We start from the raw sequence: 57,671 nt of genomic DNA on the forward strand, positions 1-57,671 counted from the left end.
CGGAGGCGAGGGCGGACAGACCCGGTGCGCCCGCGAGAGCGAATCCGAGGAACACCACATTGCCGGTCATGTTGGCGACGAAGACGTGCCCGAGCCCCAGATAGCTGACCGCGTCGACCAGGCCGGTGACCACGGTAAGCGTCAGCAGCAGAGGCGGCAGCGGACCGTGGCGGTCACCACGGGGCGGCGCGAGTGTGTGGGCCGCGTCGCTCAGCAGCTTGCGCATGGGTCCTCGTTTCCGGTGCCGGGGGCCGGCGGTGCAGCACAGGCGGGTCGGCAGCCCGCTGGCGGGCCCCGGGCACGATCGCGGCGACGGCGCCCCACACCGGTCGGTCGGTGGGCCCGACGCGTGGTCGGGGGACCACCGGCCGGGGGCCGGTGAGAGTCAGCGCCGCCGAGACGACTACGACTACCAGCGGGTACTCGTAGCCATCATTCCGCACCCACAGCCCCTTGGGCCACCTGACGGTGCCCACGACCGTCATCACGCCCATGGCGCCCGTCGCGGCCAGGGGCGTGAGCAGCCCGGCGGCCAGGAACAGGCCGGCCCCGATCGCCTCTCACCAGCTGTTCCGGGCCATTTCATGGTGGAGGGGGCGAGGCGGACTTCATGTCCAGAGCTGTTCGCCGAGCGTCCCGGCGGATGCTGTGCCGGGCAGGACGTAGGCCACGGCCGAGGCCCGGTGCTGGAGGAACGGGGTGAGGGCGTCGCGGCCGGCCAGGCGGTTCTGGACGCGGGTGAACTGGGCGGCGTCGCGCATGAAGGCACAGAAGAGGAGCCCGCGGTCGGCCGGGCCGTCGTCGTAGCTGTAGCTGCGGCGGAGCATCCGGGCACCGCCGTCGAAGCGGGGGCTGGCGAGACGCACGTGGGCGGTGGCGGGGATGACGTAGGAACCGTCGGGGTTCTTGGCGTAGATGTCCGGCTCGTCGTGCTCGGCGGTGCCACTGAGGGCGACGCCGTCGCGGGCACGGCGGCCGATCGCCCGGTCGCGCCGGCTCTCGGAGAGGGCCGCGAAGCCGGTGACATCCATGCGGATCCTGCGGTAGACCAGAACGGTGCCGTCCTCGTGGGCTCCGGGAGGGCCCCAGACCCACTGCTCGGCCGCCGCGTGATCGGGGTTGGCGGTGCCGTCCTTGGCGCCGAACAGGTTGCGCGGGGTGGTGCCCGGGGTCGTGTGGGGCAGGAAGCCGGACTGGGTCCAGCGAGGCACCGCGCCGGCCGTGTGGGCGGCCCCGCCGACGAGTTCGGCAACGACGGTGAGCGTCCAGCGGTCGGCTGCGCACAGTTGGACCAGAAGATCGCCGTCGCTGCGGCGCGGATCGAGGCGGTCGCCGGGGAACGGCGGCAGCTCCTCCAGCGAGGCCGGGACGTCGAGGCCGAGCCGAGCGGCGAGAGCGGGGCCGATCCCGACCAGAGAGGTGAGCCGGGTCACACCGCCCCCCTGGAGCCGCGGGTCCGGCGGGGCGTCGGAGGCGGCGGTGGCGAGCGTGCTGGTCAGCACGCCGAGGACGCTGCGAAGGGCCTTCCGGCCGTCGGCGGCCGAGCTCTGGGGGAGGTCGAAGGAGAGCAGGTGCGTCGCCGGTTGCTGGGGAGCCGTGACACCTGCCTGTCGGGCGCCGTGGAAGGGGATCGCGGCCTCGGACGCAGGGGCGCCGGCGGTGGAACGGCCGGCTGTCCGGTCGTCTCGCGCCAGTTCGTCGGCTGCCACGCCGACCCCGGCAGCGAGCACCGCCCCGGCTGCGAGCAGTGCCCGACGCCGCCCGAAACCGGTCTCCGTGGGTCGGGACGGATCCTGCGCATTTCCCTGTTCGGTGGGCATAGGCCTATTGGAGACGATAAAACATCTGCCATGCAAACCCTGTCTACGGAACGCCTGTTGAACCGCTCGGCAGTCCCGAAGGAGGTGTGCCGGGCGGCGCTGCGTCTGTCGGTGCTGGTCGTCGCGGTCGCGTTGGCGGCCACCGGATGCTCCGGTACGGGGTCGACGTCCGGGGATGCGCGGCACCCGGCGGGGAGCGTGTTGCGCGTCCCGCAGGACTTCCCCTCGGTGCAGCAGGCGGTGGACACCGCTCGTGAGGGCGAGACGGTACTGATCGGCCCGGGCGTGTACCGGGAGAGCGTACGCGTCACCAAACCCCGCTTGGTGCTGCGCGGAACGGACCGCAACAAGGTGGTCCTCGACGGCGGTCTGCGTCGTGCCAACGGCATCACCGTGACCGGCGCCGGCTCGGTGGTCGAGAACCTCACCGTGCACGGCTACCTCGCCAACGGCGTACTGTTCACCGGAGTCACCGACGAGCGGCTGCAGCAGCGCGGCGCCGGCGGCTCGGCCTACGACCCGCTGGACACCACCCGCTTCCCTCCCGTCCGGGGCTTCCGCGCGACCCGGGTCACGGCGTACAACAACGGCCTGTACGGCATCTACGCCTTTGACGCGCGCGACGGCGTGATCGAGGACTCCTACGCCTCCGGGCACGCCGACTCCGGCATCTACGTCGGTCAGTGCAAGCCCTGCGGCACCGTCGTCCGCGGCAACACGGTGGAGCGCAACGCGGTCGGCATCGAACTGACCAATGCCTCGGACAGCCTGTCGGTGCTGGGCAATCGCGTCGCCCGCAACCGGGTCGGCGTCACGGTCAACTCCAACGATCTGGAGGCCCTCGCCCCGCAGCACGGCGCGTTGATCGCGGGCAACGTGGTCGCCGACAACAACGCCTCCGACACGCCCGAGCAGGCGGACGGGGGGTTCGGCATCGGTATCGGCATCGGCGGCGGCACCGCGAACCGCGTCCAGCGCAATCTGGTACGGGGCAACCGAGCGGCCGGAGTGGTCGTCACCGACCCGCCGGGCCATCCGGCGAGCGGCAATCGCGTCGAAGGCAACCACGCCTCCGGCAACGGCGTCGACCTCGTGCTGGCCTCGGCCGACCCCGGCAACTGCTTCGCGGACAACCGGCCCGGCACCCAGAGCCCGAACGGCCTGGAGGGTCGCGCGGGTTGCGGCACCCGCGGCCGGGGCGCACTGCCCACCGGCCGGACCGCGTCGGTGCAGGCCCCGCCCGGCGTCCCGTTCAACCGGGTTCCGGCCCCACCCGCCCAGCCGTCCATGCCGGACCCGATGACCCCTGGCCGCCCGGCGACCGGCCTGCCCGGGGCCGTCGACGCGGCCGCCTATCCGCTGCCGAAGGACGTGGACGCCGTGCCGCACGCACACTGAGCACGGCGCTGCGGCGGACTCGCGGCCCCCGTTCACCGTGCCGCCACGAAGCGGGACGCGGAGGGCCGTCGGCAACCGCGGAAACCGGGGGCGCATCGGTACCGGGCCGTCAGCCGGTGCCCCACGGCGCCTCGGGAAGCTTCGCGCGGCCCTCGCGCCCGGAGAACTCCACGGTGGTCGGAGTGCCCAGGCCCGGCATCCGCATCGTCACCCGCCGAAGGCCGCCGTCGGTGTCGACCCAGTACGTCAGCGGCGACCGTCCTCCGTCGGGACCCGCACCGGGCGTGGCGCCCTGGGCGCGCGGCCCGGCGAACCGGTCGTAGCTGCGCCCGTCGATGCGGTCGCGACCCAGCCGGCGAGCTCCGGACTGCGCGAGCAACAGCGGATTGTCGGGGCGGTCGGCGCCGAGCCCGATCAGTAACTGGAGCCCGGAGTCCAGGGGATCGGTCGTGTAGGAGCGCGCGGACCAGCCCGAGCGCGGGACGCGCTCGGCCTGCTGCCAGGGCGGTCTGCTGTCGCCCTTGGGCACGGGGGCCAGGCCGAGACCTCCGGTGTCCCAGACGATCAGCCCGTGGTCGAGCTGCCCCGTGGAGGCCCCGGCGGCGCCGGAGGAACCGGTGACTCGATAGCTCCCCACGGCACGGTGGGTCCGGTAGTCCACCACCCCCTCGACCCGCACCACCACTCCGCCGCCCTCGGCGGCGGTCAGGGTCACCGCCACGGGACTGGCCTGGTACAGATTCAGCCGCGACAGCGCCAGTCTGGACGCCTCCTCCGTCGTCACCGGCCGCTCGGTGGTGGTGTCGTCGGAGTAGGCCCGGTAGGCAGCCAGGCCGCCCACTGCTGCGCCGCACGCCGTGATCGCGATCAGTGTTCTCAACCAGAGGGCCCGACGCGGCGTACGGCCGTCGGTCTTCCTCTTCCGAGCCATGCGCTCGCCTTCTCTCATCGGTCGGTCACACAGGAGGGCGGGTTCGCGAACCGTTGGTCCGCGAACCCGCCCGAGCCGGCCCTGACGGTCACCGGTGCCGGTCGCACCGCTCCGCGGCTGGGGCCTCTCATTCGGATCATGCCGGGCTCGCGGGGCCCGCCACGCACACTCGCCGCGTTGTCGTCACTCGCCAGGGCTCCGCCCCGACTCCCTCCTCCAACTCGCGATCGCACGCACCAGGTCCCGCTCCCTGATCCGGCCCGATCCAACGAAAGACCCTAGCGGTGCTGTGCCCTTCGCCTGCGCATCAGTACGACCAGTGCCGCACCGAGGACGGTGAGCGCGGCACAGCCGGCCAGGGACAGCAAAACCGCCTGGCTCGTGCCGGTGGACGCCAGGCCCGAGTTGGGTGTGTGGCCGGGTGAACCCGGTGCACCCGGTGCGCCCGGAGCCCCCGGCGAACCCGGTTTGCCCGGTCCCGGCGTCGTTGGTTTCGGTGTCGGCTCGGTGGTGGAAAGCCGTCGGTTGACCGCTGTCACCGAGACCCCGTCGTCGAGGTTGTCGGCGGTCAGCACGAGCGGACCGAACACGGCCACGTCCGGTGCGGCGTAACCCGCGGGTGGGCTGACCTCCTGCCAGTAGTACGTGCCCGGTGCGCCGGTGCCGCGGCAGACGCCGTCGGTCCCGGTCACGCACGGCTTGCCGACCTTCGTGTCCGGCTCCGCCCCGGTGGTCTGCAGTTCGTCGGAGCCGTTCGTCTCCTTCCACAACTGGAATTTCGCCCGGGCCAGCGCTCTGCCGTCCTGGTCGTGCTTGACCAGGCGCAGCACGCCCTCCTGTTGTCGGAAGCCGAAGTCGTAGGTGTGGTCGTTCTCTCCGGGCCCGCCGGTGGTCAACGCCCGCTCCGGGAAGCGCGCGTCGCGCGGGACGATGCCCTTGGAATCGATGAAGTGGTTGTCGCCGACATCCGCCTCCGTGGGCACCCACTGGTAGAGCGGACCGTCCTTGGCATAGTCGGCCGGTTTGTCGAGGCGGATGGTGTATTTGGTCCTCGGCTGGAGGCCACCGGTGACGTTCGAGTCGTCGAAGTAGTACTCACCACGTGCCGTCGTCACGGTCGTCCCCACGAGCTTGCCCGACTCGTCGTACAGGTTGACGCTCGCGCCCACGACCGGGCGCTGGCCCGGGTTCTGGATGCCCTTGCGCTCGGGGTCGTACCAGACCCGGTTGCCGATCTGGAGCGGGGCCCGGTCGCAGAGCACCTCCAGGTCGCCCATCGAGGCTCCCTTGCCGAACGGAGCGACGGCGCCCGGCGGGTTGAGGCGCAGGCCGAACTTCGGGTCCTGCGTGCCATCGCGCTGGAGGAACGACGTGCCGTACCCGAGGGCGGTGTGGTTGGGGTCGAAAGCGGAGGTCGCGATGGTGTTCTCGGTCTTGGCGAGCGCCATGCCGGCGAACGCCGTGTTGCGGTGACCACCCCAGCTGGTGTCGAAGAACCGGGTGCCCCGAGGGGACAGCCCGCAGCCGTTGTTGGTGTCCATCACATACGTGCCGTCCGCCGGGCAGGCCTTGTTCAGGTCACCGCCCGACATGACGACGGCGGCGGAGTTCGGCGTGGGACCGGCCGGCGCGCGGTCGCCGAAGCGGTCGCGGAAGGCCAGCAGCATCGAGCCGTCTGTCTCGAAGGCGATCTCGCCCAACTCCGGTTCCGGTTTGGCGATGGTGGAGTTGCCACACGGCCGGCCGTCCTGCGAGTCCGGGTAGGTGCTCGTCCACGGGAACCAGCCCGCGCCGTCGCACGGGCCGGAGCCGACCGTCGAGCCGCGCGGGTAGTCCAGCGGCTGGTTCAGCACGGCCTTCTGGAAGGAGCCGGTGCCCAGGTCGAACGGCAGAACCACCGCGCGCAGGTCCGAGACCTTCCCGGTGGACTCGCCCGAGCAGACCCCGCCGAGATAGCCGGTGCCGTCCTGCATGCCCAGGCCGAAGGGGCGCCAGTCCACCGCCGCCGGACAGCCCGGGTCCGGGATCGCGTAGACGGCCTTCGGCGCCGCCGCGGTCGCCACCGTGGCGTCATAGCGGTAGAGCTTGCGGTTGTTGAGGTTGACGACGAACAGATCCCTGCCGTCATCGGTGATCTTGATGCCGCCCAGGCTCTCCTTGCCGGGCGTGGCGAGGAAGGCGTCGTCGGTACCCTGGCCGTGGGCCGTCGTCCCCGCGTCCGGGACGACGGTGAACAGAGCGGTTTTCTTCTGCGCGGGGTCGGTCACGTAGATTCCCCCGGCGCCGCCCGGACCGTAGTCCGTGGTGCGCTTGGCCAGCGCCGAGGAGAACACCCGCTTGTCGGCCTTGTTCCACGCGATGCCGAACAGTGTGCCGGTCTCGGCGTTGGTGGCGATGTCCGTGACATTGACGTCGACGCCGTCCTGGCCGCGTGCGTCGTACGGGAAGGAGACCAGCGTGCGCTGAGTCCCGCCCTCGCGTGTGGTGGGCTGACAGGTCGTCATGAGCGGCGCGTTCTTCTGGCAGTAGTCGCCCGGACTCCACAACCCGGTGGTGTACGCCACGTTCTTCTGGCCGGAGAGGTCGACGAACTCCTCATTGCTGCTCAACTGGTTGGGCGCACCGTCCAGTCCCTGGCGCGAGGCGAAGGCCGGGAACAGCACACCCGGCTTCGGATTCACCACCTGCACCCGGTACTTGCCGCTGGTGGACCCGCCCGCCGCCGGTGTCAGCGTCACGGTGCCGTCGGCCGCCGTGACCCCTTCGATACCCACTCCGGCGTCGTCGGTGAGGGTCACCTTGACGCCCGCGAGGCCCGGTTCCAGCGCGGGTGTCCACACTCCGCTGTTGTCGACGGCCCGGATCACCCGGACCGTCACTGACCCGTCCTCCGCTTGTGAGTGCGCCGCAGGCGCCACGGCTAACGAGCTACCACCGATTCCCAGGGCGAGCGCGGCCAGGCAGCCGACGGTGCGGCGACCGAGCATGCCCGGCCGTCGCCGACGCGGCTCGGGCGCGGCTCCCTTCACTTCTTCATTCGTAGATGTCATCTCCTGCTCTCAGCGTTCAGAAGGGCCTGATGCCCTGCTCGTGAGGGAGTACATAGAGATGCGGAGAACCGCCTTGTCAGCGATCTTAGAAGGGCTTTGGGCAAGATCGTGGCGGAATGGCGAACTTGTTCTCCGGCGCGACCAACTCGCCCGCATCGCGGCGGAGATCCCGGCTGAGCGCGGGTGCTTCGACCGGAACCGGCCGAGCGGCCATCCCGGGTCTGCCCCCGGAGCAGCCGACGTAATCGAATCCGATCGTGTGCCCGATCCGGCCCGGGGTGCCCGCCTGCCCGCTGCGGTCAAGGCCCTGCCGGGCCCCGGTCCTCACCTGTACGCCTTCCGGCATCACGTGGGGAGGAGCGTGCGAGTCACTGGAGTGCGGCTTTCAGAGGCTGTGTGGAGACCACGATGACGGTTGTGGTGTCGGCGGTGAGGGCCTGAGTGAACTCGCGTTCCAGGTCCTCGGTGGTGTCGACGTCGACGGCGCGGCAGCCGAAACCGCGGGCCAGGGAGGCGATGTCGATGCCGGGCAGGTCGAGCCCCGGCACGCCCGGGGTTTCCTCCAGCTCCGCGAAGGATTTGAGGATGGAGTACTCGTTGTTGCGCATGACGACGTAGACGATCGGCAGCTTGTGCTGCGCAGCCGTCCAGATGGCCTGGACGGAGTACTGGAACGACCCGTCGCCGATGAGGCCGATGACGGGTCGGGCGACGCCCATGACCCGGTCGGCCAAGGCGACCCCTGCCGCCGCCGGGGTGCCCCAGCCGATGCCTCCGCTGGCCGTGGCGAAGAAGGATCCGGGTTTGACGGTCGGAAGCCACTCGATCTGCTGGGCCATGGTGGAGGTCGACTCGTTGACGATGACTGCGTCGAGAGGCCTGACCTTGCTGAGTGAGGCGTAGACCTCCGGAGGGGTGAGCGGACGGCTCGGTGTCGGCGGGAGCTTGCGGGGCCTATCCATCGGCGTGGGGGCGCTGCGTGCGGACCCTTCGGCGACCAGTTCGAGGAGCTGGTCGATGGCGATCCTGGTGTCCCCCAGCAGACTGTCGCCCACCCGTGCGGCCGCGGCGACTCGGGGGTTGCCGGTGATCTGCAGCAGACTCGTCCCGGCCGGGAGGTAGTCGCCGGGAACGTAGGGGTAGTAACGGAACACCTCGCCGCCGATCACGACGACCAGGTCGTGCCCGGCCAGCCGGTCGCTGATGGCCCTGATGGAGATTCCGAGCGGGCCGCGGAAGAGTGGATGGCTCTCGGGGAAGGAAGCGCGGTCCAGCAAGGGGGCCCCGTACACGGCTGCGCGCAGCTTCTCCGCCAAGGAGACCGCCGAGTCCCATCCGCCGCTGCGGTCCACCTCCGGTCCGAAGACCAGGGCGGGCCGGCTGCTGGCCGAGATGCGGTCGGCGAAGAGCCGCAGACGCTGTTCGTCGGGGGCCACCCGATCGCTCACGGTACGCAGACGGGCGGGGCCGGGCAGTGACTGTTTCCAGTCATCGAGCGGAATCGACAGGTGGACCGGCCCCGCCGGCGGCTGGAGGGCCATCGCGTAGGCCCGCATGAAGGCTTCCGGAACGTCTTCGGCGCGCGCGGGCTCGTAGGACCACTTCACCCATGGCTTGGGCATGGTGGTCGCTTCCCGGTTGCCCAGGTAGGGATCGCCGATGACCATCTCGCGGTGCTGCTGCCCGGACGTCACGATCAGGGGAGTGTTGCCGTGGTACGCGGTCACCAGATTGCCCAGGGCGTTTCCCAGCCCCGCCGAGGAATGGACGTTGACCAGCGCCGGGCGCCGCGTGACCTGGGCGAAGGCATCGGCCATGGCGACGACCGAAGCCTCTTGGAGCGCGAGCACATAGGTGAAGTCGTCGGGAAAGTCCTGGAGGAACGGCTGCTCCGTCGAACCGGGGTTGCCGAAGACGGTGGTCAGTCGAAGGGCGCGCAGCAGATCGTAGGTCACGCTGTGGACTGTTGATTGCGGAGCCACTGACACCACCAGTTCCCTGATCCCGGTGCTGACGTTCACCGTGCCTGACGGCCGGAGTGCCGTGCTGGGGTGATGCCCGCGCTGCAGCACCACGGGGTTGTTCGTTCCATTATGTGCCGGATGAAGTGCGGACGCCGGGGTCCGTTTCGTCCGAGGTGTGGTCGTGCGACCGATGGCGGCTGCGTCGTTCGGCACGCAGGCTGGGGGCATGGACACCATCGTGATCGGAAATGCGGAGATCACCCGCGTGGTGGAGCTGCCTGCCAAGGGCCGCGCCCGCGCCTACGTCTTCCCCGACGTGCCCGTCGAGCACTGGCAGGCAAACGAGAACTGGCTCGCCCCCACATTTGTGGACCCGGTCGCCGACGAGGTCCATATGATGATCCAGACATGGCTGGTCCGCAGCGAGGGCCGGACCGTCCTGATCGACACCGGTATCGGCAACGGCCGGGACCGTCCCGCCATGCCGTCCTTCCACCAGCTGAAGACCCACTACCTCGATGAGCTGGCCGCGGCAGGCGCCCGCCCGCAGGACGTCGACACGGTGATCTGTACTCATGTCCACGGCGACCACGTCGGCTGGAACACCTGTCTGACGGACGACGGGGAGTGGCGACCGACATTCCCCCGTGCCCAGTACGTCATCCCGCGCGCCGACTTCGACTACTGGAATCCGGCCAACGGACACCGGACCCGCTCCGGCCGGAACATGGCCAACGTCTTCAAGGACAGCGTCGCCCCCGTGCACCGGGCCGGGCAGACCCTGTTGTGGGAGGGGGACCACCACGACATCGACGCCCAGCTCCGCATCGAGGCGGCTCCCGGCCATACGCCCGGCTCCTCGGTCGTATGGCTGCGGGCGGGCACGGAGCGGGCGGTTTTCGCCGGGGACCTGCTGCACAGCCCGCTGCAGATCGCGGAGCCGGACGATTGCCCCGGCTTCGACGAGGACGAGCCTCGCGCACGGGAAAGCCGGCGCCGTGTGCTGGGGGAGGCCGCGGACCGGGGCGCTCTCGTGTTCCCCGCGCACTTCCCCGGGCCGGGTGCGGCGCACGTGCGCCGAGTCGGCGACCGGTTCGCGGTGAAGGCGTGGGCGGCATGGAGGTAGGGGCGTGCGGCGGCCCTCCGCGGTGGCGGATCACTCCTCTCAGCCGACTGCTGAGCGCTTGGCCGGCCGGTTCAGCACGCCGGTTCCGCCACATGGGCCGACTGTTCTCGCAGCGCCTACGGTTCGGCGGGCTCCAGTGGCGCCCTGGACCCAGGCAGCACAAGCTGCTCCCATGGACCGCACCCAGGAATCCAGTGTGCTTCCCATTCTGGTGACAGGCGCGGCGGGCAGTGTCGGCGCCGTCGGGCGCTCCGTGGTCGAAGGCCTTCGTCGCCGGGGTCTGCCCGTCCGGGCCATGGTGCGCCGCGACGACGAGCGGGCCCGGGCGCTGCGCGCGACGGGCGCCGAGATCGTCGTCGGAGACCTGACGCGCGCGGGTGACGTCGTCGACGCCGTGGCCGGTTGTGGACGCATGTACTTCGGCATGGGCGTGTCGGCGCAGTATCTGGAGGCTGCTGTGACGGTGGCGGCCGTCGCGCGTGCGTACGGTTCCCTGGACGCGTTCGTGAACATGTCGCAGCTGACTGTCTCCGAGATGAACCTCACCAGTACCTCCGAGTCCGTGCAGCACCGGCAGCAGTGGCTGGTGGAGCAGCTGCTCGACTGGTCGGGCCTGCCCGTCGTCGAGGTCAGGCCCACCGTGTTCATGGAAAACCCGCTGTTCCGTGTGGGCTTTTCCTCGATCGCGAAGTACGGGAGCATCAGGCTGCCCTTCGGCCGGGCGAAAACCTCCCCCGTGGCGGCCGGGGACGTCGCCGCGGTCGTGGAGGAGATCCTGGCCGATCCCGCCCCGCACATCGGCCGGACTCATGAGCTGACCGGCCCGCGCTCGGAGGACGTCGCGGCCATGGCAGCAGAGGTCTCCGAGGCCCTGGGCCGGCAGGTCGGTTACACCGACGTCCCCTTGCAGGAATGGATCGACGACGATCTCAGGCCGTTGGGACTGCCCGACCACGTCCTCCAACACATCTCCACCATGGCCCGTCTTCACGCGGAGAACCGGTACGACCGGAAGGCGGACGGGGTCGAGCAGGTCATCGGGCGGCCCCCCTCGGGAGTGGCCGACTACGTCCGTGCGAACCCCGGCCTGTTCAACGCCTGAAGCCACCGCCCGTCGTTCGTCGTCGAGCGTGCTGCAGGCCACCGCCGGGTTCTTCTTCGTACCGGACCGGGCTGTGGTGCGGAGCACGACTCACTCCGGCAGCACCGATTCCGCCGACTCCGGGCCCAGAAGCTCGTGCAGCAGGTGCGTGGCGGGCAGGGCGGAGTTGAGGTACACGTACTCGCGCCGGTGTTCGACCACCGCCACCATGGTGCGCAGGGTGTCCACGGCGTCCTCGCGCTGTCCGGCGTGGTGCTGGGCCTGGGCCAGCAGCCCCAGGTGCAGCGGGAGACGTATGTTCGTTCTGGACCGCCGCAGTTCGGCCAGCGAGTTCTTCATGGCTGAGATCCCCTCGCGGCGGCCGGTGCAGGTGAGGGCCCAGCCCAGCGGCAGATGGAGCATCGCCTCCCAGTAGTGCAGCCCGTGCTCGGCGGCCAGCCCGACGCCCTCGGCGCCGGAGGCTCGCGCTGTCTCCACGTCCCCCTCCCAGGCGGCCACGATCGCGTTGACATAGAGGGCCTGGACCCGGTCCCACGGCCTGCCCTCGTAACGTGTCAGCCGCAACAGGCGCCGGCGCTGTTCCGCGGCCGCCGCGCGGTCGTTCAGCAGCCAGCGGGTGAGGACGCAGTAGCAGCGGAAGTAGACGCGTGGGTCGGACCGGTACATTCCGCCCGGTAATCGGCCCTCGCGGGCGAGGCGCTCCGCCAGTTCCGCGCCGTGCTCCAGCTCTTTGAGTGCATCGGGCAGGTGCCCGTTGACGAACAGCGCGATTCCCTCGCCGTACGCCGCGCCGAGCCGGGCCGTCGGACCTTCGGTGCGCTCCGCGATGTTCCTCAGCAGGACGGACAACTGCCGAGACTCGTCGTAGCATCCGCGGACGAGAAGCGACACGGCCAGCACCGACAGGACCGCCGGGTCGTCCGGCGCATGAGGCGCCGTGTGCGGGGCGTGTCCCCGGGTGAGCTCGGCCTCCGCCTCCGCGTCACCGAATCCGCGAACCTGGCCCAGCACATGGCCCAGCTCCAGGTGGAGCCACTGCTTCAGGTCGCGGACGGTCGTGCCGTCGGGCAGTGAGCCGGCCATGCCCACCGCACGGCGCAGCCACATTTCGCGCTCCTCGGAGGCCAGCCGCAGTTCCGCGTTCTCCGCCGCGCGCAGAAGCCAGGCCAGCACCCGCTCCGCGGGCATGACGTCCTTGGCGAGCCAGGCGTGGCGCGCGACGCGATCGGTCTCCTCCGGTTCGTCGCCGAGCTGGATGCGCGAGGACAGAGCATCGGCGTACCGGGCGTGCAGCCGTTGGCACTCTTCTTCCGTCAGCTCGCCGGCGAGTACCTCCTGAGCCTGGGGAGGGGCGAGGCGGAGCCGTCCGGTGTGCTGCGGGTCAGGAGCGAGCAGGCCGTACCGGATGGCCGATTCCACGATGGCTATGGCCGAACTGCTGCCGACGGCACGGCAGACCGTGTCCAGGTCGATATCGGGTGCGACGACCGCGCACAGCCGGAGAAGCCGCAGAACCGGCTCCGGCAGCATGGCGAACTCCTGACGCAGTACCTTGCGCGCGCACGTCACGATCAGGCCGAGGATGTCTTCCGTGGCGCCGGGGTCGCGCAGATCCCTGACATCGCAGAGCAGGGAGAGCATCTGTAGGACGAAGTACGGACTGCCCGTGCTCTGGCGGTGCAGAGCGTCGATGATCCGCTCGTCGACGCCCGGCCCCGCCTGCGCGTCGACGAGCGTGGCCACATCCGGGCGGGCCAGGCCGCTGAGCCGCAGGATCTCCGCGTCCGGGCCCTTGAGTACCTCGGTCATCACCGGGAACCGCGAGGCATCGGGCCAGGCCTCCAGGTCCCAGCCGGTCAGCACGATGCTGAGGGGATGCCCCTGGCGGCGGGTGGTCAGCAGTCGGAGCAGGTCCAGAGAGACGGCATCCGCCCAGTGCACGTCCTCCAGCACCAGTACCAGAGGTTTCTGCGCGGCCAGCGCGAACAGCACTTCGCAGAGCGCGTCGTGAATGCGGAAGGGGCTCTGTGAGCTGTCGGGGGCGCGGCCGTTCCCGGCGCCGGATCCGGCCTGCGGTCCGGGCAGCAGAGAGGCGAGCAGCGAGCCGAACGGCGCGGCAGCGGCCTCGAAGGCGTCGGGTCGCGCCGCCGACAGCCGGCGCAGCACCTGGGTCCACAGCCAGTACCGCGGGACTCCCTCACCGGAGAAGCAACTGCTGCGGATCGTCTCCATGCCCTCGTCCATGCTCCGGAGGCGCTGAACGAGCTCCATCATCAGGTGGGACTTGCCCAGCCCGGACGAGCCGAACACACAGGCGAGGTGGCCACGGCCCTTCGCCGCACCGGCGGTCGCGGCGACCAGGCGCCGCAACTCCCGCTCCCGGCCTATCAACGGCGGGGGCAGCACGGGTTCGAAGAGGGTGAGCCCGGAGGCCAAGGACGTGACCGATGCCGTACGGTCCGGCTCCTTGGGCTTCCCCATACTGCGCATGGCGGTCTTCCCGGTCGCGGGAGAATCCCCTGCCACCCGCTCCGCTCCGCCGGACGGTACGCTACGGATGGGCCGGGGGAATTCGGTGTCCCTGGCCGGCAACTCGGTACTCAGCACGGTATGCGCGCGCTGCCCACCGAGTTCCTGCCGGAGCAGAGCGGTGTGCAGCTGCTGGAGTTCGGCCGTCGTGTCCACGCCGTACTCCTCGACCAGGTAGCTGCGGGTCCATTCGTACACCTCCAAGGCCTCCGCCTGCCGGCCCGATCGGAACAGCGCGGTCATCAGATGGCCCACCAGGCGCTCCCGAGTGGGGTGCTGACGCACCTCGCGTTCCAGTTCCGTGACCACCTCCGCGGTCCTGCCCAGGACGAGACCGGCCTCCGCGGAGGCCTCCAGGGCGGTGAGCCGGACCTGCTCCAGCCGGGTGCTCTCGTCGGAGAGCGGCTGGTGAGTGACAAACTCCGCGTACGGGGAGCCGCGCCACAGTTCGAGCGCGCGGGTGAGCCGGTCGCGGGCGGCCACGGGGTCATGCCGCGCCAGGAAACGGCGCCCTGTGGAGAAGAGTTGCTCGAACTGGTGGACGTCCACCTGCTCCGGAGGCAGCTCGAGGACGTACCCGGGGGCCCGGTAGCGGAGCACCGCCGACCGGTCGGGGCCGGCCACGGGGGCCAGCGCCCGGCGCAGATGGGAGATATGGCTCTGCAGGGTGGCGACGGCCCGCCGGGGCGGGTCTTCCCGCCACAGTTCCTCGACGAGCACGGTGGTGGGGACGACCCGGCCCAGCCTGATCAGCAGGAGGGCAAGCAGCGCCCTGCGACGTGGCGGGCCGAGCGGGATGTCGTGCCCCCCGTACTGTGCCGACATCGGCCCCAGGACCTGCAGCACCGGTCCGGAGCGAGTGGCCGACGGTGGAGGCAGCAGTGTGCTCTGAGCCTGACGTACAGACATCTTCGGCCCCATTCGTTCTCACGCTTGAGACTTCTCCGGTGAATTGATCCTAGAACAGCGGGTGTTCAGTCCGATGATTCGGCTGATGAATGGCCAATAAACGATCACGTAATTGGCAATGTGCTTCTCCGCCATGCCGATGCAACCGGCAAGCGAACGGCAGTCGGCAGGCAAGTGTCCGGACAAGGGATCGCGTCGGGTCATCAGCATTCCGGCCAGTGGACCGCAAGGGGGGTGGCACAGCATGTGCGGGACCGACATCGCCGCGTGGTGGGGGCCAGCCGCCGGCGCAGACCCTGGAGGCATCACGTGTTCGCGATTTTCTTCCCTGGGCAAGGAGCGCAGTTCCGGGGTATGGGCGCAGATGTTTTCGGCCGCTATCCAGGCATGACGCGATTCGCCTGCGACCTCTTGGGGTATGACCTCGTCTCGCGCTGCCGTGACAATCAGGACGACGTGCTCTCGCGGACGGAGTGCACACAGCCGGCCCTGTTCACCGTCAACGCGTTGCATGCGTTCGAGCGTGAGCGCCGCGAGGGCCCGCCTGCCGACTACTGCCTCGGACACAGTCTGGGGGAGTACAACGCGCTGCTGGCAGCCGGGGTCTTCGACTTCGAGACGGGACTGCGGCTCGTCAAGAAGCGCGGCGAACTCATGGCGGCGACATCGGTCGGCGGGATGAGCGCGGTCATGAACACCCCTGCTCCGCGCCTGCTCGACGTGTTGCGGGAGGACGGCGTCGAGGGGGTGGACGTGGCGGCCTACAACACCGATGCCCAGGTCGTCATCGCCGGCAGCGACAGCGCGCTGCGTGCCGCCCACGCCTCCTTGAGGGCACGGGGTATTCGCTTCGCCTCGCTGCGGGTCGGCGCCGCTTTCCATTCCCGCCACATGGAGCCTGTTCGCTCCGAATTCGAGAGTTTCCTCGAAGGGTTCACGTTCGCGGAGCCCAGAACGACCGTGATCTCCAATGTGACGGGTCGCCCCTATGAGCGGGGGGCGATACCGGAGATGCTGAGCAGGCAGCTCGTGGAGCCGGTGCGATGGGCCGACAGCATCCGGTACCTCCTTTCCCTCGGCAACGATCTCGAGTACGAGGAGATAGGTGGTAACTCCCTTCTCCGCATGGTGAAAAGCATCGAGAAGACCAGTAATCAGGACGCTCCCATCAAGAGTGGGGTGTAAGACATGGGCAGGAAGCAGCACATACAGAAGCTCATCGAGGACCAGTTCCTCGTGGAGTTCGACGGGGAACTGACCGCCGAGACGGATCTGTTCAAGACGGGGGTGATGGATTCCTTCGGATACATCCAGCTCCTGACCGCTCTTGAAAGGGACTTCTCGCTCCAGCTGAAGGACGAGGAATTCCTCAGGAACATCTTCTCTTCGCTGGAGGCCATCGACGCCTTCGTGGCGAACAAGCTCGCCGAGCGCGACGGCCGCTGAGACCGCGACGATCACTGGAGAAGGAGACCCCGCATGTGCGGAATCGCAGGTTTCGTCGCGCCCTCGCTCCGCGCCGGAGAGACGCCGGAGGTGATGACCTCGATGCTGTCGCTCATCCGCCACCGAGGGCCGGACGAGGCGGGTTACTACCTGGACGACGGCATCGCCATGGGCACAGCACGGCTGTCGGTGGTCGACCTCGACACGGGCGCCCAGCCGATGGCCGACCCGACGGAACGCTACTGGATCTGCTTCAACGGCGAGTTGTACAACCACATCGAACTCCGTGAGGAACTGAGAGGGCTCGGCCGCCGGTTCCGCACTCGCTCCGACACCGAGGTATTCCTGCAGGCGTGGGCGCAATGGGGGCCCGCGTGCCTGCCCAGATTCAACGGCGCGTTCGCGGCCGCGATCCGGGACGTGAGGTCGGGAGACCTGTTCCTGGCGCGTGACAGATTCGGCAAGAGGCCGCTCTTCTACGTCGACCGCGAGGGCTGCGCAGCCCAGGCGGGCGGGAGCGCGGAATTCCTCTTCGCCTCCGAGATGAAGGCTTTCCGCGCGTTCCAGGGGTTCCGTTTCGGGCTCGACCCGCACGAACTCGCCTCCACCTTCGCGATATGGACGCCGTTGCCCGACCGCACCCCCTTCAAGCACATCCGCCAGCTCCCGATGGGGTGTTACCTCACCGTTCGCGGCGGGCGGGCGGTTCTGGGTGACTACGCGGAGCTCGAACTCGAAGTACCGCCGTTCGCCGGCTCTGAACGGGAAGCGGCCGCATTGGTCCGCGACGCCCTGCGTGAGAGCGTCGAGATGCGGCTGAGGAGTGATGTCGAGGTCGGTGTCTATCTGAGCGGCGGCCTCGACTCCTCCATCGTGACCAAGCTGACGACCGACCTCTCCTCGCACGAGGTCCGCACATTCTCCGTGGAGTTCGACGACGCGGTCTTCGACGAGTCGAGCAGCCAGCAGGTCGTTGCCTCGCACCTCGGGACCCGCCACTCGTCCATTGCCGTATCGAGTGCCGATATCGCCGCGAACTTTCCTTCTGCCGTGTATCACGCGGAAGTACCCGCGTTCCGTGCCGCGTTCGTCCCCATGTTCCTTCTGTCCCGCCATGCGCGGGACGCCGGGATCAAAGTGATCCTCAGTGGTGAGGGTGCCGATGAGGCGTTCCTCGGCTATTCGCTCTTCCGTGAGACCCTGCTGCGCGCTTCATGGAGCGAACTGTCGGATGACGAACGGATGGCCAGGCTCGGCAGCCTCCACCCGGAGCTGAGCCACTTCGGCCCCGCGAACCGGGCGCGGATGAAGGGACTGTTCGAGCAGTTCGCCGTCGAACGGCTGCCCGGCCTCTTCTCCCACGAACTCCGTTACCAGAACGGCCGCTTCGCCGCACGTCTGCTGAGACAACATGACGAACCGTTCGCGGACCTCATGGCGCTGACGGACGCGACACCCGGCTACGCCGCGCTGAGCCCGGTTCGAAAGGCGCAGTGGCTCGAATTCAAGACGCTGCTGCCCGGCTATCTCCTCTCCACCCAGGGAGAGCGCATGAGTCTCGCCCACGGTGTCGAGAACCGGTGCCCGTTCCTCGATCCGGCGGTCGTCCGCGCGGCGGCGTCGATCAATCTGCGTTTCGATGACGGTCTCGATGAAAAGGCCATCCTCAAGAAGGCATTCTGGGGTGAGCTGCCGGAATCGAGCCTCACTCGCCGGAAGCAGCCGTACCGCGCTCCCGGTGCGGCAGTCTTCAAGCAGCAGCAGCCCGACTACCTGGAACTTCTCCTCTCGGCGAAGGAGTTGGAGAAGATCTCCGGTATCGATCCGGTGTTCGCCCGAAAGCTCGTCAAGAAGGTCATGTCCACGCCGACGGGTGACATCAGTACGAAAGAGGACCAGGCCTTCGTCTATCTGCTGTCGACCGCGGTCCTCAATCAGCAGTTCGTGCTCGGACAGGGAGTGCCCGAGGACCCGGCAGCGCAGGCCGACTTCAAGGTGGGCACCATCATCGATCAACGGAGATCACGGGGATCGAAGCCGGCCGGCCACGACCTCCCCGCTGCAGGAGGAATCCGATGAGTACGTTCGAACCGGCGCCCGCGACGGATGATGTCGCGATCATCGGGCTCGCTCTGCGATTCCCCGGAGCGGAGACACTGGAGGAGCTCGGCGGGCATCTCGTCGCGGGCCGGTCGCTCATCTCGGAAGTCCCGCCGGAACGCTGGTCGAAGGACCAGTATTTCGGTGATCCGAGGCTCGGGGCCCAGAAGACGAACAGCGTCTGGGGAGGCTTTGTCGAGCATGCGGACTGCTTCGATGCCGAGTTCTTCAATATTTCGCCGCGCGAGGCCGAGAGCATGGACCCCCAGCAGCGCATGGCTCTCGAACTCGCCTGGCGGGCGATCGAGAACGCAGGCTATGCGGCTAGTGCCCTCGCCGGTACGGAGACGGGCGTCTTCATGGGCGTCTGCCATGCGGACTACGCGGAGATGATGGAACGTGAAGGGGTGAGGACGGACGCCTATTTCCCCACCGGCACGGCCTATTCGATCATTGCGAACCGCATCTCCTACTACTTCGACTTCCAGGGCCCGAGCATCACCAATGACACGGCATGTTCGAGTTCGCTCGTGTCGGTGTACGAAGCGGTACGCGCGTTGTGCAACGGCGAGTGCGGCGTCGCCCTGGCCGGCGGGGTCAACCTGATCTGGTCGCCGAAGCACTTCGTCGCGTTCAGCCAGGCGAGCATGCTGTCCCGCACCGGCCGTGCGAGCGCCTTCGACCAGAGCGCCGACGGTTATGTCCGGGGCGAGGGCGGAGCAGTGCTCTTCCTGAAGCCCCTCGCACGGGCCCTCGCGGACGGCGACCCCATCCACGCGGTCATCAAGGGCGTCGCCACGAACCACGGTGGCCGGACCCAGTCGCTCACCGTCACCAACCCGACGGCACAGGCGAATCTGATCGAGGGGCTCTACACCCGCGCCGGGATCCGGCCGGAGACCGTCACCTACATCGAAGCGCACGGCCCCGGAACGCCCGTCGGTGATCCGATCGAGATCATGGCTCTGAAGGAAGCCTTCCGGAACCTGCACGCGGCACAGGGCACCGTCGCCCAGCCCGCGAGCTGCGGAATCGGCTCTGTCAAAACCAATATCGGGCATCTGGAAGGGGCCGCCGGGGTCGCCGGAATCGCCAAGGTGATCAGCTCGCTGGCACTTGGCATCCTGCCCGCCAACGTCAACTTCCGGAATCAGAACCGGCTCATCAAGCTCGAGGACAGCCCCTTCCACATCATCCGCGACACCCGGCCCTGGGCCGCGTCGGCCCCGGGGGCGGACGGAAGGATCCGGCCACGGCGGGCCGGGGTGAGTTCGTTCGGATTCGGTGGTACGAACGCGCATGTCGTGCTTGAGGAACATCTCAGCGATGAAACGGGTGAGGGTGCGCAGTACGGGCTCCTCCGGGGCCCGCAGCTCCTGCCGCTCTCCGCGAAGACGCCGGAGCGGCTGCGCGCGGTCGCGGGCAATCTGCTCATCCACCTGCGCGAGCACCCGTCGCAGGAAATCGCCGACATCGCGTACACCCTGCGGGTCGGCCGCGAGCCCATGCCCGCCCGGGTCGCGTTCGCGGTCGCGGACCGCGCCGAACTCGAATCGCTTCTGCGGGATTTCACGGACGGCACCCGTGCGGCGGGCGAACTCCACCTGGGCGGGACGGTGGAGGGCACGGAAGCGGAACTGGCCGAGCTGAGGACGGCAGGGACACTCTGGGTACGGGGCGGGGAGACGGACTGGACGGATCAATCCGGTCACGGCGCACCCCGGCCACGTCCACGACGTGTGCGGCTGCCCGGGTATCCCTTCGCCCGCGAGCGGCACTGGTACAGCGTTCCGCACAAGGACGTCGAGGCAGGCGCGACACCATCGGCGGCGAACACCGCTGCCGCCGCGCATCCACTGGTTCACGCCGATACCTCCGGCCCCGCCGGACACCGGTACAGCTCGACTTTCACAGGAGAGGAGCCGTTTCTCGCCTCGCACGTGGTGGGCGGTGCCCGTGTGCTGCCGGCGGCCGCTCACGTCGAGATGGTCCGGGCCGCGGCCGCGCGCGCGGTGGGGCCCGGCGCGGCGGAGCCGGCGGTCGTCCGGCTCCGCAACGTCGCATGGCCGCGCCCGCTGGTCGTACGGGACGCGCCGGTCGAGGTCGGTGTCCGGCTCACCCCGCAGGACGGCGCCGGCCTCGCCTTCGAGGTCTTCACCGGTACGGACCCGGCCGTGGTCCACAGCTCGGGAGTCGTCGAGGCCGTCGGGCCGCAGGAGCCGGATCGCGTCGATCTCGGCGCGCTGCTGGCAGCCTGCCCCGCTGAGCGCGACCCGGTGGACGTGTACGCGGCGTTCCACGACCGAGGCCTGGAGTACGGGCCGGCCATGCGCGGGCTCAAGGAGCTCCGGCTGGGGACGCGGGAGCTGATCGCGCGTATCGGGAAGCCCGCTGGAGGCGAGGCGGCGGACGCCGGATACGTCCTGCCTCCGAGCGTGCTCGACGCGGCTCTCCAGTCCTCGCTCGTGCTCCTGGCGGAGACCTCACGGGAGCCTGCCGACAGCCCGGCACTGCCTTTCGCGTTCGAGGAACTCACGGTCCACGGCGCTTGTGTGTCGGAGACATGGGCGTGGGTACGGCGCCGCGAAGGACACAGCACGCTCGACGTGTTCGACATCGACCTCTGTGACCCCGAGGGCGTGGTGCGGGTCGGCCTGCGCGGGCTTGTCCAGCGGACGCACGGGGCGAAGCCCGGGCGCGGAACCGGCGCGGACATCGTCACCGCCACCGTTCCCTGGGTGCGGACGCCCCTCGTCGTCCAGGAGGAGGGGGCAACGCCCGGCCCGTCCGTGCGCGGGTACCTCGGCGGACGGTCCGCCGCACACGCCGCCGTCGTGCAGGGCACGACCGGCTTCAGCCTCGCCCGCCTTCCCGATGTGGCGCCCGGCCATGTCGCCGAGGGCGTCGGGGCCGTGGTGGACCTGGTCTTCCGGCACGTCGCGGAGCTGGTGAGGTCGAGTCCCGGGGGAGCGCACCGGTTCGTCGTCCTGGTGGACGATCAGCTGCCACGGCACTATCACGCGCCGCTGGCCGGCCTGTTCAGGACCGTCGTTCTGGAGAACCCCCGCGTCACAGGCCGCGTCGTACGCGTCGCGGAACTCGACACCGCGCCGCCGGAGCGGATCGCGGACATCCTCCGGGCCGAGGCGGCGGACCGGTCGGCCGACTGCGAGATCCGCTACGGGGCCGACGGCACCCGTCACGCGGCACGGCCCGTGGGATTCGTCCTGGGCGAAGGAGCGGAGATCCCGCCGTTGAAGGAGGGCGGGATCTACTGGGTCACGGGCGGTCTCGGCGGCCTGGGGCTGCATGTCGCGCGGTACTTCGGTCGGTGTGCGGGCGTCGTCGTCGTCCTGAGCGGCCGCTCGGCGCCCGGAGCCGCGAGCGACACGGCTCTGCGCGAGCTGCGGGAAGCGGGGGTCGAGGCACACTACCTCCCCGTCGACGTGGGCTCGAAGGACGACGTGGACCGTGCGGCACGCGCCATCACACGGGACCACGGGGCGATCGACGGGATCGTCCACGCGGCGGGCGTCCTCCGTGACGCATACCTCTTCACCAAGGACGCCTCGGACGTCCGGGCGGTCCTGGAGCCGAAGGTCGACGGCGTTCTCAACCTCGACGCCGCCACGCGCGGCCTCGCGCTCGACTTCTTCATCGCCTTCTCCTCCGTGGCGGGGGTGTTCGGCAGCTCCGGGCAGTCGGACTACGCGGCGGCCAACGCCTTCCTGGACGCCTTCGCCCACCATCGCCGGGCACTGGCGGACATGGGTGAGCGGAGCGGGAGGACGTCAGTCGTCAGCTGGCCGCTGTGGGCCGACGGCGGGATGTCCATGGACCCCGTGACGCGGGAGTCGATGCGCCGGGACCGAGGCTGGGAACCCCTCCCGACGGAGGACGGCCTCCGGGTCCTCGGCGGCGTACTGCGCGACGCGCCCGCCCACACCGTGGTGGCGTACGGCCCCGCAGCGAGGCTCACGGCCGCCCCGCCCCCGGAAGCGCCCCGCTCCGTACCCGTGGGCACCACAGCCATGGAGCCCGCGGCTCCCGTCGCGGAGGAGGAGCTGACGGAGCGTACGACGGCTCTCCTGCGCCGCGTCGTGGGCGGGGTGCTGCACCGCGACCCCCTGACGCTGGACGAGACGGTCAACCTCGTCGACTACGGGATCGACTCGCTCGCCATCCTGGAGACGACCGCGTCGCTCGAAGTGTTCTTCGGCCCGCTGTCCAAGACGATCTTCTTCGAGTACACGACCATCGAGGGCGTCGCCGGTCACCTCATCGCGGAACACCGTGACAAGCTGCCCGCGATCCTGGGCGCCGGAGCCCCGACGCCGGCAGCCGCAGCCGCAGTGCCTGTGGCCGGGACGGACGACGCGCCGGCCCCCGCCGCACCCGTACCGTCCGCTCCTGACACCGGCGGCACGCCCGCCGCCCGTGACAGTGCTGCCGCACCCCGGCCGCGCGACGACCACCACGACATCGCGATCATCGGTATCTCCGGGACCTACCCCGGAGCCGAAACCCTCGGCGAACTCTGGGACGTGCTCGGAGAGGGCCGCCACGAGTTCCGCGAAGTACCCCGGGAACGCTGGGACCACGACGCGGTCTACAGCAGCGACCGCAGTGTCCTGGGCAAGAGCACCATCCGTACCGGAACCTTCCTCCGGGACATCGAGATGTTCGATCCCCGCTACTTCCGTATCTCCAAGCGCGACGCGGAGAACATGTCGCCCGAGGTCCGCCTGTTCCTGCAGACGGGCGTCGAGGCGCTCGAAGACGCCGGCTATTCGCGCGAGACGATCCAGCGGCAGTACGACGGAGACGTCGGCGTACTCGCCGGTTCCATGAGCAACCACTACGGCCTGTACGGATTTCAGAACGGTCTGAAGCGCGGTTCCCCGGCAAGCGGCAGCTACACGGCGACGCTGCCCAACATGCTCTCGTACTTCTACGGATTCACCGGTCCCTCGATATTCGTGGACACGATGTGTTCCGGGTCCTCCACCTGTGTGCACCAGGCCGTGCAGATGCTCCGGGCCGGCGAGTGCCGGATGGCGGTCGCGGGCGGAGTGAACCTGCTGCTGCACCCGTACAACCTCATCAGCTCGTCGCAGGAGCACTTCACGACGGCGACCTCCGATGTCATCCGGAGCTTCGGTCTCGGCGCGGACGGGACCATTCTCGGGGAGGGCGTCGGCGCCCTCGTCCTCAAGCCGCTCGTCGAGGCCGAGCGCGACGGCGACCACGTGTACGCCGTCATCAGGGGAACGGCCCTCGCCAACGCGGGGGTGCGCAACGGGTTCACCGTCCCCAGCCCGCGCATGCAGGCGCGGGCGATCGAGAAGGCGATCGACGACGCGGGAGTCGATCCGCGGACCATCAGCTATGTGGAAGCTCACGGCTCGGGGACATCACTGGGCGACCCGATCGAAGTGAAGGCTCTGACCACGGCCTTTCAGAAGTACACACAGGACACCGAGTTCTGCGCGATCGGCTCCGTCAAGTCGAACATGGGACACCTTCTGCACGCTGCCGGAATGATAGGTATCGCCAAGGTCGTCCTCCAGTTCCAGAAGGGGAAGCTCGCACCTTCGCTGCACAGCTCGGTGACCAATCCGGACATCGACTTCTCCCGTACACCGTTCCGTCTGCAGCGGCAGCTCACCGCATGGCAACCCGCGGTGACAACTGTGGACGGACGCAGGATCACGCATCCCCGACGGGCGGGGATCACTTCCATCGGCGCGGGAGGAATGAACTCGCACATCATCCTTGAGGAGTATCCGCGGCCCGACCGCGATCCGCGCGGCGCACAGGGCGGGCGAGAAGAACTCTTCGTGTTCTCCGCGATGAATGACTCGGCCCTGGAGGAATGTCTCACCCGGTTCCGCGCATACCTGGCCGCCGGAACGGAGACGGACCCCGCGGCGATCGCGTTCACACTCCGCGTCGGCAAGAACGAGCTCCCGCAGCGCTGGGCGTTCCTCGCGAAGACCACGGGGGAGGCCGTCGCCGCCGTCGACCGCTATCTGGCCGGAGACCGGGACCTCGGTGCGGCGCTCGCCAGCGGAGGCCCGCGGAACGAGGCCGTCCGGAAGCTCGCGACCACCTGGGTGGGCGGCAGGAGCGTCGACTGGCGCGACGCAGACGGGGGAGCACCCGCACCCCGGCGGGTCTCTCTCCCCGCGTACCCCTTCGAGCGCGTGCGCTGCTGGGTCACCCCGGAGGAGGGCGCGCCGTCCGTGATCGAGCCGCTCGCGCTGCGCGACAAGCTCCACCCGTTCCTCGGCAGGAACGAATCGGACGCCGACGGGCTGCGGTACGTACTCGACGTGCACCTGGACGATCTCCTCGACTACGGCTGCACCTCGGGGGAGCGGCAGGACAAGAAGCGCGGCGTGGTCCCGACGTTCGCCATCGACCTGGCGATCGCCGCCACCAAGGTCTCCGGATTCGCCGACGGGTCGGTCGTGCGCCGGCTCCGCCTCCTGGGCCCGGTCAACTGGGCGACCGCCGCCCGCCTGGTGACGGTCTTCGACCTCCCCGACGGGAAGCGGGCCTCCGGACTCGTGTTCGCGGAGGACGCCGCGGGGACCCGGATGCCCGTGGCGGCGTTCGACGTGCCGGCGGGTGAGGAGAGCCGTACGCCGCTGTCCGGCCACCCCCGCACGGGCTCCTTCGCGGGAATCGCCGCCGATGTGCTCGCGCCCGACCCTGCGGAGCCGGTCTCCCCGGCAGAATTCCTCGCGGAACTCGCGGAGGGCGGAATCGGATACGCGCCGGAACTCAGCGGCACAGCGGCCGCATTCCGCCTGCGGGACGGGCGATTGGTGCTCAAGGTCGGCACCCCCGAGCTCCAGCGCGACCATGTGAAGCCGCATGTCACCCTCGCTCCGCACGTCCTCGCCGCCGTCGCGCAGGGCCTCCAGTCCGAAGCGAAGCGGCAGGGCTCACCGGACTGGGCACGGACCGTGCCCCACCGGATCGACGAGGTCCGGCTCTTCACCGACGGGAGCGGCGGGGGCGTCGAGGTCGCTTACGTCGTCTTCGACGTGACCGCCGGCACAGAGGGCCTCGGCGGGTCCGTCGGCCTGCTGGACCGGAACGGCCGGGTGGTCGGCGTGCTCTCCGACATGTGGTGCGGCGATGACGAAGGACCGCGAAAGGACCAGGGTATGAGCGAACGAGCGGTGGACGGAGCCGAAGCAGCGGACCGGGGGACACCGGGGGAGGACAGTGACGGCGTCATCTCCTTCGCCGTGGACGAACTGCGGGGGATGGCGGGCGGCATTCTCAAGTTCGAGCTGGGTGAACTCGACTCCCGTACCGGCTTCGACGCCTTCGGTTTCGACTCGATCTCGCTCGTCACCCTGTCCAAGCAGGTACGCGAGCGGTTCGGAATCGACCTGACCCCGGCGGTCTTCTTCGACCGGAATACCTTCGACTCGCTGGGCAGGTACCTCTTCACGGAGCACGAAGGCCTGCTGCGCGCGGCGTACGAGCGGTCACTCCCGCCGGACCCCGGCGGGGAGCCCGCCCCGGGTCCTGGAAGCCGGCCCGGTGGCGGGACGACCGGAACGGCTGAAGAGACGACCGCGGCTCCTGATCCCGCGCCGGCCGGCTCACGGCGCCCGGCGCCGGGGGACACGCCCCTGCCGGTGGCCGTCATCGGAGCCGCGGGCCGGTTCCCCGGCGCCCCCGATCTGGACGCGTACTGGGCGAACCTGGCCGCGGGGACCGACCACGTCACGGCCTTCCCCCCCGACCGGTACGACACGGCCTATGCACGGATCGCGGAGGCAGCCGAGTTTCCGCACCACGCCGCCGTCCTCGACGACGTGGACGCGTTCGACGCCGCCTTCTTCCGCATCCTGCCGCGCGAGGCCGAGCTGATGGACCCCCAGCACCGGCTGGCGCTCCAGACGGCCTGGAACGCCGTGGAGCACAGCGGCTACGCCCCGTCCGGCCTGCCGGCGAACACAGGGCTGTTCTTCGGCGTCTCCGGGACCGACTACGCGACCCTGCTCGCGGCCCACGGCACCCCACCGGACGCTTTCACCTCCACGGGCAACGCCCACTCCATGCTCGCCAACCGCATCTCGTACATACTCGACATCCACGGCCCGAGCCAGCCCGTCGACACGGCCTGCTCCAGCTCGCTCGTCGCTGTCCACAGAGCCGTCGAGGCCATCCGCTCCGGGGCGTGCGACGCCGCGATAGCGGGCGGGGTGAACCTCCTGCTCAGTGTCGACACCTTCGTCAGCGCCGGGCGGGCCGGCATGCTGAGTCCGGACGGACGGTGCAAGACCTTCGCGAGCGAGGCGAACGGATACGTACGCGGCGAGGGCGTCGGTGCCGTCGTACTGAAGCCCCTCGCCGACGCGGAGCGCGACGGGGACGCGATCCTCGCCGTGATCGTCGGGACCGCGGAGAACCACGGCGGGCGGGCGAACTCGCTCACGGCACCGAACGGAACCGCGCAGTCGGACCTCGTGGTGCGGGCGATGGGCGGCATCGACCCCCGCACGATCGGCTACGTGGAGGCCCACGGCACCGGCACGGCCCTGGGCGATCCCGTCGAGGTGCGCGCGCTCCAGGCCGCGTTCCGGCAGCTCGGCAGCGACGGCCCCGCCACCTGCGGGCTCGGCTCGGTGAAGACCAACATCGGTCATCTGGAAGCCGCCGCAGGCATCGCCGGGCTGCTCAAGGTGGTCCTCGCGATGAAACACGGCACCCTCCCGCAGAGCCTGCACTGCGACCGGATCAACCCCTACATCCAGCTCGACGGCGGCCCGTTCCGCATCGTGCGCGCCAATGAACCGTGGGAGCGGCCCCGTGACCGTGACGGTGAGCTCGCGCCGCGGCGGGCGGGGGTCAGCAGCTTCGGATTCGGCGGTGCGAACTGTCACGTCGTCGTCGAGGAGTACACCGGGGAGGCCGCGCACACGAGTACGGCGCAGGACGCCGACGGCCCCGGGAGCCAGGTCGCCGTACCCCTTTCCGCGCGTACCCGGCAGCAGCTCCGGGAGCGGGCGCGGAACCTGCTCGCCCACCTGGAGGACACACCCCGTCCTGCCGCGCTCCGTTCGATCGGGTGGACGCTCCAGACCGGGCGCGAAGCCATGGCTGAACGGGTCGGCTGGGTCGTCTCCTCCCGCCGGGAACTCGGTCAAAAATTGAGGGAGTTCATCAGCGGATCGGCGAGCGGGCCGCAGCACGGCGCCTGGTCGGCGCGGGACGGCCTCGTCGGCGTGGTCGAGCGCTGGAGCGCAGGGGAGGAGGTCGACTGGCGACGGTTGTACGGGGCTGCCGGTTCGGCCCTGCCCGGGCGCGCACACCTGCCCACGTACCCGTTCGCACGCGACAGGTACTGGCTCCCCGGCGGCGCCGAGAAGGTCAACAGCGTTGCCGAACAAGGTCCTTCGGCCGGCACGACGCTGTTCGTACCCCGCTGGACGCCGAAGCCCGCGTCGCGGGACCTGGCCGACGAGACCCCGTACACGCATCACGCCGTGATCCTCTGCGGAGCGCCGGCGGCCTTGCGGGACAGTGTGGAGCGCCGCCTGCCGAGTGTCCACTGCCACGCCGTCACGACCACCATGCGGCGCCCGGAGACCCGCTTCACCGACCTCTCGCGCCAGGTCTTCGAGATCGTCCGGACGCTCGCCGGGCAGGCGCGCGACGGCGCCACCCTCGTGCAGGTCGTGACACCGGCGGACGGCGACGACGCGGTCGGTCCCGCGCTCGCGGGGCTTCTGCGCACGACGGCGCTCGAACGCCCGCACATCGCAGGGCAGGTCCTCGCTCTCGACGGCGGGCGCGACGCGGACGACATCGCGGCGATCGTCCTGGAGAACGCCCGGCACGCGGACGACGCACTCGTCCGTCACCGGGGCACGGAGCGCCAGGTGCGGACCTGGGTGCCAGGGGCGGCCCAAGGCACGGGCACGCCCTGGCGCTCGGGAGGCGTGTACCTGATCACCGGAGGCGCGGGCGGCATCGGCGCCGTCGTCGCCCGCCGGATCGCACGGGACGCCGTACGCCCGACGCTCGTCCTCGTCGGACGCTCGGCACCGGATGCCCGGATCGGCCGACTCCTCGCCGAGCTGCGGGAAGCCGGTGCGGTGGCCCGGTACGCCGTCGCGGACGTCTCCCGCTGGGAGGAGGTACGCCATCTCGTCGCGCGGGTCGGCGGGGAGACGGGTGCGATCCACGGAATCGTGCACGCCGCAGGCGTGATCCACGACGGGTACATCACGAACAAGACGACTCAGGAGTGGGACGAGGTCCTCGCCCCGAAGGTCGACGGCGCGGTGCACCTGGACCGGGCCACGGCGCACCTGCCCATCGAGTCCTTTCTCGTCTTCTCGTCCGGTACGGCAGTCACCGGAAATCCCGGTCAGTCCGACTACGCCACGGCCAACGGCTATCTCGGCGAGTACGCCGCCCGCCGCAACACGCGCGTCGCGGCGGGCGAACGGTCAGGGCGTACGGTCGCGATCGCGTGGCCGCTCTGGAAGGACGGAGGAATGGCGGTCGACGACGCGACCCGCGCGTACCTCCGGCGCAGCCGCGGTCTCGTGCCGATGGAGTCGGACGAAGGACTCGAAGCCCTCCTGAACGCCTGGCGGTTGGGCGAGGCCGGCGAGCACCAGATCTGGGTTCACCACGGAGAGCCGGCCAGGCCCGCGTCCGTGCCCCCGCCCGCCGCTGCTTCCCCTGCACCGGAGACGGCCGTCGGGCGGCCGGACCGGGAGACGCTCCGGTCGGTCGTGGAGCTCTTCGCGCGGGTCACCAAGCTCCCGCTCCACGACATCGACGCCGATCGGCCCCTCGACGACCTGGCCCTCGACTCGGTCATGGTCGTGCAGCTCAACAGGGAGCTGTCCTCGATGTACGGAGAGGTCCCGACGACGCTCTTCTACGAATTCCCCACGCTGCGCGCCGTCGCCGGAGCGCTCGCCGGGGCACCCACCCCGCCGGCCCCCGGTGCACGGGCCGACGGACCGTCCGACGCGGTCCGGGTGCAGGCGGCGCGGCACACACCCGGGACAGCGCCTGCTCCGGGCCCGCCCGCGCCGGACGACGCCATCGCGATCATCGGGATGAGCGGGCGCTATCCGCAGGCCGAGAACACCGAAGAGTTCTGGGCGAACCTCACGGCGGGACGCGACTCCATCACGGAGATCCCCCCCGGCCGATGGCCGCTGGAGGGCTTCTACGAGCCGGACCGCGCCACGGCCATCGCCACCGGGCGCAGCTACAGCAAGTGGGGCGGATTCCTGAGCGACTTCGACGCGTTCGACCCGCACTTCTTCCGGATCGCACCGCGTGACGCCTACGCCATGGACCCGCAGGAGCGCCTCTTCCTCCAGGCTTCCTGGGAAGTGATCGAGGACGCGGGCTACACCCGCGAGGAGCTGGCCCGACGCCATCAGCGGCGCGTGGGTGTCTTCGCCGGTGTGACCAAGTCCGGCCACGCACGGCACGGCGCGGCCCGGCTGCCGTCCGGTGAGACGGTCGTGCCCTCGCTCTCCTTCGCCTCGCTCAGCGCCCGGACCTCGTACGTCCTCGACCTCCATGGCCCGAGCCTGACGATCGACACGATGTGCTCCTCTTCGCTCACGGCGATCCACGAAGCCTGCGAGCACCTGCGCCGGGGCTCCTGCGAGCTGGCCATCGCGGGTGGGGTGAACCTGTACCTGCATCCTTCCGACTACGTCGAACTGTGCCGTTCCACCATGCTGTCCTCGCAGCCCCGTGTGCGGAGCTTCGGCAGCGGCGGTGACGGATTCGTGCCCGGCGAGGGAGTGGGCGCTGTGCTGCTGAAGCCCCTCGCCCGCGCTCTGGCGGACGGTGACCAGGTCCTCGCGGTGGTCCGCGGGACGAGCATCAACCACGGTGGGCGCTCCCACGGCTATACGGTGCCGAGCCCGACCGCGCAGGCGGAACTGATCCGCGACGCGCTGACCCGTGCCGGGGTTCCGGCGCGGGAGGTGAGCTACGTCGAGGCGCACGGCACGGGCACGGAGCTCGGCGACCCGATCGAGGTGAAGGGTCTCTCGCTCGCCTTCGAGGAGTCCACGGACGAGAAGCAGTTCTGCGCGATCGGCTCCGTGAAGTCGGTGATCGGACACCTGGAGGCCGCCGCGGGGATCGCGGGGGTCACCAAGGCCGTACTCCAGCTCCGGCACCGCACGCTCGTTCCGAGCCTGCACGCGGAAGAGCCGAACCCCGGCATCAGGTTCGAGCAGACGCCGTTCTTCGTCCAGCGGACGCTCGCACCGTGGGAGTCGCAGACACCACGGATCGCGGCGGTCTCGTCCTTCGGAGCAGGTGGCTCGAACGCCCACGTGATCCTTGAGGAGTACGTTCCGGACCCCGCCCCGCACCGGCCGGCGTCCGACGAGGGCGAGCAGCTCGTCGTCCTCTCGGCGCGGACACCGGAGCGGCTTCGGCACTCCGCCGCGCGTCTGGTGGCGTTCCTCGAACGCGCGGAGACGGAGCGGGGAGCGGTCGGCCTGGCGGATCTCGCCTTCACCCTGCAGCTCGGACGCGAGGCGATGAAGGAGCGCCTGGCGGTGACCACCGCCTCACTGCCCGGGCTCCTGCGGGTTCTGCGCGGGTACGCGGAGAGCGGGGACGCGGCGGGGACACCCGGCCTCCACCGGGGCACGGCCGGACAGGTCCTGGGCGCCGTCGCCGAGATCTCGGCCGACGACGACCTTCGGGAACTCCTGGTCGAACGGTGGGCCCGGAAGGGGAAGCACGACAAGCTGGCCGCGCTCTGGGTCGGCGGAGTGGAGCTGGACTGGAGGCGGCTGCACGGAGCCGCGTCGCCCCGCCGGATATCCCTGCCGACGTACCCGTTCGCGCGGGACCGGTTCTGGATCGGGGACCTGGAGCCGGTCCGGGAGGCGTCGCCCGTCCCGACTCCGGTCGCCGCCGCACCGCAGCCCGAAGAGGTCGAGCCGCACATCACACCCGACGGCACGTCGGACGCCGTGCCCGATGCCACACGTGATGAATGGGTCGCCCGCACCGTATGCGCGACGATCGCGCAGGTGCTGGTCATGGAGCCGGACGAGGTCGACGGCGGCCTCGCGTTCGCCGACTACGGACTCGACTCCATCCTCGCGGTCCGTCTCGTCCACCTGCTGAACGACACCCTCCGGCTCGACCTGTCGACCGGCGTCGTCTTCGACCACAGCTCCGCCGACCGACTTGTCGCGCATCTGCTCACGGAATATGCCGGCATCGGCCCCGCCGCCCCGCCACCGGCCGTCGCCGGTGAAGCGCGTCCGCGGACCACGCCCGGCTCCCTGCCCGCACAACGGCCCGCTGCCCACGCCCCGATCGCCATCGTCGGGATGAGCGGACGGTTCCCCGGATCCGACACCCTGGACGACCTCTGGAAGCATCTGGAGAACGGTGACGATCTCATCACGGAAGCCACCCGCTGGGATCTCGCGGACACCGGTGCCGACGGCTCAGCGCGCTGCACGCAAGGGGGATTCCTCCACGGGATCGACCGGTTCGACCCGCTGTTCTTCGGCATCTCGGGCGTCGAGGCCGCAGCCATGGATCCCCAGCAGCGGCTGCTCCTCGAAGAGGCGTGGAAGGCCCTGGAGGACGCGGGGTACGCCGGCCGGCACCTGGGCGGGACCCGCTGCGGCGTGTACGTGGGCTGCTACAAGGGCGACTACCAGGAGGCCGTCGGGGGCGACGCGCCCGCTCAGGCGTTCTGGGGGAACATGGCATCCCTCATCCCGGCCCGCGTCTCCTACTTCCTCGATCTGAAGGGGCCCGCGCTGGCGGTGGACACCTCGTGCTCCAGCTCGCTCGTCGCGATCGACCTGGCGTGCCGGGGGCTCTGGTCGGGCGAGACGGACATGGCGCTGGCGGGCGGTGTCTTCGTCCAGTCGACACCCCGCCTCTACGAGTTGGCCGACGGCGCCGGAATGCTCTCCGCCACGGGACGCTGCCACACCTTCGACCACCGTGCCGACGGATTCGTACCGGGCGAGGGCGTCGGTGTGCTGGTGCTCAAGCGACTCGATGACGCCCTCGCCGACGGGGACCACATCCATGGCGTGGTCCGCGCCACGGGCGTCAACCACGACGGCGCGACCAATGGCATCACGGCGCCCAGCTCCGTTTCGCAGGAGCGTCTGCTCCGCGAGACCTACGAGTCCTTCGGCATCGACGCCGAGTCCATCCGGCTCGTGGAGGCGCACGGCACCGGCACCCCGCTCGGCGACCCCATCGAATTCTCGGCGCTCAGCCGTGCGTTCCGGGCCGGTACGGAGAAGTCCGGCTACTGCGCGCTGGGTTCGGTCAAGACGAACCTCGGGCACACCCAGTTCGCCGCGGGTGTAGCGGGCGTGTTCAAGATCCTCCTCTCGATGAGGCATCAGCAGATCCCGGCCTCACTCCACTTCGACAGGCCGAACCCCGCCGTCGGTCTCGAAGGCAGCCCCTTCTACGTGAGTACGCGCAGCCACCGCTGGGAGGCCCCGGACGACGGCGGACCTCGCCGGGGCGCGGTCAGCTCCTTCGGCGCGAGCGGCACCAACGCGCATCTCGTCATCGAGGAAGCGCCTCCCGCTGCCCGTGCCCGTACGCCACGTCCCGCGTATCTCGTGGTCCTCTCCGCGCACTCACGCGAGCAACTGGTTCAGCAGATGGCCCGGCTGGCGGAGCACTGCCGTCGCACGGACCTCCCGGACCTGGGGGACCTCGCCCACACGCTCGCCGTCGGCAGGGACTGGTTCGCCCACAGGTTCGCCTGCGTGGCGGCCGACCACACGGAGCTGCTGCGGATCCTCGACGAAGGGCCGGACGGAGCAAGGGCGTTCACCGGCCAGGTGGCATCGACGCGCAGGGGTGCTGCGGGCGCGGGCACCGGTGCGGAGAGGAGCCATGGCGAGGAATGCCTCCGCCGCTGCGCACACCCGACGGGATCCGATGCGGACGCCGTACCGTACCGCGCGGACCTCACCGCCCTCGCCGGGTACTTCGCCCAGGGGGTCGACCTCGACTACGGGGCGGCGTTCGTGGCAGGGGCCCATCTCCGGGTCCCGCTGCCGACCTACCCGTTCGCCGGAGAGAGCCACTGGGCCGGGCCGCCGCCCTTGCCACCTCAGCCTGTCACCCCCCTGAGCCGGCCGGTCCCGGACCGGCAGCCGCTCCACCGCTCGTCGGCGGTGGCGGACCTTCCCGGCACACTGCGGGCCTCGACGGTGTTCAAGGGCGACGAAGCCGTCCTCCGCGATCACACGGTGCGTGGGCAGCGCGTCCTCCCCGGCGCCGCCCACCTCGAAATGGCACGGGCGGCCGCGGCGCGTGCGTGGGGCACAGAGGCGGCAACGCCCCTGCTGATACGCGACATGACCTGGGTACGGCCGGTTGCCTTCGACGGCGCGCCACTGAGCGTCGATGTCCTGGTGAAGCCGACGGAGGGCGAGGAACTCACCTTCGAGATCGCTTCGAACACCGGTCGGGACGATGGCCCGGTCGTGTTCTCCACCGGGCGCATCGCACCCTCCGGCACAGCCCGCCCCGGCCGCGTCGACCTCGCGTCGATCCGAGCGGTGTGCGTGACAGCCGTATCCGCAGAACGCGTCCGTGAGGCGCTCGCGGCGATGGGCATCGTCCACGGGCCGTCCCTCCGCGCCGTCCGCATGGCACACGTCGGTGCCGGCACCGTGCTGGCACGGCTCGACCTGCCGGCGGAGACGGACCCCGTCGACGCCGGATGTGTTCTGCCTCCGGCGCTGCTGGACTCGGCCATCCAGTCCTCGATCGCGCTGCAACTCGCCGACGGCAGGGCCTCCGTGGAGACCGTGGTGCCGTTCGCGCTCGACCGGTTCGAACTCTTCGCACCCTGCACGGCCTCGATGTGGGCTGTCGTCCGTGTCGCGGACGGCACGGAGACGGCGACCGCGCTGAGCCGACTCGACGTGGATCTCGTCGACGGCGACGGGGAGGTCTGTGTCCGGATGACCGGCTACACCTCGCGCCGGGTGAAGGAACCGGCACCCTCGCTGTTCGCACCGGTCTGGGAAGCCGTATCCGAGCGCACCTCCGGCGCCCGCGCCCTGCCGCCTGCCGAACAGGTCCTCGTGGTGGGAGGGACCGCCGGGCAGCGCTCCGCGCTCGCCCGCCAGTACCCGTGGGTCACGATGTGGGACCTCGCACCGAGCGCTTCGACGGACGAGATCATGTTCCGGCTCCGGGACCTGGCGCCGATCGGCCACCTCGTCTGGATCGCGCCCGGTGCGGCGCCGGAGGATCAAGCGGCACTCCTGCCGACCGACACCGCCGGCTTCACCGCGGCCCAGGAGGACGGCGTCATCGCGGCCTTCCGCATGATCAAGGCCCTCGTCCGCACAGGACACGACGCACAACCGCTCGCCCTGACACTGGTGACGCGGAGCGCCCTGGCCACGCATGACACCGAGCCGACAGCACCTGCCCACGCCGGGCTGCACGGCCTCTTCGGCTCGCTCGGGCAGGAGTACACGAACTGGTCGGTCCGCCGGACGGACCTCGACACCGCCGATCTCCCCGAGGGGCTGTCGGCACTTCCGGACGACGCGGAGAACGACACTCTGGTGCGCCGTGCGGGCCAGTGGCTGGTCCGGCGCTGGGTGCCGTGCCGGCCCGGGACCGCACAGCGGGCCGCGTACCGGGAAGGCGGTGTCTATGTCGTGATCGGAGGTGCGGGCGGGCTCGGCACCGTATGGACCCGGCATGTCGTCCAGCGCTACGGCGCCCATGTGATCTGGATCGGCCGGCGCCCGCAGGACGCGTCGATCGGAGCGAAGCTGAGCACCTGCACCGGGCGCGGCAGTGTGCGCTACCTCTCCGCCGACGCCGCGGACCCCGCGTCGCTGCGCACCGCCCACGAGGAGATCAGGCGACACCATCCGCAGATCCACGGCGTCATCCAGGCGGCGCTGGACCTGCGGGACCAGAGCCTGGCGCGCATGGACGAAGCGACACTGCGGGCCGGCCTCGCCGCGAAGACCGACGTCAGCGTGGCCATGGCAGAGGTCTTCGCGGACGACACCTTGGACTTCGTCCTCTTCTTCTCGTCCGTCCAGTCGTTCACGACCGCCGCGGGCCAGGGCAACTACGCGGCCGGATGCACGTTCAGCGACGCCTACGCCCAGTTCCTCGCGAGGCACTGGGACTGCCCGGTGAAGGTGATGAACTGGGGGTGGTGGGGGAGCATCGGCAGCGCCTCGACCGAACTCCACCGGGAACGCATGGCACGCTGGGGCCTCCTCTCGATCGAGCCGCCCGAGGCGATGGAGGCACTCGACACACTGCTCCGCGGGCCGCAGCGTCAACTGAGCTTCATCAAGGTGCAGAAGCCCGAAGCCATCGCGGGGATCGACCCGGCGACTCTGCTCACGGTCCACGGAAGGGCACGGTCCCGCATCACGCCCACCGCCGTTGCGGCGGGCACCGGAGCGCCCTCCGGATGGGAGGCGATCCGCGCGATCGCGCAGTGGCGCAGGAGCGAACGCGATCCGCTCCTCGCGCGCATGGTCCGCGGACACCTGGAAGCACTCGGCAGCCTGCGCGGCCTCGGTACTCCGCCGACTCGCGGCGATGTCACCGGCCTGCGCCGCCGGGCCGGAATCCTGGAGCGGTACGACACCTGGCTCGACCATGCACTCCGTATCGCTCCGCCGTCGGCCCCACCGCTGGACGTCCTCGGCCGTGAATGGGACCGGCGCCGCGAGGAGTGGTCCGCGGATCCGGACAAGGCGGCCGAGCTCGCCCTGCTCGATGCCGCACTCCGTGCGCTGCCGGACATCCTCACCGGCAGGATCAGGCCCACCGACATCCTGTTCCCCCGCGGTTCCGTCGCGCTCGTCGAAGGCACGTACCGCAACAACCGCGTGGCCGACATGTACAACCGCGCCATGACGGACACGGCGGCCGCCATCGTCGCGGAGCGGCTGCGTCTGGACCCGGCCGCACGCCTGCGCATCCTGGAGATCGGCGCCGGTACGGGCGGCACGAGCGCCGGGATGTTCGCCGCACTGCGCCCGTTCCAGGACCACATAGAGACCTATGCGTACACCGATCTCTCGAAGGCGTTCCTGAACCACGCCAGGACCGAGTACGGACCGGAGGTTCCGTATCTCGCCTACGCCCGCTTCGACGCGGAGCAGCCGCTGGCCGGGCAGGGCGTGGAGAGCGGGAGCTACGACCTGGTCATCGCCGCGAACGTGCTGCACGCGACACGCGACACCCGGAACACCATCCGCAACGCGAAGGCGGCGCTGCGCGACGGGGGATGGCTCCTGCTGAACGAACTGGCGGCGTTCGACATCTCCAGCCATCTCACGTTCGGCCTGCTGGAGGGCTGGTGGCTCTTCCAGGACCATGCGCTGCGCATACCCGGCTCGCCCGCTCTCTCGCCCGCGAACTGGCGTGAGGTGCTGGTGAGCGAAGGCTTCTCCTCCGTCGTCTCCGTGCTGCCCGAGACACTTGAACTCGGGCAGCAGATCATCGCCGCCGAGAGCGACGGGATCGCCCGGCAGTCAGTGGCCCCGCCGGCGCGGCGGGAAACCGCTGCTCCCCGAGCGCTCCCGGAGCCTCCGCCGGAGGCCATCGCAACCCCGCACCCCCGCTCCGCCCCGGCAGAGCCCCCGAACGGCGACGGGACAGCCGGTGCCTCGGACACCGATGCGGAGAGCCGGGCCGGCACCATGGCCGGATACCTCAGGGACCAGGCCGCACGGACCCTCGGCATTCCGCCGGACAAGATCGCGCTCTCCGCGCCGCTGAGCGACTACGGGATGGACTCCATCCTCGTCCTCCAGCTCACCACCGCGCTGCGCGAGGACCTCGGAGAGGTCGCGTCCACCCTGCTCTTCGACGCCGAGTCCATCGAGGAACTCGCCGACCACTTCATGGCGACCGGCGGCGCCCGGGTGGACGCCCTCCTGGCTCGCCTGAACCCTGCGCCGGAGGGGACACCCGTCTCCGACACCGGGTTCCGGCCGCCGGAGCCGTCCGCGCTTCCCGCCACCGGACCGGCACAGCCCATTGCCGCGCTCTTCCGCGCCGCGGTGCTGACCGGCACCGCACAGCAAGCCGGTGACCTGTTGTCGATCGCCGCCCGGCTCCGGCCGACCTCCGCGACCGGAGGAGGACCGGAGCCGGAAACCCTGCGGCTGTCGGACGGCGATCAGGAACCGGCCCTGGTCTGCCTGCCCTCCCTCGTCGCCCCCACCGGGGCCCACCAGTACGTGAAGTTCGCAGCCGCACTCCGCGGCCTGCGCCAGGTGCGGACGGTCACCCTCCCCGGATACGGAACCGGTGAGCCGCTTCCCGTGAACCTGGAAGCGGCCGCGGACCGGCTGGCCGGGACGCTGCTCCGACGGTTCGACGGCCGGCCGTTCGCGCTCGCCGCCTACTCCTCCGGAGGGTGGCCCGCCCACGAGCTGGCACGGCGGCTGGAGAAGGCCGGCGCTACGCCCGCCGCTCTGGTGCTGCTCGATACGCTCCAGCCCGCCGGAACCGACATGATCCGGGAAATGTCGGTGCTCACACGACGGCTGCTCGACCGGTTCCCCCAACTGCCCGTCCTCGACGATCAGCTCACGGCGATGGCGTGGTACGCGCAGTTGCTCGAAGGCTGGCGCCCGCTGCCGGTGTCCACCCCGACCCTCCTGGTGAGCGCCGCGGAGGACAAGACGCTGCTCGAACTGCTCGGCAACGACGCGCGCGCCGACTGGCCGCTGGAACACGTACGGACGGAGGTGGCGGGGGACCACTTCACCATGCTCGAGGAGCACGCGGAGCCGACCGCACTCGCCGTCCATGAATGGCTCCGTGAACACTGCGCCTCCCGGCGGCAGTTCTGACCGCGGGATGCGATCGGCTCGGAAGAAACCCCGGCTCCCCACGCCCCTACCACCGAGAAGCAGAAGAGGGATCATGAATCATTCGGCCGGCCCGTGCGCGCGTCCCGACGCTCCGGCAGAATCGCGTGCCCGGCGGGGACGGGCCGCGCAGCAGAAGCTCTCCGGGTGTGCGCGATGAGCGATCGGCTGGGCTTCAGCCTGACGCAACTGCGGTACTTCGTCGTATCCGCCGAGCTCGGCAACATATCGGAGGCGGCGGAGCAGTTGTGCGCATCGCAGTCGACGGTCTCCTCGGCTGTGATGAGACTGGAACGCCAACTCGGTGTGCAGCTGCTGCTCCGCCATCACGCCCGCGGCGTCACCCTGACCCCGAGCGGCCGCCACCTGCTCCGGGAGGCACGTGCGTTGCTGGGGCAGGCCAGAAACCTGAAGGCTCAGGGCGACGCCCTGGCAGGCGACACCGCCGGCCGGCTGGACATCGGATTCTTCTTCTCGATCGCCCCCTTCCTACTGCCCCTGGTCCGCCGGATGGCCGAAGAACGGTATGCCGCTCTTCAGCTGAACGTTCATGAGGCATCGGAGAGGCTGTTGGAGCTGCTGCAGGACGGCCGGTGTGAACTGGCTGTCACGTACGATTTCCTGTCGGACGGTGCCAGGTTTCATCCTCTGGCCGATCTGCCTGTTCATGCCCTGTTGGCGGATGACGACCCGATGGGCATGACCGGCTCGATCGGTCTGGACGAACTGGCCGCTCGACCGTTCGTGACCCTGGACGTCCCGGCCGTACTCCACCATTTCGAGACGATGTTCGCCACTGCGGGCGTCCGTATGCCGCAGGTGATCACGACAACGAGTCCTGAGACCATGCGCGGACTGGTGGCCGCGGGTTCCGGGTTCGCGTTGATGTATCAACGCGCGGCCCATGCGAGGACACTGGACGGCGGGAGGGTCCGATCGGTCGAGATCGCGGGAGAGGTGCCGCCTTCGTCCCTCGGCGTGGCCATGATGCCCGATCTGCACCTCAGCAGCCGCGGCAGGGCCTTCCTGGAAGTGCTGGGCTCCGCGGTTTCGGTCAGCGGCCAGGTGAACTCGGCCGCGTGACACGGGACGCTCCACGGATGTGGCCGGCAGCTCATGAACTGCCGGCCCACCGTTGGGGATCTCCGCACACCGGAAGCGGGAGTACGGCCGTCAGGCCAGGGTCCTGAGCACGGCCGGATCGTAGGGGACGGTCCGGTCCAGCTCACCGCGCAGCGCCTTCGCCGCCCAGTCCGGGTTGGCCAGCAGCGTCCTGCCCACGGCGACGAGGTCGAACTCGTCGCGCTCCAGGCGGGCCACCAGCTCCTCGATGCCGGTCAGCCCGGCCTGCTCGGTGAAGCCCTGGGCGAAGTCGCCCACACCGTACTGCTGGTCCAGGCCGACGGAGCCGACCGTCACCGTGGCCTTGCCGCTCAGCTTGCGCACCCAGCCGGCCAGATTGAGCGGGCTGCCGTCGAACTCGGGCAGCCAGTAGCGGCGGGTGGAGGCGTGGAACGCGTCGACACCGGCCTCGGCCAGCGGCATGAGCAACTGCGCCAGCTCGTCCGGGTTCTCCGCGATGCGGGCCTCGTAGTGGTTCACCTTCCACTGGGAGAGCCGGAAGAGAACCGGGAACCCCGGACTGACGGCCGCGCGGATCGCCTGCACGATCTCGGCGCCGAAACGGGCGCGGGAGGCCGGGTCTCCGCCATAGCGGTCGGTACGCCGGTTGGTGCCGCTCCACAGGAAGTCGTCGATCAGATAGCCGTGCGCGCCGTGGAGTTCCACGCCGTCGAACCCGAGCCGCTCCGCGGCCGCGGCGGCCTCCGTGAAGGCGGCCACCGTCTCGTCGATGTCCCGCTGGGTCATGGCACGACCGGCCGGGGCGCCATCTAGCCCGAGCCCGGACGGGCCCTCCGCGGGCGGTTCCGTCCCGAAGCGTGCGACCCCGGTGTGCCACAACTGGGGAATGATCCTGCCACCGGCCCGGTGCACTTGCCGCACCACATGGGCCCAGCCGGCGAGGGGCTGCTCGCCGTAGAAGTGGGGCACGTTCTCGTACGCTCCGGCGGCGGCCCGGTTGATGTAGGTGCCCTCAGTGATGATCAGTCCGACCTGGTGGGCCGCACGGCGGGCGTAGTACTCCGCCACGTCCGGGCCCGGCACACCGCCGGGGGACTGCATCCTGGTCATCGGGGCCATGACGATCCGGTTGGGGACCGTGAGGTCGCCCACGGTGAACGGCTCGTCCAGGCTGGCCATTGTTCCTCCAGATGTGTCGGCACTGCTTACACGGACGTCCCGTGTGCACCTTGCTCACCACGCGTCCCACTGCCGCGCGCTGATCCGTCAGGAAGTGCGGGGCAGCCCTTGACGAGACGTCTCCTGGCTGTGCGGAAAATGCTGCTGCCGCATACCGGTAGCGCATGATTATTGACCTTGCTGATAGCGATGTCCAGCTTGCAGAGGTCAATCCGGCTTGTATCGCACGATGCGATGCAGTGCATCGGAATAATCAGCTTGACCGTATCGGGGAGGCCGTTGATAGTGGTCCTCGTGATTCCGCGTCGCCATGGTCGGCCGGAGTGAAACTCTCCTTCCGAATAGCATCAGGAGAGCTGATCTCCGTTATCGATCAATTGCGCGGACAGGCCTGTTGAGGCAGGAAAGGGGGCGGATCCCGGAGTGAGTCGAGATCGCCTTGCCGAAAGAACTGAAAAGTTTGCCAATGAGTTGGAAGGCAAGCGGGCCGTGGTGACCGGCGGCAGCCGCGGTATTGGTGCCGCGATCGTGCAGAACTTGCTCGACGCCGGGGCCACCGTCGTGACCTCTGCCCGTAACCCGACCGAGCAGACCCCGTCCGCCGCCAAGTTCGTCAGAGCCGACCTCAGTACGGCTGACGGTGTGCGCGAGTTCGCGGATTCCGCTCTGGAAAATCTCGGCGGCGTGGACATCGTCGTCAACAACGCGGGTGGCTGCCGGGCCTTTCAGACTGCGCTGGAAATCGAGAACGACTGGCAGTACACGATGGATATCAACTTCCTCGCCGCGGTCCGCCTCAATTCCGCACTTGTGCCGTCCATGCGCGAGAGCGGAGGCGGAGTCGTCGTACATGTCTCGTCCATTGCCACCATTGCGTCCTATCCGATGATCCTGCACTACGCAGCTGCCAAGTCCGCACTGGAGACCTATAGCAAGGGGCTTGCGGCCGAGTTGGCCCCACAAGGCATCCGTGTCGTCGCAGTCTCTCTCGGGAACGTAATGACGCCAGGGGCGGACGAGGCACGCGAAAAGATCGTGGATTACCTCGGCAACGATTCCGTGGATTGGGCCGACGAAATCCCGCTCGGGCGAATCGGCCAGTCGGACGACATCGCGGAGGCGGTCGGATTCCTGGTCTCGGAACGCGCCGCATGGATCACCGGCAGCACTCTCGTCATTGACGGCGGGCGCACTGCGGCCCTGACCTGAACCCCCTTCATCGGTGACCACGAATGCGCAGCTGACCGTCTGCCAGGACTGAAAGGACTGACACGATGACCGCCACAGGGGAAGGGATACGGGCCTACCCGTTCGGTCCGGTCGACCGACTCGAAGTAGACCCGAAGCTGGCCGAGATCTGCGGTGAACAGCCGGTGCTGCGCGTGAGTCTGCCCTACGGTGGCGACGCCTGGCTGGTCACACGGTACGCGGACGTCAAGGCGGTACTGGCCGATCCCCGGTTCAGCCGTGCCGCCGCCGTGGGCGAGGACATCCCCCGCACGGTCGCCACCGGTCTGCCGAGCACCTCCATGCTGAGCATGGACCCGCCTGAGCACAGCCGACTGCGGCGCCGGGTGGCCAATTCGTTCACCCTACGCCGCGTCGAAGCGCTCCGCCCGCGCGTCCAGGGGATCGTGAACGGCCTGCTCGACACCATGATCGCCGCAGGTGGACCCGCCGACCTGACCCAGGCGCTGACCTGGCCGCTGCCGATCACGGTCATCTGCGAACTGCTCGGCGTGCCCGTCGCCGACCGTGACCGGTTCAACGTCTGGGTGGACGGCTTGCTGATGCTGTCCGATCCGGCGCAGTCCACACAGGCCCGGGGACACCTCAACGACTACCTCGCCGGCCTGGTCGCACTGCGCCGCACCGCCCCCACCGACGACTTGCTCGGCGAGCTGGCCAATGTGGAGGACGATGAGGACCGGCTCCTCGACGAGGAACTGGTCAGCCTCGGGGTCAGCTTGCTGTCCGCAGGACAGGAGGCCACCGCCAACCAGCTCGGCAACTTCGTCTATACGCTGATGACCAGACCCGATCTCTGGCAGAAGCTCGTCGCCGACCCGGGTCTGGTGCCCGACGCGGTCGAAGAACTCTCCCGGATCATCCCGATCAGCGCGTCCGCCGGCTTCACCCGCATCGCCATCGAGGACGTGGAACTGAGCGGGCAGATCATTCGAGCGGGCGACGCGGTGGTCGCCGAGTTGGGGATCGCCAACAGGGATCCCGCGGTGTTCGACCACCCGGAGGAGATCGACTTCCACCGAGGGAGCGTTCCGCACGTCACCTTCGGGCACGGCGTGCACCACTGCCTCGGCGCGCAGCTGGCCAGGATGGAGCTGCGACTCGTGCTCGAATCCCTGCTCCGCCGCCTGCCCGGCCTGCGCCTCGCCGTGCCGGTCGACCAGATCACCTGGCGCACCAACCGCCTGATCCGCGGGGTGGAAGCGCTGCCGGTCAGCTGGTGAGAGCTGCACGCACCCACGGTCACGGCCGGGCGGAACGCCGCGCGCGCCGCACCGCGGGCCGCTGTGAGGAGTGACGTACGGATTCCACGGCCGGCCAACGCACGCAGTCAAGTGCCCGGCGATGTCCACAGACAGGACGCGCCGGCATTACCGGGACGCCAAGGGAGGCCTGATCATGACCGATCCACTGGAGGCGGTCACTGCGGCAGTGCAAGATCCCGACAAGGGACTCGCCGAGGTCATGGCCGCCGTGCTGGAGGGCTACGGGGACCGGCCGGCCCTCGGTGAACGCGCGGAGGAAGCCTCGACAGCGCGGCTGCTCCCGAGGTTCGACACCATCAGCTACCGCGAGCTGTGGGCACGTGTCCGTGCGGTTGCCGGCACGTGGCACCACGATCCGCGGCATCTGCTGAGCGCGGGCGACCGCATCTGCCTTCTCGGCTTCGCCAGTACCGACTACGCGACACTCGACCTCGCCTGCATCCACGCCGGTGCCGTGTCCGTGCCTCTGCAGTCCAGTGCGCCGCTGTCCCAGCTGACACCGATCATCGCGGAGACGGAGCCACGCGCCCTCGCCACCAGCATCGAGCGTCTGGACGCCGCTGTTGAAGCCGTGACCGGGGCGAGCTCGATCGAGCACCTGATCGTGTTCGACTACCGTCCCGAAGTCGCCGACCAGCGAACCGCCTTCGAGTCCGCCCGGCGCCGCCTGGCAGAAACCGGCCGACCGGTGGCCGTCGACTCGCTGGCCGCGCTGATCGAACGCGGAGCCGGCCTGCCGCCCGCCCCCCTGTTCACCGCCGACGCGGGAGACGATCCGCTGGCCCTGCTCATCTACACCTCCGGCAGTACCGGGACCCCCAAAGGGGCCATGTACACCCAGCGGCTGGTCGGCACCGCGTGGTACGGGTTCAGCTACGGGGCGGCGGACGGGCCCCCGGTCAGCATCCTCTACATGCCGCAGAGCCATCTCGCGGGCCGCTACGCCCTGATGGGTTCGCTCGTCCGGGGCGGTGTCGGCTACTTCACCGCCAGGAGCGACCTGTCCACCCTGTTCGAGGACATCGCGCTGGTCCGTCCCACCGAACTGACCATGGTCCCGCGCCTGTGCGACATGCTCTTCCAGCGGTACCAGAGCGAACTGGGCCGGAGAGCCGGCGAACCGGGTGACGTCGAGACGGCGGTCAGGACGGACCTGCGCGAGAACCTCCTGGGCGGGCGCGTCGCCAAGGCGTTCTGCGGGACCGCCCCGCTGTCCCCGGAGGTGGCGGCCTTCGTCGAGTCCTGTCTGGACCTCCACCTGTACACCGGTTACGGGTCCACGGAGGCCGGCGGAGTACTGCTCGACACAGTGGTGCAGCGCCCGCCGGTGATCGACTACAAGCTGGCCGACGTCCCGGAACTGGGCTATTTCCGCACCGACCTACCGCATCCGCGCGGGGAACTGCTGCTCAGGACGGAGAGCATCATTCCCGGCTACTACAAGCGGCCCGAGGTCACCGCCCAGATCTTCGACGAGGACGGCTACTACCGGACCGGCGACGTCATGGCCGAGGTCGGACCCGACCGGCTGGTCTACGTCGACCGCACCAAGGACACCCTGAAGCTGTCCCAGGGCGAATTCGTCGCCGTCTCCCGCTTGGAGACCGTCTTCACCGGCAGCCCCCTCATCCGGCAGATCTACGTGCACGGCAACAGCGAACGCGCCTACCTCCTCGCGGTGGTGGTGCCCGCGCCCCACGCGTCGGCCGGCGGCGGGGAGCCGGACTCGCTCAAGCCGCTGCTCAGCGAGGCGCTGCAGCAGATGGCCAGGGAGGCCGAGCTCAACTCGTACGAGATCCCGCGTGACTTCCTCATCGAGGCCGAACCCTTCAGCCCGGAGAACGGCCTGCTCTCGGAGAGCCACAAGCTGCTGCGCCCCAGGCTCAAGGAGCGCTACGGGGAGGCTCTTGACCGGCTGTACGCCGAACTCGCCGAGGGCCAGGTCAGGCAGGTGCGCGAGCTGCGTCAGGCGGGTCCGCACCGGCCGGTGCTGGAGACGGTCACCCGGGCCGTCCAGGCACTGCTGGGGTGTGCGGACACCGCCCTCGGCGCCGACGTGCACTTCACGGACCTGGGCGGGGACTCCCTCTCCGCGCTGTCCTTCTCCCTCCTCATGAAGGAGATCTTCCACATCGAGGTTCCGGTCGGGGTGATCACCAGCCCGGCCAATGACCTGGCCCGGCTGGCGAGGTACGTGGAGGCGGAGCGCGAGATCGGGACGGAGCGGCCCACATTCGCTTCCGTACACGGTGACAACAGCACCGAAGTCCATGCCGGTGACCTCACCCTGGGAAAGTTCATCGGCGCGGCGACCCTCGCCGCCGCGCCGACGCTGCCCCGCCCCCGCGGTGCCGTGCGCGCCGTCCTGCTCACCGGAGCCAACGGCTACCTCGGCCGGTTTCTGTGCCTGGAATGGCTGGAGCGGCTGGCGCCCTCCGGCGGCAAGCTGATCTGCCTGGTTCGCGCGAGCGACGCGGCTGCCGCGTCGAGGCGGCTCGAGGAGGCCTTCGACCGCGGTGACGCGGAACTGCTCCAGCGGTACCGGGATCTGGCCGAAGGGATCCTGGACGTCATCGCGGGCGACATCGGCGAGCCGCACCTGGGCCTGGACGAGGACACGTGGAACGGCCTGGCCGACACCGTGGACCTGATCGTCCACCCGGCCGCCCTGGTCAACCACGTGCTGCCCTACCGACAGCTGTTCGGACCCAACGTCGTCGGCACGGCGGAACTGATCCGGCTGGCGCTCACCGCGCGGATCAAGCCCGTCACCTACGTGTCCACCGTCGCCGTAGCGGCCGGGGCCGGGACGTCGGCTCTCGCGGAGGACGCCGACATCCGCAGCACCGCTCCGGTGCGGCGGATCGACGAGAGCTACGCCAACGGGTACGCGACCAGCAAATGGGCCGGGGAGGTCCTGCTCCGGGAGGCACACGACCTGTGCGGCCTGCCGGTCGCCACCTTCCGGTCGGACATGATTCTTGCGCACAGCAGGTACCAGGGGCAGCTGAATGTCCCCGACCTGTTCACCCGGCTGCTGCTGAGCCTGCTCGCCACCGGCCTCGCGCCGGCCTCGTTCCACCGGACCGGTGAGCGCGCGCACTACGACGGTCTGCCGGTCGACTTCACCGCAGAGGCAGTCACGGCGCTGGGAGGGCGGGCCACCGAGGGCTACCGGACCTTCAACGTGCTGAACCCGCACGACGACGGCATCTCGCTGGACACCTTCGTCGACTGGCTCGTGGAGGAGGGGCACCCGATCCGGCGGATCGACGACTACGGCGAGTGGCTCGCCCGTATCACGGCCGCGCTCCGCGCCCTGCCGGAGAAGCAGCGTCAGCACTCGCTGCTGCCCCTGCTGCATGCCTTCGCGCAGCCCGAGGAGGGCGTCCCCGGCTCGGCGATACCCGCGGACCGGTTCCAGGCCGCCGTGCGCGCCGCGAAGGTCGGCCCCGGGCAGGACATCCCCCATCTGTCGGCGGCCCTCATCGGCAAGTACGCCACCGACCTGCGCCGGCTCGACCTGCTCTGAAGGCTGTCCCGTCCGGTGGTAGGGAGCCCGGCCGGGCTGTGGCGCACGCCTGCCGGCCCCGGCCGCTGAACAGCGCGGAACGGCCTTTCGGTAGCCGCACATTCCATGAGAGACAGCGAATAGGAACCCGACATGGGACAGAACATCAGCGAGACAGCGACTTCGTTTCTGCGCGGTCTGGAGGCGCACGACTTCGCCGGGTGCCGGGCGATGTGCACCAGCGGGGCCACCGTGTGGCAGAACGACGGACAGGGGGAGCGGGCGATCGACGCGACGCTGCAGCAGTTCAAGGCCTTTGCCGCTGACGTCGACGCGTTGCGTTACGACATCATTCGCCAGTTCGAGAATGCGAGCGAGGTCTTCCAGCAGCAGGTGCTTCACCTGAGCATGGCCGACGGGTCGGACAGCAAGGTCCATGCCACGGTCTGCTTCAGGTTCGAGGGCGGCGGCCTCATCGACCGGATCGAGGAGTGCATCTACCCGGTCCCGACGGCCGAGGCAGCCTGATCCGCCCCCTTGCCTCGCGTCCCCCTTCGTCCGGCGAGTACCCCGAGCACACCCGCGCCCGTCACGAGCTGCTCGCCGAGCTGGACCTCATCGGGCCGCGGATGTCAGAGTCCCTCGTCGAGGACATCCGACCACGCCGTGTCTCCCGCGCTCCCGTCGGGCCCGGGCAGCGATGTCTCCGCCCAGATGACCTTTCCCTGGGGCGTGTAGCGGGTGCCCCAGCGCTCGGCCAGTCGTGCGACGAGAAAAAGGCCGCGGCCTCCTTCGTCCGTCGCGGCGGCATCGCGCAGATGGGGCGAGGTGCTGCTGCTGTCGGCCACCTCGCAGGTCAGGGCGCGGTCGTACACCAGTCGTACGGTGACCGGTGCGGAGCCGTAGCGGATGGCGTTGGTGACCAATTCGCTGAGCAACAGTTCCGTGGCGAACGCGAGCTCGGACAGGCCCCACTCGTCGACCTTCTCGGCCGCGGCAGCGCGCACCCCCGCCACGGCGGCAGGATCGAACCGTACGCCCCAGTCGGCGACACGGTCGGGCGGGATCACCCGTGTCAGGGCGATGAGCAGCGCCACATCGTCCTTCGGCCGACTGGGCAGGAGCGCGTCGAGCACTGCCTGGCAGCTTGCCTCCGGCGGCCGGCCGGGGTGGTGCGCCAGGGCCTGACGCAGCAGCTCGATCCCCACGTCGATGTCCCGGGTGCGGTCCTCGATGAGTCCGTCGGTGTAGAGGACGAGCTGCGTGCCCTCCGCCACTTCCATTTCCACAGTCTCGAACGGCATACCGCCAAGGCCCAGGGGCGGGCCGGCCGGAAGGTCGGGGAAGGACACACTGCCGTCGGGCCGGACCAGTGCGGGCAGAGGGTGCCCGGCCCGAGCCATGGCGCAGTGGCGGGAGACGGGATCGTAGATCACGTACAGGCAGGTGGCTCCGATGATCCCCGCATCGGCGGTTCCCGCCTCCTCCTGGTCGATGCGCCCGACCAGGTCGTCGAGGTGGCGGAGGATCTCGTCGGGCGGCAGGTCGAGCGTGGCGAAGTTGTGCACGGCCGTGCGCAGCCGTCCCATCGTGGCGGCTGCGTGCAGGCCATGGCCGACGACATCTCCGACGACCAGCGCCACTCGACTGCCCGGAAGCGGGATCACATCGAACCAGTCGCCGCTCACCCCGGAGGTTGCGGGCAGGTAGCGACGGGCGACCACCAGCGCGCTCTGTTCGGGCAGGGTCTGCGGGAGCAGGCTGCGCTGCAGAGCCATGGCCACGGTGTGCTCACGGGTGTAGCGGCGAGCGTTGTCGATGCTGACGGCCGCCCGGGCGACCAGTTCTTCGGCCAGGGACAGGTCGTCCTCCTCGAACGGCTGGGGCTTCTCGGAGCGCCAGAAGTTGGCCATGCCCAGGACGACCCCCCGCGCCTGGAGCGGCACCGTGATGAGTGAATGGACGCCGTAGTCGACGATCATCCGTGTCCGCTCCGGGTCCTGAGCGAGCCAGCCGGGTGCGGCGGCCAGGTCGGGCACCAGCTCCGGCCGGCCGGTGGCGAAGGCCCGTGCCTGTGGCGTGGCGGGAAGAAAGCTGATCAGCTGACCGAGTTCGTACAGGGGATGGTCGTCCCGGATGCCGTGTACAGCGGTGCGGCGCATATCCGTGTCCGCACTGGTCGGCTCGTCCCCGTGGAGAACTGGTTCGGCCAGATCGACGGTTGCGAAGTCGGCGAGCCGGGGGACCGCGATCTTGGTCAGTTCCTCGGCCGTGCGCGCCACGTCGAGGGTGGTACCGATGCCGAGACCGGCGTCGTACAGCAGGCGCAGCCGCTCGCGGGCGTTCTCCGCCCTGCCGGACAGCACCCGTAGCTCTGTGGAGTCACGCAAGGTCGCGACTGTCCCCCCGGGGCCGCCGTGACGTTCCGTGGGCCGCTGATTCACCGTGAGCAGTCGACTCCCCGCGAGGTGTACTTCGTCCGTGGCCACACGGCCCGAGGTCAACAGCTCAACCATGCCGGGATCAAGGCCGGACAGGTCCGAGACGTGCCGCCCCTCGGCGTCGAGCGGCAGATCCAGCAGGCGTCTGGCCTCGTCGTTGGCCAGCAGCAGGAGACCGTCCCTGCTGACGATGAGCACGCCCTCGCGCACGGCGTGCAGCACCGCGTCGTGATGCTCGTACATACGATTCATCTCGGCAGGGCCCAGCCGGTGGGTCTGTCGCCGCAGCCGCTTGGTCACCAGGGCCGTCCCGCTCGTGGCCACTCCGAGCGCAACCGCTCCTGCGCCGAGGATGATCGGAATCTGTCGTGCCACCGCTCCGGTCACGTGCTTGACCTTCATGCCGGCAGTCACCAGGGCCACGACCCGCGCGTGATCGTGGACGGGGACGATCGCCTGCGCCTCGCGGCCGAGCGGGCCGTTGACGCTCTCGGTGTACACGTGGCCGGCCAGGGCCGGTGCGATGGTGGCGATGGCCCTCTTCCCGATCAGCTCCGGCTGGGGGTGTGTGTAGCGGATTCCCTTCGTGTTCATCACCACGATGAAATCGACGCCGGCTGCCTTTCGCGCCGCCTCGGTGAGCGGCTGGAGCACCCTGGAAGGATCAGGGGCCTTCAGCGCGGTCAGGAGGCCCGGTGAGTGAGCGAATGTCTGAGCGACGGCGACGGAGCGGCTTCTCGCCTCCGCGTTGTTGTCGTGCCGGGATTGCACTACGAGCGCCAGCACCGCAGCGGCCACGAGGAGCGCGACGACGGTCACCTGCAGGGCGAAGACCTGGCCCGCGAGGCTCCGGGGATACTTACCCGTAAGTGACCGAATCCGTGCGCTCCGGAGTCGACCGAAACGACTAACCACAGTGCCTTTTGTAACACCGCGAGGTCGAAGGTGCGTGCGGTCAGGGCTCGCCCGGGGGCGGGACCGCACGGCGGCCCGACGACAATCGGGCAGCAGTGGGACCGGATCGGGTGCCAGGACGGCACGGATACGGCCGCGCCCGGATCGGTCGGGAGAACCGGGTCCGGTGATGCGTTGACCACCCGGCGCTGGACATCGGGTTTCGGCCTCAGCCGGGCGGGCGGATCCTGGTCGGTCATGAACAGGGCGGACCGTGAGGGTTCCGCGGGGCGACGGTGAGCTGATCGACGGCATACGGTTCCGGGTCCGCACCGGTGTTCCGTGGCGGGACGTACCCGTCGCGTTCGGGCGGCCGGATCTGCGGCCTGTTCCGCCGATGGCAGCGGAACGGCACCTGGCACCGGGCTCTCACACGGCTCCGGTCCCTGGCCGACATGGAGGGCTCGATGCTCCCTCCTTCTTCCTCGGGCCCGCTGCCGGGGCTAGTTGATCACCAGAGTGAAGAACCTGACGGTGAGTGCGTCCGTGCCCGGAGGGTTGGAGTATGTGACGCGTTCTACGAATGCGCCCCTGAGCTGGTACTGCTTGACGGCGTTGTTCTGGTAGTCGAGGGCCTCGACGGTGACGTCCTTGAGGCGTCCTTCGCGTCCCGCGATCGCGTCGTCGATCCAGCGGTCGACCGCGGCACTGTGGGTCGCGCCCCGCACCAGGGTCACCTTGTCATCCTCGAGACCGGAGACTTCCTGGAGGTACTCGACGGGGGCTCCGTCCATCTGCAGGCGGAAATTGTGAGAAGTGAGGGCGTCGCCGGGCTGGAGTCCGTCCGCCGACTCGGCGGTCGTGCTCTGCCCGCCGGATTTCTTTTCGGCGGAGTCCTTCGTGCCGCCCTGCTTCGAACCGCCCGGGCCCGAACCGTGGCCCGATGCAGAAGCACTGGACGCGGGCGACGGGCCTGCCTTTCCCGTGACGTCGCCGTTGTCGCAGGCTGTGAGCGGGAGACTCACAGCGACGGCCAGGGCGGCAAAGGTGAGCTTGTGAACGCGCATCGCTTTTCCTCGGAGTCGATTGGAACGCCGGCCGCTCGCCAGGAGCGGGCATCTGTGACCACCAGGAGCCGCCCGGCCGGCCCCCCGTTCCGCTCAACCGCCCGCTAATACATCTCTGATACACACACATTCGGGCATCACACGCACCACCACCGGCCACATCCCGCCCTCACCCGAGCCCAAGCGGGCCGGGCGGCACCGGGGGCGTCGTATCCGGCGTCCAGTACGAACAGGATCTCCGGATCACCGGGTCTCCACTGACCCGAGACGACAAGACGCCCGACGTCCTCGCGGACCTGAAACATGGTCACCGCGGCGATGTCGGCTCCGGGCCCAGTGCAGGAAGACTGCGCGCGAGCGCCTTGCTTCCGGCAAGAGAGCCCGGCTGTCCCGGACAAGCGCCCGCCATCGACCTGGTCACCGTCCCGGACACAGCCCGTTCCGGACATACCAGAGGGCTGCGTGGGCGCGCTCGTCACCGGAGTGCTCGCCATCCCTGGAGGACTGAGGAAGATCTCGGCGAGGGAGTGTCGGGCCGTCCGGCCGGGTGGCTCCTCGCTCATGCTCCGGCCGGGCCGCTGTCAGCTCCCGGCGGGTTTGTCGTCCTGCTCGTACGTCCACACCGCCAGTTGCGTGCGCGAGGTGAGCCCCAGCTTGCCCAGGATGCGTTCGACATGGCTCTCCGCGGTGCGCTGGGCGATCGTCAGGCGCACCGCGATGTCCTTGTTGGTGAGGCCTTCGGCGACCAGCTCCGCGACCTGGCTCTCGCGCCGAGTCAGCCCTGATGTCCCGGCCGCGTCGTCCAGTACGTAGGCCATCGCCTGGGCCACTCGCACGACGTGCTCAAGACAGCCATCCGTCCGTACGACGGCGGCCCGATCCGCCTCAGAGGGCTGGACTACGTCAGGGTCCGTCAGGAATCCGGCTTCTGGCGCCTGGCCGCGGCGGCGCCCCTCGGCACAGCCCAAGCGTTCTCCACGCGCGCGTCGCAGGGCGTCGCCGAGGCCCTCGCGGGGCGGCAGCTGGAGGAGCTGGCCGCGGGAGGCGAACTGCGCTGGGGAGCCTCGACGTTCACTCGCGACGGGCTCACGCTCGCGCCTTTCACCGGACCGCTGGACTGGTCCCGGATCACCTACGTGTCCGGGAACCCGAACAAGGGCGTCCGGCGCGACGAACGAGGTCTGGCCGCGCACGTCGGCAGCCCGGCCCTGTCGGGGCGCGCCACCAAGGCCGGCTACCGCACCGAAGGCGACCAGCTGGAGGTGTTCATGCCCTTCCGCCGCCCCGGATCGGACTATGCGGCGCTGAGCCTCCTCCTCGCCTGCGGCCCCTCCCTGCGCGGCGGGCGGAACGAAGGACCTGAGCGGTGACCAGGGGAGAGGACACGTTCCACGACCTCGGCCCAGTGGCCTGTCGACACGCGGTGGACCACCGGAAGAGACGGGTGAACGCGGGCTGCGCACTGCTGATGGCCATCCCGGCCGGCCGGGCACGTGGAGTCCGTCCACGACCATCGAGGACGTCCGGCAGGAATGAGGCGATCGGCCTGTCGACCGGCCTTGCCCTGGGCGACAGCCATGGGGCCGAACGTACACAGCCCCGGCCCTGGCCGGCCACCGGGTTCCGTTCGCCGCTCAGGGAGCGGACGCCCGGGTGGTGCCGAAGCGCCTGCGGTACTCGGTGGGGGTGGTGCCCAGATGGCGGGCGAAGGCGCGACGCAGTGTCTCGTCGCTCCCCAGGCCGCTGTATCGGGCGGCCGATGTGATGTTGTGGCCGTCGAGGAGGAGCTGCTGGGCGCGGTCCAGGCGTACGCGTTCGACCCAGCGGGCGGGGGTGGTGTGCAGTTCGATGTGGAAGAGGCGGGTGAGGTGGCGGGTGCTGACGGCGGCGGTGGCGGCCATGGCGGGCAGGCTGTGGTCGGCGGCCGGGTCGGCGAGGACGGCGGCGGTGAGGGTGCGCAGGAGGTCGCCGCGGGCGGGCGGGGTGGCCAGAGCGGTGGAGAACTGGGACTGACCGCCGGGGCGCTGCATGAAGACGACGAGCTCACGGGCGATGTCCCGGGCGGCGTCGGGACCGTGGTCGTGTTCGACGAGGGCGAGGGCAAGGTCGATGCCGGCGCTGATGCCCGCGCCGGTGTGGAAGCGGCCGTCACGGATGTGCAGCGCGTCGGGCTCGACGCGGACGCGGGGATGGCGGTGGGCGAGGGCGCGGGCGTGCCGCCAGTGGGTGGTGGCACGGCGGTCGTCGAGCAGGCCGAGCCCGGCCAGTACGAAGGCGCCGGTGCACACGGAGGCGACCCGCCGCGCCTGCCCGGCGAGGGCGTCGGTGGCGGTGAGCAGCGGACCTTCGGGCCCTGGGCCGGCGAGGTGGTCGGCCCCGGCGACCACCAGCGTGTCGAGGGGGCCGGCGTCCAGCGCTGCGGCGGTGGCGGCCAGCGTGACCCCGTTGGAGGTGGTGACGGGGCCGCCGTGCGGGGAGATCAGCAGCGTCGAGTAGGGGTGCCCCAGCCGTGCCGCCTGGTGGAAGACCTCCAACGGGCCACTGACGTCGAGCAGGGTCACGGCATCGAAGACGAGGAAGCCGACCCGCCGGTTCATGTCTGAATCTGTGGTGCATTTGGCTGTACGGACATGGTGTCAGCCTATGCCACCAGCGAAGGTGGAGGAGTCGACCGAACCGGCCCCTTGAGGAGAGAAGCCATGACGACCGAGACGATCGCGGGCGTACGGATCCCGGACAGTGTGCTGGCGCGGGAGGCGACCGAGCTGGTGCGCGAGGTGGCCACCCCGCTCCTGTTCGATCACTCGCGCCGGGTGTTCCTGTTCGGGGCGCTGCGCGGGTCCGAGGAGAATCTGGACTTCGACCCGGAGCTGCTCTATGTCGGGGCGATGTTCCACGACCTCGGCCTGACCGACCGCTTCGCCCGCACCGACCAGCGGTTCGAGATCGACGGCGCGGACGAGGCGCGGCGCTTCCTCCAGGCGCACGGCATCACCGGCGAACCGGCCCAGCGCGTGTGGACCGCCGTCGCACTGCACACCACACCGGAGATCCCCCTGCACATGGCCCCGGAGATCGCGCTGGTCACCCGCGGGGTGGAGCTGGACGTCCTGGGCATCGGCTACCACGCCGTCACCGATGAGCAGCGCGCCGCCGTGGTCGCCGCGCACCCTCGCCCCGACTTCAAGAACCGCATCCTCGCCGCGTTCACGGACGGCATCAAGGACCGCCCCGACACCACGTTCGGCAACGTCAAGGCCGATGTGCTGGCCCACTTCGTCCGCGGCTTCGAGCGCGGCGACTTCGTCGAGGTCATCCGGGGCTCCGACTGGCCGGAGTGATCCCCCGGCACACCTGCCCCGGCCACGAGGCGCACCCCTCTCGCCCTCGCTGACGAGGACAGCTCCCCGGCGATCGGGTGGTTGAGAACCTTCGTGCCCACGCTCAGGGCGGCGACATGGTGGGCGGCCCACCACTGGCGGAAGTCCTCGTCCTGGACGCACAGTTCACCGACCAAAGCGGTCAGCCGGGGGTCGTCGGGGTACTTCGCCGCCTCCATGCGCAATTGTGCGACCGCGGTCCGGGCGACGCCTTTCCAGTCGGCGTACAGAGTGCGCATCGCCGGGTCGGCGAAGAGAATCCGCACGTAATTGCGGTGCTTCTCCGGGCCACCGGCCGCCGCCCCGGAAGCGTGCTCCGGACGCTCGGCGGCGAGCAGGACAAACTGCTGGTCACCGCGCTGGACATCACCAGCGCCGACGCCGCCCGGGCAGCCGTCGAAGCTGCCGTGGCCCGGTTCGGCCGCATCGACGTACTGATCAACAACGCCGCCACCTTCCAGGCCGGCTGCTTCGAGGAGATCTCCGAGGCGCAGATGCGCGCGCAGATCGAGACGAACCTGTTCGGCCCGATGAACATCACCCGCGCCGCCTTGCCCGTCATGCGCGCTCGGCGCTCCGGGCACATCGTCACGATCTCCTCCATCGCCGGGCTGGTCGGCCAGGAGTTCTGCGTGGCCTATGCCGCGTCCAAGTTCGGTGTCGAGGGCTGGATGGAATCCCTGCGCCACGACGTCGAGCCGTACGGCATCACGACGACGATCGTCGAGCCGGGCTTCTTCCGCACCGAGCTGCTCGTGGACGCCTCCACCAGCTGGGCGGAGCTGGCCATCGACGACTACGCCGAATGTCCGCGACCATGACCGCCCTCCACGGCGGTACCTGACCCGACGACCTTTGGGTGTGCCGGCCGAGCGCACTGGTGGCGTTGTGCCCAGCGGACGGCGAGTGGTGCTGCCAGGCCCGTCAGGGCGAACAGCGCTCCTGCGACATACCATCCGGGGCGGCCCCAGGTGATGCAGAGTGAGATGAGCAGGGCAGGGCCGAGGGCTTCGGCAAGTCCGGCGCCGAGGCCGAACACACCGAGGTACTGGCCGGTGGCGTGCTGTGGGGCGAGGGCGAAGGACACTTCGAATCCTGCGGCGGAGTGCCACAGCTCGCCGATTGTGTGGATCACCATCGAGGTCATGAGCAGCGTGGCGGCGGCCCACGCCGGTATCCCCGCAGACAGGGAGATCAGCGAGCAGGAGACGAGAAAGGCCACGCCTGCCCGGCGGTAGGCGACTGCGCCTGCCGTGGGGGAATCGATGCTGCGGCTGGCTCGCATCTGGCACGCAATGACGATGACGGTGTTGATGAGCATGGTGCCCGAGATGAGCCAGCGCGGGGCGGTGGTGGCTGTGACCAGCCAGAGTGGGACGGCCACCGTGAGCACCTTGAACTGGACGGCCATGATGCCGTCCAGGACGGTGAGCAGGAGGTAGGGGCGGTCCCGCAGGGCGATCCAGCGGGGGCCGCCGGTGGTGGGGACAGGTTTGACCGGCGGCAGGGGGATCAGAATCGCTGCCGAAGCCGCGAAGGCGACCGCGTTGCCGATGACCAGGAGCCGGTAGGCGGGGAGGGTGCCCACTTGGACGGCCCAGCCCGCCAGCAGGGCGCCGAGAGATATGCCCACATTGGTTACGGCGCGGAGATAGGCGCGGAACGCCTGCGGCCGGTCCCCTCCGTAGTGCCTGATGAGTGGACTGCGTGCGGCCAGTCCGGCTGCTTTGGCACCCATGGCCGTGCCTACCGCGAGGGCGAACAGCCAGAAGCTGTCCGCCAGTACGAAGCCGGCAGTGGCCAACGCCTGGACAACGAGGGTGATCGCGTAGACGCCGCGTGCTCCGTGCCGGTCCGCGAGATGCCCGACAGCGATGCCCACGCCCAGCGCGAGGACGCCGGCGATACCGAGTCCGAGGCCCACCTGGGTCGCCGGAAGGTGGACGGCCTCGGTGAAGTACAGGACTCCAGCGGTCAGATAGAGGCCGCTGCCGACGGTGTAGACGAAGTTCGAGGCGGCGATGGCGCGCTGCGGTCCGGATTCCGGTATCAGGGGCATGAGGCGGCTCCGCGTCCTGGGTCGACAGTAAGGGCCGATCTACCTTGTTGCTTATAACTCGCAATAGCAACCGATTTGCAATAAGTGAACTATGTGGGTGGCGCCCCTGCGGTGCGCTCGGTCTGCGGGGTGCGGACGGCGCCGGCTTGGACTCTATTGCACATATATTGCAAGTAGCATCGATGTGCAGGAGGGGTCAATGGCCGGACCGGTAGTGCTGGGGATCGAGTCGTCGTGTGATGAGACCGGCGCGGGGATCGTGCGGGACGGGAAGCTCCTCGCCCATGTCGTGGCGTCGAGCATGGACGAGCACGCCCGCTTCGGCGGTGTCGTGCCCGAGATCGCGGCCCGGGCGCACCTCCAGGCGTTCGACCCGGTCGTGCGCGAGGCACTCGGCCGGGCGGGGCTGAGGCTGCGCCAGATCGACGCGGTCGCTGTCACGACGGGGCCCGGACTCTCCGGCGCCCTCCAGGTGGGCCTGGCCGGGGCCAAGTCGCTCGCCTTCGCGGCGGGCGTGCCGCTGTACGGGGTGCACCATCTCGCCGGGCACGTCGCGGCCGACACCTTGGAACACGGCCCGCTGCCCACCCCGTGCGTGGTGTTGATCGTCTCCGGCGGCCATACCTCCCTCCTGCTGGTCCGGGACCTGGTCCGCGATCCGATCCTGCATCTGGGCGACACCCTCGACGACGCGGCCGGCGAGTGCTTCGACAAGGTCGCCCGCATCCTCGGCCTGCCCTACCCGGGCGGCCCCGCCATCGACAAGGCGGCCCGGGACGGCGACCCGGGCGCCGTGGAATTCCCCCGCCCACTGACGCGCCCCGGGGACGACCCGTACTCCTTCTCCTTCTCCGGCCTCAAGACCGCCGTGGCCCGCTGGGCCGAGCGGCACCACCTGCGCGGCGAGGAGCCGCCGGTGGCCGACGGGGCCGCCGCGCTCCAGGAGGCAGTGGCGGACGTGCTGACCCGCAAGGCGCTCGCCGCCTGCAGGGCGTACGACGTGAAGACACTGATCGTGGTCGGCGGCGTCGCGGCGAACTCCCGGGTCCGTGGCCTGGCCGAGCAGCGGTGCGCCGCCTCCGGTGTCGAGCTGCGCGTACCGCCGATGACGCTGTGCACCGACAACGGCGCCATGATCGCGGCCGTCGGTGACCTCCTCGTGCGCTCCGGAGCGGAACCCGCTCCGCTGGACGTGTCCATCGACCCGTCCGCCCCGCTCGAGTTCGCCTCCCTGACCCCGCTCCCGGCCGTGGCGG

At 69.9% G+C, this 57,671-nt stretch carries 29 protein-coding genes and 2 pseudogenes (2 of these 31 only partly in view); 17 read left to right on the forward strand and 14 right to left on the reverse strand.

The window, feature by feature from the left end; translation table 11 throughout:
• Both ACWCPY_RS23540 and ACWCPY_RS23545 read right to left on the reverse strand, forming a co-directional pair.
• Positions 1-226: the 5' portion of a DUF1275 family protein gene (locus ACWCPY_RS23540; RefSeq protein ID WP_451267941.1), read on the reverse strand. The gene continues 512 nt to the left of window position 1, outside the view; only the first 226 of its 738 coding nucleotides appear in the window; its start codon is at positions 224-226; its stop codon lies beyond the left edge, outside the window.
• 382 nt (positions 227-608) lie between these two features.
• Positions 609-1,820 carry a Dyp-type peroxidase gene (locus ACWCPY_RS23545; protein ID WP_451267943.1) on the reverse strand — a complete coding sequence of 404 codons (1,212 nt, stop codon included), beginning with the start codon at positions 1,818-1,820 and terminating at the stop codon, positions 609-611.
• A gap of 30 nt (positions 1,821-1,850) precedes the next feature.
• Here ACWCPY_RS23545 and ACWCPY_RS23550 point away from each other — a divergent pair, with 30 nt between their 5' ends.
• Complete coding sequence (locus ACWCPY_RS23550) at positions 1,851-3,218, forward strand: right-handed parallel beta-helix repeat-containing protein (RefSeq protein WP_451267945.1); 1,368 nt, start codon at positions 1,851-1,853, stop codon at positions 3,216-3,218.
• 109 nt (positions 3,219-3,327) lie between these two features.
• Here the strand turns inward: ACWCPY_RS23550 and ACWCPY_RS23555 are convergent, their stop codons facing one another.
• The 3 genes from ACWCPY_RS23555 to mdlC all read right to left on the reverse strand — a co-directional run bounded on the left by ACWCPY_RS23555 (position 3,328) and on the right by mdlC (position 9,154).
• The gene (locus ACWCPY_RS23555; RefSeq protein WP_451267947.1) at positions 3,328-4,149 is read right to left on the reverse strand and encodes a hypothetical protein; all 822 of its coding nucleotides are present in this window, start codon (positions 4,147-4,149) and stop codon (positions 3,328-3,330) included.
• Positions 4,150-4,427: 278 nt separating this feature from the next.
• Positions 4,428-7,028: an SdrD B-like domain-containing protein gene (locus ACWCPY_RS23560; RefSeq protein ID WP_451267949.1), complete on the reverse strand. Its 2,601-nt coding sequence runs from the start codon at positions 7,026-7,028 to the stop codon at positions 4,428-4,430.
• Positions 7,029-7,567: 539 nt separating this feature from the next.
• Positions 7,568-9,154 (reverse strand): benzoylformate decarboxylase, encoded by a 1,587-nt coding sequence (mdlC, locus tag ACWCPY_RS23565; protein WP_451267951.1) that lies wholly within the window; start codon positions 9,152-9,154, stop codon positions 7,568-7,570.
• Positions 9,155-9,389: 235 nt separating this feature from the next.
• Between mdlC and ACWCPY_RS23570 the strand changes: the two genes are divergently transcribed.
• Together ACWCPY_RS23570 and ACWCPY_RS23575 are read left to right on the forward strand one after the other, a co-directional pair.
• Positions 9,390-10,289: an MBL fold metallo-hydrolase gene (locus tag ACWCPY_RS23570; protein WP_451267953.1), complete on the forward strand. Its 900-nt coding sequence runs from the start codon at positions 9,390-9,392 to the stop codon at positions 10,287-10,289.
• 172 nt (positions 10,290-10,461) lie between these two features.
• A complete protein-coding gene (locus ACWCPY_RS23575) occupies positions 10,462-11,391 on the forward strand; it encodes an NmrA family NAD(P)-binding protein (protein WP_451267955.1) in 930 nt (309 codons plus the stop codon).
• A 90-nt stretch (positions 11,392-11,481) separates the two neighbouring features.
• Here ACWCPY_RS23575 and ACWCPY_RS23580 read toward each other — a convergent pair whose 3' ends face one another.
• Both ACWCPY_RS23580 and ACWCPY_RS23585 read right to left on the reverse strand, forming a co-directional pair.
• Positions 11,482-14,829 (reverse strand): BTAD domain-containing putative transcriptional regulator, encoded by a 3,348-nt coding sequence (locus ACWCPY_RS23580; protein WP_451267957.1) that lies wholly within the window; start codon positions 14,827-14,829, stop codon positions 11,482-11,484.
• Between the two features lie 18 nt (positions 14,830-14,847).
• Positions 14,848-15,039 carry a hypothetical protein gene (locus ACWCPY_RS23585; RefSeq protein ID WP_451267959.1) on the reverse strand — a complete coding sequence of 64 codons (192 nt, stop codon included), beginning with the start codon at positions 15,037-15,039 and terminating at the stop codon, positions 14,848-14,850.
• A gap of 99 nt (positions 15,040-15,138) precedes the next feature.
• On the opposite strand from ACWCPY_RS23585, the gene ACWCPY_RS23590 reads away from it, so the two are divergent.
• From ACWCPY_RS23590 to ACWCPY_RS23610, 5 genes are all read left to right on the forward strand, one after another.
• Entirely contained in the window at positions 15,139-16,014 is an 876-nt protein-coding gene (locus ACWCPY_RS23590; RefSeq protein ID WP_451267961.1) for an ACP S-malonyltransferase, read from the forward strand.
• A gap of 3 nt (positions 16,015-16,017) precedes the next feature.
• On the forward strand, positions 16,018-16,275 hold the full coding sequence (locus ACWCPY_RS23595; protein ID WP_451267963.1) for an acyl carrier protein: 258 nt from the start codon (positions 16,018-16,020) through the stop codon (positions 16,273-16,275).
• A gap of 33 nt (positions 16,276-16,308) precedes the next feature.
• Positions 16,309-18,354 carry an asparagine synthase (glutamine-hydrolyzing) gene (gene asnB, locus ACWCPY_RS23600; RefSeq protein ID WP_451267965.1) on the forward strand — a complete coding sequence of 682 codons (2,046 nt, stop codon included), beginning with the start codon at positions 16,309-16,311 and terminating at the stop codon, positions 18,352-18,354.
• Positions 18,351-38,270, forward strand: a complete 19,920-nt coding sequence (locus ACWCPY_RS23605; protein WP_451267967.1) for an SDR family NAD(P)-dependent oxidoreductase — start codon at positions 18,351-18,353, stop codon at positions 38,268-38,270. Before asnB ends, ACWCPY_RS23605 begins: the two co-directional genes overlap by 4 nt.
• Before the next feature lie 174 nt (positions 38,271-38,444).
• Complete coding sequence (locus ACWCPY_RS23610) at positions 38,445-39,371, forward strand: LysR family transcriptional regulator (protein ID WP_451267969.1); 927 nt, start codon at positions 38,445-38,447, stop codon at positions 39,369-39,371.
• 90 nt (positions 39,372-39,461) lie between these two features.
• Here the strand turns inward: ACWCPY_RS23610 and ACWCPY_RS23615 are convergent, their stop codons facing one another.
• Positions 39,462-40,550: an NADH:flavin oxidoreductase gene (locus tag ACWCPY_RS23615; RefSeq protein WP_451267971.1), complete on the reverse strand. Its 1,089-nt coding sequence runs from the start codon at positions 40,548-40,550 to the stop codon at positions 39,462-39,464.
• Between the two features lie 423 nt (positions 40,551-40,973).
• On the opposite strand from ACWCPY_RS23615, the gene ACWCPY_RS23620 reads away from it, so the two are divergent.
• The 4 genes from ACWCPY_RS23620 to ACWCPY_RS23635 all read left to right on the forward strand — a co-directional run bounded on the left by ACWCPY_RS23620 (position 40,974) and on the right by ACWCPY_RS23635 (position 47,102).
• Positions 40,974-41,759, forward strand: coding sequence for an SDR family oxidoreductase (locus ACWCPY_RS23620; protein ID WP_451267973.1), 786 nt, complete (start codon positions 40,974-40,976; stop codon positions 41,757-41,759).
• 65 nt (positions 41,760-41,824) lie between these two features.
• Complete coding sequence (locus ACWCPY_RS23625; RefSeq protein WP_451267975.1) at positions 41,825-43,021, forward strand: cytochrome P450; 1,197 nt, start codon at positions 41,825-41,827, stop codon at positions 43,019-43,021.
• Positions 43,022-43,196: 175 nt separating this feature from the next.
• Positions 43,197-46,595, forward strand: coding sequence for a carboxylic acid reductase (car, locus tag ACWCPY_RS23630; protein WP_451267977.1), 3,399 nt, complete (start codon positions 43,197-43,199; stop codon positions 46,593-46,595).
• A 132-nt stretch (positions 46,596-46,727) separates the two neighbouring features.
• Positions 46,728-47,102, forward strand: coding sequence for a nuclear transport factor 2 family protein (locus ACWCPY_RS23635; protein ID WP_451267979.1), 375 nt, complete (start codon positions 46,728-46,730; stop codon positions 47,100-47,102).
• 104 nt (positions 47,103-47,206) lie between these two features.
• On the opposite strand, the gene ACWCPY_RS23640 is transcribed toward ACWCPY_RS23635, so the two are convergent.
• Positions 47,207-49,798, reverse strand: coding sequence for a SpoIIE family protein phosphatase (locus ACWCPY_RS23640; protein ID WP_451268021.1), 2,592 nt, complete (start codon positions 49,796-49,798; stop codon positions 47,207-47,209).
• On the opposite strand from ACWCPY_RS23640, the gene ACWCPY_RS23645 reads away from it, so the two are divergent.
• A complete protein-coding gene (locus ACWCPY_RS23645; protein WP_451268025.1) occupies positions 49,715-49,888 on the forward strand; it encodes a hypothetical protein in 174 nt (57 codons plus the stop codon). The genes ACWCPY_RS23640 and ACWCPY_RS23645 overlap by 84 nt on opposite strands.
• A gap of 524 nt (positions 49,889-50,412) precedes the next feature.
• Here the strand turns inward: ACWCPY_RS23645 and ACWCPY_RS23650 are convergent.
• Positions 50,413-50,976, reverse strand: a complete 564-nt coding sequence (locus ACWCPY_RS23650; protein ID WP_451267981.1) for a phage tail protein — start codon at positions 50,974-50,976, stop codon at positions 50,413-50,415.
• A gap of 581 nt (positions 50,977-51,557) precedes the next feature.
• Positions 51,558-51,812: a response regulator transcription factor gene (locus ACWCPY_RS23655; protein ID WP_451267983.1), complete on the reverse strand. Its 255-nt coding sequence runs from the start codon at positions 51,810-51,812 to the stop codon at positions 51,558-51,560.
• A 3-nt stretch (positions 51,813-51,815) separates the two neighbouring features.
• Between ACWCPY_RS23655 and ACWCPY_RS23660 the strand changes: the two genes are divergently transcribed.
• The gene (locus tag ACWCPY_RS23660) at positions 51,816-52,346 is read left to right on the forward strand and encodes a hypothetical protein (RefSeq protein ID WP_451267985.1); all 531 of its coding nucleotides are present in this window, start codon (positions 51,816-51,818) and stop codon (positions 52,344-52,346) included.
• Positions 52,347-52,610: 264 nt separating this feature from the next.
• Here ACWCPY_RS23660 and ACWCPY_RS23665 read toward each other — a convergent pair whose 3' ends face one another.
• A complete protein-coding gene (locus ACWCPY_RS23665) occupies positions 52,611-53,573 on the reverse strand; it encodes a GlxA family transcriptional regulator (RefSeq protein WP_451267987.1) in 963 nt (320 codons plus the stop codon).
• 102 nt (positions 53,574-53,675) lie between these two features.
• Here ACWCPY_RS23665 and ACWCPY_RS23670 point away from each other — a divergent pair, with 102 nt between their 5' ends.
• Entirely contained in the window at positions 53,676-54,317 is a 642-nt protein-coding gene (locus ACWCPY_RS23670; protein WP_451267989.1) for an HD domain-containing protein, read from the forward strand.
• A 56-nt stretch (positions 54,318-54,373) separates the two neighbouring features.
• Here the strand turns inward: ACWCPY_RS23670 and ACWCPY_RS23675 are convergent.
• Positions 54,374-54,643, reverse strand: a pseudogene (locus ACWCPY_RS23675) (MmyB family transcriptional regulator); the annotation flags it as partial.
• Between ACWCPY_RS23675 and ACWCPY_RS23680 the strand changes: the two are divergent.
• A pseudogene (locus ACWCPY_RS23680) lies at positions 54,644-55,171 on the forward strand (SDR family NAD(P)-dependent oxidoreductase); the annotation flags it as partial.
• On the opposite strand, the gene ACWCPY_RS23685 reads toward ACWCPY_RS23680, so the two are convergent.
• Entirely contained in the window at positions 55,153-56,415 is a 1,263-nt protein-coding gene (locus ACWCPY_RS23685; protein ID WP_451267991.1) for an MFS transporter, read from the reverse strand. The pseudogene ACWCPY_RS23680 and the gene ACWCPY_RS23685 sit on opposite strands and share 19 nt — an antisense overlap.
• Before the next feature lie 199 nt (positions 56,416-56,614).
• On the opposite strand from ACWCPY_RS23685, the gene tsaD reads away from it, so the two are divergent.
• On the forward strand, positions 56,615-57,671 hold the 5' portion of the coding sequence (gene tsaD / locus ACWCPY_RS23690) for a tRNA (adenosine(37)-N6)-threonylcarbamoyltransferase complex transferase subunit TsaD (RefSeq protein ID WP_451267993.1). The gene runs 14 nt beyond the window's last position; only the first 1,057 of its 1,071 coding nucleotides appear in the window; it begins with the start codon at positions 56,615-56,617; the stop codon falls past the right edge of the window.

The sequence above is a fragment of the Streptomyces sp. NPDC002403 genome (genome assembly GCF_053593015.1).

Bases quoted from the DNA above. Each gene is read 5' to 3' on its own strand.
- ACWCPY_RS23545 (WP_451267943.1), bottom strand. From the start codon at position 1,820: ATGCCCACCGAACAGGGAAATGCGCAGGATCCGTCCCGACCCACGGAG.
- ACWCPY_RS23550 (WP_451267945.1), top strand. From the start codon at position 1,851: ATGCAAACCCTGTCTACGGAACGCCTGTTGAACCGCTCGGCAGTCCCG.
- ACWCPY_RS23555 (WP_451267947.1), bottom strand. From the start codon at position 4,149: ATGGCTCGGAAGAGGAAGACCGACGGCCGTACGCCGCGTCGGGCCCTC.
- ACWCPY_RS23570 (WP_451267953.1), top strand. From the start codon at position 9,390: ATGGACACCATCGTGATCGGAAATGCGGAGATCACCCGCGTGGTGGAG.
- ACWCPY_RS23575 (WP_451267955.1), top strand. From the start codon at position 10,462: ATGGACCGCACCCAGGAATCCAGTGTGCTTCCCATTCTGGTGACAGGC.
- ACWCPY_RS23580 (WP_451267957.1), bottom strand. From the start codon at position 14,829: ATGTCTGTACGTCAGGCTCAGAGCACACTGCTGCCTCCACCGTCGGCC.
- ACWCPY_RS23585 (WP_451267959.1), bottom strand. From the start codon at position 15,039: ATGCTGATGACCCGACGCGATCCCTTGTCCGGACACTTGCCTGCCGAC.
- ACWCPY_RS23595 (WP_451267963.1), top strand. From the start codon at position 16,018: ATGGGCAGGAAGCAGCACATACAGAAGCTCATCGAGGACCAGTTCCTC.
- asnB (WP_451267965.1), top strand. From the start codon at position 16,309: ATGTGCGGAATCGCAGGTTTCGTCGCGCCCTCGCTCCGCGCCGGAGAG.
- ACWCPY_RS23605 (WP_451267967.1), top strand. From the start codon at position 18,351: ATGAGTACGTTCGAACCGGCGCCCGCGACGGATGATGTCGCGATCATC.
- ACWCPY_RS23610 (WP_451267969.1), top strand. From the start codon at position 38,445: ATGAGCGATCGGCTGGGCTTCAGCCTGACGCAACTGCGGTACTTCGTC.
- ACWCPY_RS23615 (WP_451267971.1), bottom strand. From the start codon at position 40,550: ATGGCCAGCCTGGACGAGCCGTTCACCGTGGGCGACCTCACGGTCCCC.
- ACWCPY_RS23625 (WP_451267975.1), top strand. From the start codon at position 41,825: ATGACCGCCACAGGGGAAGGGATACGGGCCTACCCGTTCGGTCCGGTC.
- car (WP_451267977.1), top strand. From the start codon at position 43,197: ATGACCGATCCACTGGAGGCGGTCACTGCGGCAGTGCAAGATCCCGAC.
- ACWCPY_RS23635 (WP_451267979.1), top strand. From the start codon at position 46,728: ATGGGACAGAACATCAGCGAGACAGCGACTTCGTTTCTGCGCGGTCTG.
- ACWCPY_RS23650 (WP_451267981.1), bottom strand. From the start codon at position 50,976: ATGCGCGTTCACAAGCTCACCTTTGCCGCCCTGGCCGTCGCTGTGAGT.
- ACWCPY_RS23665 (WP_451267987.1), bottom strand. From the start codon at position 53,573: ATGAACCGGCGGGTCGGCTTCCTCGTCTTCGATGCCGTGACCCTGCTC.
- ACWCPY_RS23670 (WP_451267989.1), top strand. From the start codon at position 53,676: ATGACGACCGAGACGATCGCGGGCGTACGGATCCCGGACAGTGTGCTG.
- ACWCPY_RS23685 (WP_451267991.1), bottom strand. From the start codon at position 56,415: ATGCCCCTGATACCGGAATCCGGACCGCAGCGCGCCATCGCCGCCTCG.